We start from the raw sequence: 57,671 nt of genomic DNA on the forward strand, positions 1-57,671 counted from the left end.
TCGAACTGAGGATAAAACAATTACTGGTATTGCTGGTTATGACGGTAGTAACTATTCAATAGATACTTATAATACGTATATATTACGACAGTTTTCTAGAGGTATTATTATTGATACGGAACAAACAGGTCATGTAGGTAGGATTGATGCATATGACTGTCAAAAGGGGTAGTACTCCTTTTGAATTGCTGCAACCACGTTGTATGCAAGAATGAGCTTTGGTAGGCTGCCTGCTGTTTAGTCAATACTGACTGTAACCGTGTTTATAGGTCGTATGGACCACTATTGTAATGTAACATCGCATGTTGATCAGCAGATCGTATGCTGACGATTGCAAAGCTACAGTGTAATATGCACGCCAGTCGTTGATGGGGTAGTTATTGTGGAATGTCCACCGCTGTGTCCATCAAGAAAAATTTATCAGCATAGCGAGTTGAAAAATTCATATTTATGAAGAACATAAGAAATTTCTCCATCATTGCTCACATTGACCACGGTAAATCGACGCTGTCTGACCGTATTATCCAAATCTGCGGTGGCCTGTCTGACCGTGAAATGGAAGCTCAGGTACTTGATTCGATGGATCTTGAGCGTGAGCGCGGTATTACTATTAAAGCCCAGAGTGTGACGCTGGATTTTAAAGCGTCTGATGGTGAAACTTATCAACTGAACTTTATCGACACGCCGGGACACGTTGACTTTTCCTATGAAGTTTCCCGTTCGTTAGCCGCCTGCGAGGGCGCGCTGCTGGTGGTGGATGCCGGCCAGGGCGTAGAAGCGCAAACGTTGGCGAACTGCTACACCGCGATGGAAATGGATCTTGAAGTGGTGCCGGTGCTTAACAAGATTGACCTGCCGGCCGCCGATCCGGAGCGTGTGGCGGAAGAAATCGAAGACATTGTCGGTATCGATGCGACGGACGCGGTACGCTGCTCCGCCAAAACGGGTGTCGGCGTGACGGATGTTCTGGAACGCCTGGTGCGCGATATCCCGCCGCCGCAAGGCGATCCGGACGGCCCGCTGCAGGCGCTGATTATTGACTCCTGGTTCGATAACTACCTGGGCGTGGTATCGCTGGTGCGTATTAAAAACGGCACCATGCGTAAAGGCGACAAAATTAAAGTGATGAGTACCGGGCAGACCTACAACGCTGACCGCCTGGGGATCTTCACGCCGAAACAGGTTGATCGTACCGAGCTGAAGTGCGGCGAAGTAGGCTGGCTGGTCTGCGCCATTAAAGATATCCTCGGTGCGCCGGTTGGCGATACCTTAACCTCAGCGCGTAACCCAGCGGAAAAAGCGTTGCCGGGCTTTAAGAAGGTGAAACCGCAGGTCTATGCAGGTCTGTTCCCGGTCAGCTCCGACGATTATGAAAGTTTCCGCGACGCGCTCGGCAAGCTGAGCCTGAACGATGCCTCACTGTTTTATGAACCGGAAAGCTCCTCGGCGCTGGGCTTTGGTTTCCGCTGCGGCTTCCTCGGCCTGTTGCACATGGAGATCATTCAGGAGCGTCTGGAACGCGAATACGATCTGGATCTGATCACCACTGCGCCGACCGTGGTGTATGAAGTAGAAACAACGGCGAAAGAGACTATCTATGTTGATAGCCCCTCCAAGCTGCCGCCGTTGAATAACATTTATGAACTGCGCGAGCCTATCGCCGAATGTCATATGCTGTTACCACAAGCCTATTTAGGTAACGTTATTACGCTGTGTATTGAGAAACGCGGCGTACAAACTAACATGGTATATCACGGTAACCAGGTCGCGTTGACCTATGAAATCCCGATGGCGGAAGTGGTGCTCGACTTCTTTGACCGTCTGAAATCAACGTCGCGCGGCTATGCGTCTCTGGATTATAACTTCAAGCGCTTCCAGGCTTCCGACATGGTGCGTGTTGATGTGTTAATCAACAACGAACGTGTCGATGCGCTGGCGCTGATCACGCACCGTGATAACTCGCAAAGCCGTGGTCGCGAGCTGGTGGAGAAGATGAAAGATTTGATCCCACGCCAGCAGTTTGATATCGCGATTCAGGCGGCGATTGGTACGCATATTATTGCCCGTTCGACGGTAAAACAGTTACGTAAAAACGTGCTGGCGAAGTGCTACGGCGGTGATATCAGTCGTAAGAAAAAACTGCTGCAGAAACAGAAAGAAGGTAAGAAACGCATGAAGCAGATCGGTAACGTCGAGCTGCCTCAGGAGGCGTTCCTCGCCATTCTGCATGTCGGTAAAGACAATAAATAATCCCTAAGGAGTTGGCATGGCGAACATGTTTGCCCTGATTCTGGTGATAGCCACACTGGTGACGGGCATTTTATGGTGCGTTGATAAGTTTGTTTTCGCGCCAAAACGTCGGGCGCGCCAGGCTGCCGCGCAAACGGCGTCGGGAGATGCGCTGGATAACGCTACGCTCAATAAAGTGGCGCCTAAGCCGGGCTGGCTGGAGACCGGGGCGTCGGTTTTCCCGGTTCTGGCGATCGTTCTGATCGTTCGTTCATTTCTTTATGAACCCTTTCAGATCCCGTCAGGCTCAATGATGCCGACACTGCTTATCGGCGATTTTATTCTGGTGGAAAAATTTGCCTACGGCATTAAAGATCCGATCTACCAGAAAACCCTGATTGAAACCGGTCATCCAAAGCGCGGGGATATTGTGGTATTTAAATATCCGGAAGATCCTAAGTTAGATTACATCAAACGCGCCGTCGGTTTGCCGGGCGATAAAATCACTTATGATCCGGTTGCAAAAGAGGTGACGATTCAGCCTGGCTGTAGCTCCGGTCAGGCGTGCGAAAATGCGCTGCCGGTTACCTACTCTAACGTTGAGCCGAGCGATTTTGTACAGACCTTTGCCCGCCGTAACGGCGGAGAAGCGACCAGCGGTTTCTTTGAGGTTCCGCTAAACGAGACAAAAGAAAACGGCATTCGCCTGACCGAACGTAAAGAGACGTTAGGCGATGTGACCCACCGCATCCTGATGGTGCCGATAGCTCAGGATCAGTTGGGCATGTATTACCAACAGCCAGGACAACCGCTGGCGACCTGGGTTGTACCGCCGGGGCAATATTTCATGATGGGCGACAACCGCGATAACAGCGCGGATAGCCGTTACTGGGGATTTGTTCCGGAAGCGAATCTGGTCGGTAAAGCGGTCGCTATCTGGATGAGCTTTGACAAGCAGGAAGGGGAGTGGCCGACAGGCGTACGCCTGAGTCGTATCGGCGGTATTCACTAACTGTGACGAAATGATCGTTCACGCTGCCGTCTTTTTAGCGGCAGCGTGAATTATTTCCTGGATAAATTCCCTCAGACTAACGACATCCCCTGTCGTTGTGTATAGAATATTCCCCCGAAGTTTTAGGTTGGCGCCGTTTGGTCGCCACGGCACACGAAACAGCGTTGGTTATAGACAACCTTCTTTCCGCTGCAGCGATGCGGCAGGACAGATGACGTGTATCAGGTCTGTTTCGTGTGCTGGATTGTTGACGCATTCATTTATTGGTATCGCATGAACCCCATCGTAATTAATCGGCTTCAACGGAAGCTGGGCTACACTTTTAATCATCAGGAGCTGTTGCAGCAGGCATTAACTCACCGCAGCGCCAGCAGTAAACATAACGAACGCCTGGAATTTTTAGGCGATTCAATCCTGAGCTTCGTTATCGCTAACGCGCTTTATCACCGTTTCCCACGGGTGGATGAGGGTGATATGAGCCGTATGCGCGCCACGCTGGTACGTGGTAATACGCTGGCGGAATTAGCCCGTGAGTTTGATTTAGGCGAGTGCCTGCGTTTAGGGCCGGGCGAATTAAAAAGCGGCGGATTCCGTCGAGAGTCCATTCTGGCGGACACTGTTGAAGCGTTAATCGGCGGAGTATTTCTCGATAGCAATATCCAGACCGTCGAGCAGTTAATCCTTAACTGGTATAAAACCCGTCTGGATGAGATAAGTCCGGGCGATAAACAAAAAGATCCTAAAACGCGCTTGCAGGAGTATTTGCAGGGTCGCCATCTGCCGCTGCCATCTTACCTGGTTGTGCAGGTACGCGGCGAGGCGCACGATCAGGAATTTACTATCCACTGCCAGGTCAGCGGCCTGAGCGAACCGGTGGTTGGCACGGGTTCCAGCCGTCGTAAGGCGGAGCAGGCTGCCGCCGAACAGGCGCTGAAAAAACTGGAGTTGGAATGAGCACCGACAAAACTTACTGCGGATTTATTGCCATCGTCGGACGTCCGAACGTTGGCAAATCCACCTTGCTGAACAAACTGCTTGGGCAGAAGATTTCGATCACTTCCCGTAAAGCGCAGACCACGCGCCACCGCATTGTCGGTATTCATACCGAAGGCCCGTATCAGGCAATCTATGTCGATACCCCGGGTCTGCATATGGAAGAAAAGCGCGCCATTAACCGTTTGATGAATAAGGCGGCGAGCAGTTCGATTGGCGACGTTGAGCTGGTGATTTTCGTTGTGGAAGGCACCCGTTGGACGCCGGACGACGAAATGGTCCTGAACAAACTGCGCGATGGCAAAGCGCCGGTTATTCTCGCCGTTAACAAGGTGGATAACGTGCAGGAAAAAGCCGATTTGCTGCCGCACCTCCAGTTCCTGGCAAGCCAGATGAACTTTCTTGATATCGTACCGATCTCTGCTGAAACGGGTATGAACGTCGATACCATTGCCGGTATCGTGCGTAAACATTTACCGGAAGCTATTCACCACTTCCCGGAAGATTACATCACCGATCGCTCTCAGCGCTTTATGGCGTCTGAAATCATCCGTGAAAAGCTGATGCGTTTTCTCGGCGCCGAGCTGCCGTATTCCGTTACCGTTGAGATTGAACGTTTTGTTACCAACGAACGCGGCGGCTATGATATCAACGGGCTGATCCTCGTCGAGCGCGAAGGGCAGAAGAAGATGGTGATTGGCAACAAAGGCGCCAAGATCAAAACCATTGGTATTGAAGCGCGTAAAGATATGCAGGAGATGTTCGAAGCGCCGGTACACCTGGAATTGTGGGTGAAAGTGAAATCCGGCTGGGCCGATGACGAACGCGCTCTGCGCAGTCTCGGTTACGTAGACGATCTGTGAGTTAACACAGCGTGGAAGGGTGGCAGCGCGCATTTGTCCTGCACAGTCGCCCCTGGAGCGAAACCAGCCTGATGCTGGACGTCTTCACGGAAGAATCGGGGCGCGTGCGCCTTGTCGCCAAAGGCGCGCGATCTAAACGTTCCAATCTGAAAGGCGCGTTGCAGCCTTTTACGCCGTTATTGCTACGCTACAGCGGACGCGGCGAGGTGAAAACCCTGCGCAGCGCCGAGGCAGTTTCTCTGGCGCTGCCGTTAAGCGGTATTACGCTCTATAGCGGCCTGTACATCAACGAACTCCTCTCTCGCGTACTGGAATATGAAACGCGCTTCTCCGAACTCTTTTTTGATTATCTGAACTGTATTCAGGCGCTGGCGGGAACCACCGGCTCGCCTGAACCGGCGTTGCGACGTTTCGAACTGGCGTTGCTGGGTCATCTGGGGTATGGCGTCAATTTCACCCACTGTGCAGGCAGCGGCGAACGGGTAGATGACACCATGACCTACCGTTACCGCGAAGAAAAAGGCTTTTTCGCCAGCGTCGTCATCGATAACAACACCTTTACCGGACGGCACCTGAAAGCGCTGGAGGCGCGGGAATTTCCGGATGTAGATACCCTGCGTGCCGCTAAACGCTTTACCCGTATGGCATTAAAGCCGTATCTTGGGGGAAAACCGTTAAAAAGCCGGGACCTGTTCCGGCAATTTATGCCCAAACGCACAGTAAAAACGAAGAAAGATTAACGAGGATTGTCATGGCTGAATTACTGTTAGGCGTCAATATTGACCACATTGCCACGTTACGTAATGCGCGCGGCACCGACTATCCGGATCCGGTACAGGCGGCGTTTATTGCTGAACAGGCAGGCGCGGACGGCATTACCGTACACCTGCGCGAAGATCGTCGCCACATTACCGATCGCGATGTGCGCATTCTGCGTCAGACGCTGCATACGCGTATGAATCTGGAGATGGCGGTGACCGAAGAGATGCTGGCGATCGCCGTAGAAACCAGGCCGCATTTCTGTTGTCTGGTGCCGGAAAAACGCCAGGAAGTCACCACCGAAGGCGGTCTGGATGTGGCCGGACAGCGCGATAAAATGCGTGATGCCTGTGCGCGCCTGGCGGCGGCTGGCATCCAGGTTTCGCTCTTTATCGATGCCGATGAAACGCAAATCAACGCGGCGGCGGAAGTCGGCGCGCCGTTTATCGAAATCCATACCGGCTGCTATGCCAACGCAGAAACCGATGCGGAACAGGCAAAAGAGCTGGCGCGTATTGCCAGCGCCGCGGCCCTGGCGGCCCGTCTGGGGCTAAAAGTAAATGCGGGTCATGGCCTGACCTACCATAACGTCAAAGCTATTGCCGCGCTGCCGGAAATGCACGAACTTAATATCGGTCATGCCATTATTGGTCGGGCAGTGATGACGGGCCTGAAAGAGGCGGTGGCTGAAATGAAACGTTTGATGCTGGAAGCGCGCGGCTAATGGCGATTCTCGGCCTGGGAACGGACATTGTAGAGATTGCCCGCATTGAGGCAGTGATCTCCCGTTCCGGCGAACGTCTGGCAAGGCGTGTGCTCAGTGACAACGAGTGGGCTATCTGGGAGACGCATCAGCAGCCGGTGCGTTTTCTCGCCAAGCGTTTTGCGGTCAAAGAGGCGGCAGCGAAAGCTTTTGGCACCGGCATCCGCAACGGTCTGGCGTTTAATCAGTTCGAAGTGTTTAACGATGAGCTGGGAAAACCACGTTTGCGGCTGTGGGGCGAGGCGTTAATGCTGGCGGAAAAACTCGGTGTGGCGCACATGCATGTCACGTTGGCCGATGAACGCCATTACGCTTGCGCTACGGTCATTCTGGAAAGTTAGATTTGCCAGATGACGGCGTAAACACGTTATCTGACCTACAGGCCGATATATTGTCGGCCTGATAAGCATAGCGTCATTAGGTATTGTTGCGTTGGAAATGCGTTAACCCGCTTACAGTTTATCTGCGTGATGCATCAGAACAAACTTATCCCACAACTGTTCTTCGCTTTCGACATGGGCGGGATCCTGCAAAATCGTATTGGGGATCGGGCAGACTTTCTGACAGGTCGGCGTTTCGTAATGGCCTACACACTCGGTGCATTTGTCGCTGTTAATCTCATAAATGCTGTCGCCCATTGAAATCGCCTCATTCGGGCACTCCGGCTCGCACATATCGCAATTGATACATTTTTTGGTGATTAACAGCGCCATCAGGAAATTCTCAGAAACAACACAAATCGGGCGGGCATTATACGCCTATTTTCTGCTCGGGCCAGCTCTTTTCTGGCGCTGATTTGTTATCTACAGTGTAAAAATTTTTGATCTGCTTGAGCAGGCAGATGGTTGCGTTATCCAGTGAAAGATCATTACTGTGCACCAGCATGACAGGAATAAAGAATGCGGGGATGCCCAGTGAAACCAGGCGAACATTTTTGGGTGTCGATAAATGGGTTAGCGAGCGGGTAATAAATGCGATGCCAATCTGCGCTTCGGCATACTCAAGGCATGAGTAGTGGTTATCCAGTTCGCAGATGACGTTAGGAACGACTTTGCGGTTATTAAATTCTGTGGTGATGATCCCTCTTAATAGCAGAGAGTCATTAAGCACGATAATGGGCTGGTCGTTTAAATCTTTTAGCTGCAGACGTTCGCGTGTCGCCAGAGGATGAGAAAGTGGGATTGCAGCGATAATTTCATCTTCAAACAGCATGGTCGAGCTTAGCTGGGCAGGGAGCGCTGTTCGATAAACAATGCCAATATCAACGGCGCTATCCGTCAGCTTTTTAATGGTTTGCTCAGTTGAGAACTCTTTAACATTTAAAGATATTTCCGGATGGTGTGCCATAAAGTTGCGAAAAGCGGGCAGGACCAGGTAGCTGCCTGACACCCCGATTGAAATAGTATCGCGCTGTTGATCCTGGTAGGGAAGAAGTTCATTTTCGGCATTTTTTAAATCCAGCATTATTTTGTTAGCATGTCGTTGCAAAATAATGCCTGCTTTTGTTAATTTAATTCCTCTACCTTTTCGCTTAAATAATATTGTTTTAAGTGATGACTCAAGTTGTTTGATTTGCTGACTTAATGATGGCTGAGTGATAAACAGGCGACTGGCTGCCCGACCATAATGTAATTCATCACACAATATCAGGAAGGAATGTAGTTGTTTGATATTCATTAAAATTTAATGCCAATCGATTGGGTTTTGTTATAACGATTATAAAAAATACCAAATTGTTTGCCTATTTTGCTTTTTTTAAACTGTGATCAGTGCATTTTAAAAAGGGAAAATTATGTCGGCATCAATCAACCGCTGGGGAATGCTTGCCGCTCACGTGTGCATCAATTTTGTGCTCGGGGGCGTCTACGCATTTAGCTATTTCAAAACACCACTCATGGCGCAATATCACTGGGATCCGGCTACGCTGGCGTTAGCATTCTCTATCAATATGGGGATCATTCCTTTACCGATGATTTGGGGCGGGAGAATGATCGACAACGGTAAAGGAAAGCAGGCGATAGTTATCGGCGGTATCCTGTTTTCTTTAGGTTTTATCTTGTCCGGGTTTGTGGATAATTTGCCAATGCTGTTTTTAACCTACGGCGTCATTGCCGGGTTGGGATCGGGCCTGGCTTTTACGGGTAATCTGAATAATATTCTGAAATTTTTCCCTGACCGTCGCGGTCTTGCCAGCGGTATCGTACTGGCGGGTGTTGGCGTCGGGACGCTACTTTGCACCCGCCTGGCCGAATATTTTATGGCGCAAACTCACGATGTTAGTCGGGCGTTGTTATATCTGGGCATTGTTTATCTGGTGGTTATTTTTATCGTCCAGTTCTTTATTCGTAGCGCGCCAGCAAAAGATAGCGGAGGAATTAAAGCATCGCCAATGGATAAAGACTATCGGCACATGCTGAAAGATCTGCGCTTCTGGCTGCTGTTTATGATTCTGGCGCTGGGCGTGTTCTCTGGGATGGTAATTAGCTCAAGCTCTGCGCAAATTGGTATGACGCAGTACGGTTTACTGTCCGGTGCATTAGTCGTTAGCCTGGTATCGATATTTAACTCAATTGGTCGCCTGTTCTGGGGAGGGTTAACCGATAAATTAGGCGGCTACAATACTCTGGTTATCGTTTATCTTTTTACCTGCGTCTGTATGCTGCTATTGTTGTTCTTCAACGGCAATACTTCTGTATTCTATTTCAGCGCTCTGGGCGTGGGCTTTGCTTATGCCGGTATATTAGTTATCTTCCCTGGCTTGACCAGCCAGAATTTTGGTATGCGTAACCAGGGACTAAACTACGGCTTTATGTATTTTGGTTTTGCCGTCGGTGCGGTTATTGCTCCTTACGTCACGTCCGCTATTGCAAAATATACCGGAAGCTACAATACGGTATTTATTTTGACCACGGTGCTATTGCTTATTGGAGTCGTGTTGACCCTGATAACGAAAAAATATGTCGCAACGGTTTTAGCCAAAATTCATTAATCAGATAATAAGGAAATAAAAATGAAAATTGCAATCGCAGGTGCAGGCGCTATGGGATGTCGTTTTGGCTATATGCTGCTGGAGGCCGGGCACGACGTGACGCTTATCGATAGCTGGCAGGAGCATGTCGATGCTATTCGTAGCAAGGGGTTGTTTGTCGAAACGGAAACGACTCAGAAGTATTACCCCATCCCTGCTATGTTGGCTGATGAATTCCAGGGGGAGTTTGAGCTGGTTATTCTGTTTACCAAAGCAATGCAGCTGGATAGCATGTTACAGCGTATCAAGCCATTACTGCCAGCCGCGAAAGTAGTGATGATTTTATCTAACGGCCTGGGAAATATCGAAACGCTGGAGAAATATGTCGATCGGCAGAAAATCTATGCGGGTGTGACGTTATGGTCCAGCGAACTGGAGGGGGCTGGGCATATTATGGCCACCGGTACCGGAACGATTGAACTGCAGCCGATTGCCAGCCAGGATTCGGCTCAAGAGGCTAAGGTCATTGCCACCCTTAATAGCGCGGGATTGAATGCTGAAATAAGCCCTGACGTATTATTATCGATCTGGAAGAAAGCAGCCTTTAATAGCGTAATGAACACCTATTGCGCGCTACTGGATTGTAATGTCGGCGGATTTGGTCAGCGGCCTGGTGCTTTAGATTTAGCGCAAGCGGTAGTTGATGAGTTTGTATTGGTTGCTGCCAGCCAGAATATTCCGTTGACTGAGCAAATGGTGATGAATACGGTGAAGAAAGTGTTCGATCCGCGTGAGAGCGGCCACCACTATCCTTCTATGCATCAGGATTTACATAAAGGCCGACTGACTGAAATCGACTATTTAAATGGTGCGATTGCGCGAATCGGCGCTCAGAACAATATTGCCGTACCGGTTAACACACTCCTGACGCAATTGATTCACGCTAAAGAAGCGCAATAAACTTGATGGCTCTTCTGCATGAGGCGGAAGAGCCATTTTCAAACCAGTTTTTTTACCAGCGCCTCGCTATGGCGAATACGCTCCGGCGCCCGCTCTAAATCCTGTTGTACCAGCGCCATAAACAGTAAGTCGGTCAACATCATTTGCGCATGTGTCGAGGAGATAGCGGCGCTGCGCGTCGCCTGCTCTTCGGCAATCGTATACAGACAGCGGGTGGCGCGCTGCTGCAAGGCGTTGGGAGAAAAACCAGTAATGGCCAGGATTTTCGCGCCTGCGCGTAATGTTTCGTCCGCCGCCAGGTTCAGCTCGCGCCGCTCCCCGGAATAAGAGATCGCCAGCAGCAGATCCTCCGGCGCCAGCGCCTGCACCGTTGCCAGCAGGGCGTGCATATCGCGCTCAACCACCGCGTTAATGCCAATCTTCAGTAGCTTCCAGGCAAAATTTTGCGCCACCAGCCCAGAGGCGCCAATCCCGGTGATCACAATACGGCGGGCGTGGCGCAGCATCGTGACGCTTTCTAACAGTTTTTCTTCACTGTTAACGTCCAGCGTGGCGTGCATCGCCGCCACATTCTCTTTAATTAATTTTTCCCCGACCAGGCGCATCGGATCGTCGCCGCGAATCTGGTTATGAACGGGAACGGAATGCGGATTAGGATTGCTGGCCAACGCTTCGCTGATAGCCAGTTTCAATGCAGGAAACCCTTTAAATCCCAGTTTTTGCGCGAATTTGACTACGCTGGATTGGCTGACGCCCGCTTCGGCTGCCAGTTGCTGCGAGCTCAGATGTCGCGCCGTATCCGGTTGCGCGAGCAGATAATCCGCCAGTTTCCTGTCGCTTTGCGCGAGATCCGGATAACGCTGGCGAATACGAATCAAACAGTTCATGAGCAGCTCCTGCGAAACGTGATGGCGACGACAAAACGAAATTTCACTCGCCTGGGGGAATATTCTATTCCATCATGGACGCTTATTATGAATTAAAAATTCCAGAGGGACAAAAATGAATCTTGGTACCTTAGTGTCTGAAACCCGTAACCCGCAAACGATGGATCTGGATGCGTTGCCTACCCTTGAATTAGTTAAGCGTTTTAATGAACAGGATACGCTGGTAGCGGAAGCAGTAAAAGCCACTCTGCCTGACGTTGCGCGTGCGGTGGATGCCGCTGCGGCGGCGCTGAAGTCTGGCGGACGTATCATCTATATGGGCGCGGGCACCAGTGGTCGGCTTGGCGTACTGGATGCCTCAGAATGTCCTCCGACGTTTGGCGTTCCGCACGGTCTGGTCGTCGGGCTGATTGCCGGCGGGCCGGGCGCGTTGCTGAAAGCGGTCGAAGGCGCGGAAGACAGCCAACAGGCAGGCGAAGACGATCTTGTCGCGCTAAATCTGCAAGAACAGGATCTGGTCGTGGGGCTCGCGGCGTCGGGGCGTACACCCTATGTGATTGGCGGCCTGCGCTATGCGCGACAGTCCGGTTGTACCACTGTTGCCGTCTCCTGTAATCCAGATTCGCCTATTGCGCGGGAGGCTAATATCGCTATTTCGCCCGTTGTCGGGCCGGAAGCGCTTACCGGCTCCACGCGGCTGAAATCCGGCACCGCGCAGAAAATGGTGCTCAATATGATTTCTACCGGCGCGATGGTGAAGTTCGGTAAGGTCTATCAGAACCTGATGGTGGATATGAAAGCCACCAACGTCAAACTGGTCGATCGCGCGTGTCGGATGGTCGTTGAAGCGACCGGGATAGGTCGTGAAGAGGCGGAAACGTTGCTGAAACAGACCGATTTTGAGGTTAAGCCCGCCATTTTGATGGCGCTTACGGGGCTGGATGCTGCAGCCGCCAGGGAAAAACTCGCTGCTCATCAGGGCTTTTTAAGGGCGGCGTTAGAACACTAAAGAGGTGTGTATGGATAAGACGGCAGCGCTCGCCAGCGACATTTTACGTGGTATCGGCGGAGAGCAAAATATTCTGCGCCTGGAAAACTGTATGACGCGAGTCAGGGTGGAGGTACAGGACGACAGCCAACTAGATATTCCGCGCTTAAAAGCGTTGCCTGGCGTCAGTGGATACGTAAAGCAAGGGGAGCAACATCAGCTGATCGTTGGGCCGGGGAAGGCTGCGCAGGTGGTTGATGCGATGCGCGTGCAGATTGCCGCAGATGGTGTAAAGCCGGACGACGCTATGGCGCGTACCAAATCCGAGGCGAAAGCGAAGTATAAAGCGCCGATGAGCGATGCGTTGCGTAAGCTGGCGAATGTTTTTATTCCGCTTATCCCTGCCTTTATCGCATCCGGCTTGATTACCGGCATTATCAATATTCTTAAACGTCCGGATATCGTTGGCGATGTTGCCGTCCTCTATCCTAACCTGCTGGGCCTGATGGGGATATTTGGTAGCGCGGTGTTCGCTATCATGAACATTCTGGTTGGCGTCAATACCGCGAAAGTTTTTGGCGGATCGCAGGCGTTAGGCGGCGTGATGGCGGGGATCCTTTCCAGCCCGCAACTGGCGCAGATTACGCTCTTTGGCGAGGCGCTTCAGCCGGGACGGGGCGGCGTCATCGCCGTCCTGCTGGTGGTAGCGTTAATGTGCTGGATTGAGCGCCAGTTCCGTAAGCTGCTGCCGGGGTCGCTGGAGTTAATTCTTAACCCTTTATTGACGACTGTTATCACCGGCGCGGTAGCGATTGTCGCTCTGCAACCGCTTGGCGGCTGGATTTCAGACGCTATCGCTCACGGCGCGTCCTGGGCTATCGATCGCGGCGGTTTTCTGGTGGGCGCGGTGTTAGCCGGAACCTTCCTGCCGTTGGTACTGACCGGGCTGCATCAGGGGCTGGTGCCTATTCATGTGGAGCTGGTGCAAGCGCACGGCTATAACGCGCTGTTTCCCATCCTGGCGATGGCGGGCGTTGGTCAGATAGGCGCGGCCATTGCCGTACTGATGAAAACCCGCAATGCGCGACTCAAAAAGGTGATTAAAGGCGCGCTTCCTGTCGGACTGCTGGGGATTGGCGAGCCGCTGATTTTTGGCGTCACGCTGCCATTGGGTAAGCCATTTATTGGCGCTTGCCTCGGCGGCGCGGTAGGCGGGGCGTTGATCAGCTACTGGAAAGTGGCGACGGTAATTACCTTTGGTATTTCCGGTTTGCCGCTGGCATTAACAATTGTTGCCGGAAAAGTCCTGTTCTATCTGTTAGGCTATTTAATAGCGGTAATTGCCGGGTTTATTTTTACCTGGCTGCTGGGGTTCAATGATCCAGAGGAGTAAGGTTTGGTCAGCCACGAGCGTCGTGTCGTCTTTTTTGATTTGGATGGAACGTTACATCAACAGGATATGTTCGGCAGTTTTCTGCGTTATTTGCTGCGCCGTCAGCCGCTAAATGCGCTGCTCGTACTGCCGTTGTTGCCCATTATCGGTATCGGTTTACTGGTAAAAGGGCGTGCGGCCCGCTGGCCGATGAGTCTGTTGTTGTGGGGCTGTACTTTTGGCCATAGCGAAACGCGTTTGCAGGCGCATCAGGCGGATTTTGTCCGTTGGTTTCGCGCTAACGTCACGGCGTTTCCGGTTGTACAGGAGCGTCTGACCACCTATCTATTGAGCTCTGACGCGGATATCTGGCTTATTACCGGTTCTCCGCAATCATTGGTAGAGCAAGTCTATTTTGATACGCCGTGGCTGCCGCGCGTTAACCTCATCGCCAGCCAGATGGCGCGACGGTATGGCGGCTGGGTATTAACCGTGCGCTGTCTGGGCCATGAAAAAGTCGCGCAACTGGAACGTAAAATCGGTACGCCGCTGCGTCTTTATAGCGGCTACAGCGACAGCAAACAGGATAACCCTCTGCTTTATTTTTGCCAGCATCGCTGGCGGGTGACGCCGCACGGCGAGTTGCAGCAGCTCGAATAGTGAAACGCATAGCGTCTGTGTATAATGCCGCCCGCTTTCATTACCGGAGTTACCTCTTTGTCTGATGTCGAATTAGATCACGAATACTGGATGCGCCACGCGCTGACGCTGGCGAAACGCGCCTGGGACGAACGCGAGGTTCCGGTTGGCGCGGTATTGGTGCATAACCATCGCGTCATTGGCGAAGGCTGGAATCGACCCATTGGCCGCCACGATCCTACTGCGCATGCTGAAATAATGGCGCTGCGTCAGGGCGGTCTGGTATTACAGAATTACCGGTTACTGGATACCACGCTGTATGTCACGCTGGAACCCTGTGTGATGTGCGCAGGCGCTATGGTGCATAGCCGCATTGGACGCGTTGTCTTTGGCGCGCGCGATGCAAAAACCGGCGCGGCCGGATCGCTAATTGATGTGCTGCACCATCCAGGAATGAATCACCGGGTCGACATTATTGAAGGGGTGCTGCGCGATGAATGTGCGACGCTGCTCAGTGATTTTTTCCGTATGCGTCGTCAGGAAATTAAAGCCCTGAAGAAAGCCGACCGTGCGCAAGGCGCGGGGCCGGCAGTATAGCGCAATGCCGGATAAGACGTTGCGCGTCGCCATCCGATAAGACCATCGCGCTATTTTTCTTCTTTCTTCTGCGGCGTAAACAGTAAAGACGGCGAATGCGTCAGGTAGCCTGATGACTGCGATAAAAACGACAGGAGGGGGAAGGGCGCTTTATTCAGCTCCTCCGGCGACACCGCCGGGTAATCCTGCGCCAGTTTCATGGCTTCCGCTTCCTGCTTTTCTTTTTCCTGCAAATACCCCACTAAACTTATCTGGTATTTACGGATATTTTCCACATAAGCATAAGCCTCATGTCCACGCGCGTAACCGTAGGTTAGCTTACTGTAATACGGTTTTTGGCTTAACAGAGGCAAACGCTGCTTCACATCGGTCCAGCTATCCGGATTGCCTTTGGTTTTTACCGTCAGCGATCTGGCATCGAGCATGTGCGCATAACCCATATTGTAGGCGGCTAAGGCAAACCAGATACGCTCGTCTTCCGGAACGGTTTCGGGAACTTTAGCCATCATATCTTCAAGATAGCGAGCGCCGCCGCTGATGCTTTGCTCCGCATCGGTACGGTCGGTCAGCCCCAGACTTTGGGCGGTATTTTTAGTCAGCATCATCAGGCCGCGCACGCCGGTTGGCGAGGTCGCCAGCGGGTCCCAGTGTGATTCCTGATAAGAAATCGCCGCCAGCAGGCGCCAGTCTATCTCTTTGGCATATTTTTTAAATAACGGTTCCAGCTCCGGCAGGACGTTATCCACCGCTCGCAGGAAAGAGCGGGTATCAACGTAGTCGAAATCATCGCCATGTCCCAGATATTTTTCTTCGATCCGCGCCAGAGAACCGTCTTCATTGATCGAATTGAAAAAATCGAGCAGCGCGGCGGAGAGCGTATTATCGTCGTCCAGTCGGCTAAACCAAGTCACGGGCTGTTCATCCGTGACATCCAGCGCCACGGCCAGCTCGGGATGAACGCGCTGAAACAGACTGATCGCCACTGAATCGGCAATGGTGTAATCCAGTTTGCCGCTGATGACCTCTTCCAGCAGCGTCGTCGAGCCTTTTTTATCATCCACCTTCCAGCTCAGGTTGGGAAACTTTGTCTCTTTTAAACGCTGTAAATCATTGACCACGACGTGCCCTGGTGCAATGGTAAGCTGATTCTCGTTAACGGTCGCCAGCGAGCGTGGGCGATATTGTCCGACCCGGTAGACGAGCTGTTGCGAAACCGAGTAATACATGGGGCCGGGCTGATAGTTTTTAACGCGCGCGCTGTCGTAGACCAGCCCAGCCGCGAGCAGGTCGGCATTGCCGTTATCCAGATCGTCAAACAACTGGCTGATATTCTGGCGCACCGTCACTTTCAGCTTCACGCCGAGATAGTTGGCGAACTGCTGCGCCAGTTCATAGTCCAGACCATATTTTTTACCATTGATAACGGAATAGGTTAATGGCGAGTCGATCGTACTGACGCGCAGTACCCCCCGGGCTTGAATCGCGGCGATATGGTTTTCGGTTTTACCGAACCAGGGGATTGAGGGCCAAAGGGCTGCTGCCAGCAGCAGCGTCAATATGCCGATGAACAGATAATTAATCTTTAATTTTTTCAATTAGTTAATTCTCTGGATCGTGCGTTGCCTCGGGCTGAAAAAGATGTTTTGCTGCAATAGATAAGTCATTAATGAGCGGCATTTTGCGTAACAATGCGCCAGTTGGCAACTTATTCGCAACGATAGCCGCACCGTATGACAAGAAAAAGCGGTGATTTTATTTCTACGCAAACGGTTTCGTCGGCGCGTCAGATTCTTTATAATGACGGCCGTTTCCCCCCTTGCGCACACCGAAGCTTAGAAGACGAGAGACTTATGATGGAAATTCTGCGTGGTTCGCCTGCACTGTCTGCATTCCGTATCAATAAACTGCTGGCGCGCTTTCAGGCTGCCAACCTCCAGGTCCACAATATATACGCTGAGTATGTCCATTTTGCTGACCTGAACGCCCCGTTAAATGATAGCGAGCAGGCGCAGCTTACCCGTCTGCTGCAATACGGCCCGGCGCTTAGCAGCCATACGCCGGCGGGTAAACTCCTGTTGGTCACACCGCGTCCTGGTACCATCTCCCCCTGGTCTTCAAAAGCAACGGATATCGCCCACAACTGCGGCCTGCAACAGGTTGATCGGCTGGAGCGCGGCGTAGCGTACTATATCGAGGCTTCGACGTTGACGGCGGAACAGTGGCGACAAGTGGCCGCAGAGCTGCACGACCGTATGATGGAGACGGTGTTCTCTTCTTTAACCGATGCGGAAAAACTGTTTATCCACCATCAGCCTGCGCCGGTTTCCAGTGTCGATCTGCTGGGAGAAGGCCGTCAGGCGTTAATTGACGCCAACCTGCGTCTCGGTCTGGCGCTGGCGGAAGATGAAATCGACTATTTGCAGGAGGCGTTTACCAAACTGGGGCGCAACCCGAACGATATCGAATTGTACATGTTCGCCCAGGCGAACTCCGAGCACTGCCGCCACAAGATTTTTAACGCCGACTGGATTATCGACGGTAAACCGCAGCCGAAGTCGCTGTTTAAAATGATTAAAAACACCTTCGAAACCACGCCGGACTATGTGCTCTCTGCCTATAAAGACAATGCCGCGGTGATGGAAGGATCTGCGGTGGGGCGCTACTTCGCCGACCACAATACCGGCCGTTACGATTTTCATCAGGAGCCCGCGCACATTTTGATGAAGGTCGAAACGCATAACCACCCAACCGCCATCTCTCCGTGGCCGGGGGCGGCGACCGGTTCCGGCGGCGAAATTCGTGATGAAGGCGCCACCGGGCGTGGCGCGAAACCAAAAGCCGGGCTGGTGGGCTTCTCCGTTTCCAACCTGCGTATTCCGGGCCTTGAACAGCCGTGGGAAGAGGATTTTGGCAAGCCGGAACGTATTGTCACCGCGCTGGATATCATGACCGAAGGTCCGCTGGGCGGCGCGGCGTTTAACAACGAATTTGGTCGCCCGGCGCTGACCGGTTACTTCCGTACTTATGAAGAGAAAGTGAACAGCCACAACGGCGAAGAGCTGCGCGGCTACCATAAGCCGATCATGCTGGCGGGCGGGATCGGTAATATCCGCGCCGATCACGTGCAGAAAGGCGAGATCGTCGTCGGCGCGAAGCTGATCGTCCTTGGCGGCCCGGCGATGAATATCGGCCTCGGCGGCGGCGCGGCATCGTCAATGGCTTCCGGCCAATCTGACGCTGATCTCGACTTTGCTTCCGTACAGCGCGACAACCCGGAAATGGAACGCCGCTGCCAGGAGGTGATCGACCGCTGCTGGCAGTTGGGCGACGCCAACCCAATCCTGTTTATCCATGATGTGGGCGCGGGCGGTCTCTCCAATGCGATGCCGGAGCTGGTGAGCGACGGCGGGCGCGGCGGGAAGTTCGAACTGCGCGACATTCTTAGCGACGAGCCGGGCATGAGCCCGCTGGAAATCTGGTGTAACGAATCCCAGGAGCGCTATGTGCTGGCGGTCGCGGCTGACCAGTTGCCGCTGTTCGACGAACTGTGTAAGCGCGAACGCGCGCCGTATGCGGTCATTGGCGACGCTACCGAAGAACAGCATCTCTCGTTGCATGATAACCATTTCGACAATCAGCCGATCGACCTACCGCTGGATGTCCTGCTGGGCAAAACGCCGAAAATGACCCGCGATGTGCAAACATTGAAGGCGAAAGGCGATGCGCTGAACCGCGCGGATATCACGATTACCGACGCGGTAAAGCGTGTTCTGCATCTGCCGACCGTGGCGGAAAAAACCTTCCTTGTCACTATTGGCGACCGTACCGTCACCGGTATGGTGGCGCGTGACCAGATGGTTGGCCCGTGGCAGGTCCCGGTGGCTGACTGCGCGGTCACTACCGCCAGCCTCGACAGCTACTACGGCGAAGCGATGTCGATTGGCGAGCGCGCGCCGGTGGCGCTGCTGGACTTTGCCGCCTCCGCCCGTCTGGCCGTCGGTGAAGCGTTGACTAACATTGCCGCGACGCAGATTGGCGATATCAAGCGCATCAAACTTTCCGCTAACTGGATGGCGGCAGCCGGTCATCCTGGCGAAGATGCCGGTTTGTATGACGCGGTTAAAGCGGTGGGAGAGGAACTCTGTCCGCAGCTTGGCCTGACGATTCCGGTGGGCAAAGATTCGATGTCGATGAAAACCCGCTGGCAGGAAGGCAACGAACAGCGCGAAATGACCTCGCCGCTGTCGCTGGTGATTTCCGCGTTTGCCCGCGTGGAAGACGTGCGTCACACCCTTACGCCGCAGCTGTCAACGGAAGATAACGCCTTGTTGCTGATCGATCTTGGCAAGGGCCACAACGCGCTGGGTGCAACGGCGCTGGCGCAGGTCTATCGTCAGCTTGGCGACAAACCCGCGGACGTGCGTGACGTCGCGCAACTGAAAGGCTTCTATGACGCCATGCAGGCGCTGGTCGCTGCGCGTAAATTACTGGCCTGGCACGACCGTTCCGACGGCGGTCTGCTGGTGACGCTGGCCGAGATGGCCTTTGCCGGCCACTGCGGCGTGCAGGTCGATATCGCCGCGCTGGGCGATGACCATCTGGCCGCACTGTTCAACGAGGAGCTGGGCGGCGTGATTCAGGTACGCGCTGAAGACAGAGACGCGGTCGAAGCGCTGTTGGCGCAGTACGGCCTTGCTGACTGCGTCCACTACCTTGGTCAGGCTCTGGCTGGCGATCGCTTTGTAATTACCGCTAATGATCGGACGGTATTCAGCGAAAGCCGTACTACGCTGCGTGTCTGGTGGGCGGAAACCACCTGGCAGATGCAGCGTCTGCGCGACAATCCGCAATGTGCCGACCAGGAACACGAGGCGAAAGCGAATGATGCCGATCCGGGCCTCAACGTGAAGCTGTCGTTTGATATTAATGAAGATATCGCCGCGCCGTACATTGCGACAGGCGCACGACCGAAAGTCGCTGTCCTGCGCGAGCAGGGGGTGAACTCTCACGTGGAGATGGCGGCGGCGTTCCATCGTGCGGGCTTTGACGCGATTGACGTCCATATGAGCGACCTGCTGGGCGGTCGTATCGGTCTGGGTAACTTCCACGCTCTGGTGGCTTGCGGCGGCTTTTCCTACGGCGACGTGCTGGGGGCGGGCGAAGGCTGGGCGAAATCCATTCTGTTTAACCATCGGGTGCGCGACGAATTCGAAACCTTCTTCCATCGTCCGCAGACGCTGGCGCTTGGGGTGTGCAACGGTTGTCAGATGATGTCGAATCTGCGCGAGCTGATCCCGGGCAGCGAACTGTGGCCGCGTTTTGTACGTAACCATTCTGACCGCTTCGAAGCCCGCTTCAGCCTGGTGGAAGTGACGCAAAGCCCATCGCTGCTGCTGCAAGGAATGGTAGGCTCACAGATGCCGATTGCGGTTTCCCATGGGGAAGGGCGCGTTGAGCTGCGTGACGATGCGCATCTTGCCGCGCTTGAGAGCAAAGGCCTGGTCGCCCTGCGCTATGTAGACAATTTCGGCCACGTGACCGAAACCTATCCGGCTAACCCGAACGGTTCGCCGAACGGCATCACGGCGGTGACGACCGAAAACGGTCGGGTGACGATTATGATGCCGCATCCGGAACGCGTATTCCGCACCGTCGCCAACTCCTGGCACCCGGAAAACTGGGGCGAGGATAGCCCGTGGATGCGTATCTTCCGTAATGCGCGTAAGCAGCTTGGTTAATTAGCCCGATAGCCATTAAGCCCCTCTTCACGAGGGGCTTTTTTGTAGACGGCGCTTATCAGGCCCACGGGGAAGCGTGGTTGTAGCTACCGTCTTGAACGTCAAGCGGTAGGCCGGATAAGGCGTTTACGCCGCCATCCGGCAATAAACTAGTGCTTATGCCGCAAGATTAAAGTGTCGGGAAATCCCGACATGAGTGGAGGCAGGTTGTCGCCAAAAAGAGACATTTAACTATTTGATTTTAAATTGTTTTATTTTTAGGTGTTGCAGGTGTTGCTGATTGGCGACAGAAAGGGCAAAAAACAGACAGAGCCATTTTTAGCATGAATAACGATATTTTTCATATCTATCATTGTGTTAACAAAGTCTTTTGAATGTTGGCACAATTACTGCATAATGATAACCAGTGGCTCATTCACCTTCTTATGTCAGCCCCTTAGGGACGCGCTACATAAACTTCGAATGACGCACAACAAGGTGCCTGCCGTCCAACTTCTGATAATAGCGTAGCTTTATCAACCTCCGGGCGAAACGTCGAGTTAGGCACCGCCTTATTCCATAACAAAGCCGGGTTTAGCCCGGCTTTGTTGTATCTGGCGCTTCCCTCGGTTAGCATCTTTTTTATTCTTCTTTTATGTGAGCGACACGTTGAAGCGCTGGTCTGTTTTCCCCCGTTCTTTACGACAATTGGTCATGCTGGCCTTTTTGCTGATCCTGCTGCCGTTGCTGGTTCTGGCCTGGCAGGCGTGGCAAAGCCTTAACGCGTTAAGCGATCAGGCTGCGGTGACTAACCGTAGCACGCTTATTGACGCCCGGCGCAGCGAGGCGATGACCAACATCGCGCTGGAGATGGAGCGAAGCTACCGACAGTATTGCGTGCTTGACGATCCGACGCTGGCAAAAGTGTATCAAAGCCAGCGTAAGCGCTATAGCGATATGCTGGACGCCCATGCCGGCGTCTTGCCGGATGATAAGTTGTATCAGGCGTTACGCCAGGATTTAAACGCGCTGGCGCAATTGCAGTGTAAAGATAGCGGCCCGGAAGCGGCAGCGGCCGCGCGTCTGGAGGCCTTTGCCAACGCGAATACGGAAATGGTGCAGGCGACGCGTACTGTGGTTTACTCGCGCGGGCAGCAGTTACAACAAGAAATCGCCGAGCGCGGACAATTTTTCGGCTGGCAGGCGCTGGTGCTATTTCTGGTGAGCCTGGCGATGGTGCTACTTTTTACCCGCATGATTATCGGGCCGGTGAAAGGAATTGAACGGATGATTAATCGCCTGGGCGAAGGCCGTTCTTTGGGGAATACCGTCACCTTTACCGGTCCGCGTGAATTACGATCGGTGGGGCAGCGCATTATCTGGCTGAGTGAGCGTCTGGCGTGGCTGGAATCCCAGCGCCATCAGTTTCTACGTCACCTGTCCCATGAGCTGAAAACCCCGCTGGCCAGTATGCGCGAGGGGACAGAGCTGCTGGCCGATCAGGTGGTTGGGCCGCTGACGCTGGAGCAAAAAGAGGTGGTCGATATTCTGGATGACAGCAGTCGTAATTTACAAAAATTGATTGAGCAATTGCTTGATTACAACCGGAAACTGGTAGACAGTGCCACAGAGCTGGAAGCGGTCGATATCGCGCCGCTTGTGGATATGGTGGTTTCCGCCCACAGTTTGCCTGCCCGCGCTAAAATGATGCATACCGATGTCGACCTGAAGGCCGAACGCTGCATAGCAGAGCCCATGTTGCTGATGAGCGTGCTGGATAATCTCTATTCCAACGCGGTGCACTATGGCGCTGAATCCGGTAACATTTGTATCCGTAGTCGTTCTCAGGGCTCCACGGTTTATATCGATGTGGTTAATAGCGGCGAGCCGATTCCGCAAACCGAAAGAGAAATGATTTTTGAGCCTTTTTTCCAGGGAAGCCACCAGCGAAAAGGGGCGGTAAAAGGCAGTGGGTTAGGGCTGAGTATCGCCAGAGATTGTATTCGTCGAATGCAGGGAGAGATCCAACTGGTGGATGACAAAGCGCAGGAAGTCTGTTTTCGCATCTCGCTGCCATTGCCTGCATCTGACAAACACTAATATGAATTTAAGCCTGGTGCGTATGTCACACGTTTTAGTCCAAACTATTAAACGATGCCTTTTGCGGTGGGGAATACCGGTGGGCATATCGTGTCTGGCGCTGACCGCATGTGTTCCCCATGCTTCACAGCAACTGCCCGGTAGCGCAGCGCAGGACACGCTCCCCCATTATCAACTGGCGGATTATCTCCCGACGGCGTGCGCGGATATCTGGTCGCTACGCGGGCAGGCGGTGGAGACGAATCCGCTGTACTGGCTACGCACGATTGACTGCGCCGATCGTCTGATGCCGGTTCAGTCGCGCGCAGAGGCGCGCGCGTTGACGGATGATAACTGGCAGAATGCCTTCAGGCGCGGGATCTTACTGGCGGATGCAAAAATTACGCCGCCGGAGCGGCGCGCCATAGTGACCCGTCTGGAGGCGTTAAGCGCGCAAATACCGGCTCAGGTACGGCCCGTCTACCAAATCTGGCATGACGGTCAGGCGCTGCAATTAGCGCTTTCTGCCGAACGTCAGCGTTATAGCAAACTCCAGCAAACGTCAGATAGTGAGCTGGATGCGCTGCGCCAGCAGCAACAGGCCTTGCAAACGCAGCTCGATCTTACCACCCGTAAGCTGGAGAGTTTAACCGATATTGAGCGCCAGCTTTCGACACGAAAACCGGCAGGTAATTACAACGCCGATACGCCGCATACCAATGACAAACCCGCGACGTCTGAAGATGGCGCGGCGCCGTCGCCGTCACAAGATGAGGTAACGCCATGATAAGCCGTAAACCGGCGCACCTGTTGCTGGTCGATGACGATCCCGGATTACTGAAATTGCTCGGTATGCGCCTTACCAGTGAAGGATACAGTGTCGTGACCGCAGAGAGCGGTCAGGAAGGACTGCGGGTACTGCATCGGGAAAAAGTGGATCTGGTAATAAGCGACCTGCGCATGGATGAAATGGATGGTATGCAACTGTTCACAGAAATTCAGAAAGTACAGCCGGGAATGCCGGTTATCATTCTGACGGCGCATGGTTCCATTCCGGATGCGGTGGCCGCTACCCAGAAAGGCGTATTCAGCTTTTTGACGAAGCCGATCGACAGAGACGCGTTATATAAAGCGATAGATGAAGCGCTGGAGCAGTCCGCTCCCGCGACGGACGATAGCTGGCGCAACGCTATCGTTACCCGTAGCCCGCTGATGCTGCGACTGCTTGAACAGGCGCGCATGGTCGCGCAGTCGGATGTCAGCGTCTTGATTAACGGACAAAGCGGCACCGGGAAAGAGATTTTCGCACAGGCGATTCATAATGCCAGCCCGCGCAGTAACAAGCCGTTTGTCGCCATTAACTGCGGCGCGTTGCCGGAACAGTTGCTGGAGTCCGAATTATTCGGCCATGCGCGCGGAGCCTTTACCGGCGCAGTGAGCAATCGTGAAGGGTTGTTCCAGGCGGCGGAAGGCGGCACGCTATTTCTGGATGAAATTGGCGATATGCCCGCGCCGTTACAGGTGAAGCTGCTGCGGGTGTTACAGGAGCGCAAAGTCAGGCCGCTGGGCAGCAATCGCGATATTGATATAGACGTGCGAGTTATTTCCGCGACGCACCGCGATCTGCCGAAGGCGATGGCGCGGGGCGAATTTCGTGAAGATTTGTACTACCGGCTGAATGTCGTGAGCCTGAAAATTCCGGCGCTGGCGGAGCGTACCGAGGATATTCCGCTGCTGGCTAATCATCTGCTCAGACAGTCGGCACAGCGGCATAAACCGTTTGTTCGCGCCTTTTCTACTGATGCAATGAAACGGCTGATGACGGCAAGCTGGCCGGGCAACGTGCGCCAACTGGTCAACGTCATTGAACAATGTGTGGCGTTAACCTCTTCGCCGGTGATCAGCGATGCATTGGTCGAGCAGGCGCTGGAAGGCGAAAACACCGCGCTGCCAACTTTTGCCGAAGCGCGAAACCAATTTGAACTGAACTATCTGCGCAAGTTACTGCAAATTACCAAAGGTAACGTGACGCACGCGGCAAGGATGGCGGGGCGCAACCGTACGGAATTCTATAAGCTACTCTCCCGTCACGAACTGGATGCGAATGATTTCAAAGAGTAGTTTTCATGCCGTAAAGTAGCGCGAAATATGTTACGTTTAACCGATCAAAACACAGGCGACCTTTTCAAGGAATAGCATGAAAAAGATTGATGCGATTATTAAACCCTTCAAGCTGGACGATGTCCGTGAAGCGCTGGCCGAGGTAGGTATTACCGGCATGACGGTCACTGAAGTCAAAGGCTTTGGCCGTCAAAAAGGCCACACCGAGCTGTATCGCGGCGCGGAATATATGGTGGATTTTCTGCCGAAGGTAAAAATTGAAATCGTTGTGCCTGACGACATCGTGGATACCTGTGTTGACACCATCATTCGTACCGCGCAGACGGGGAAAATCGGCGACGGTAAGATCTTTGTCTTTGATGTCGCCCGCGTTATTCGTATCCGTACTGGCGAAGAAGACGACGCGGCTATCTGATGTGCCGATTCGCTGCCCGTCTCCTCCTTGTGGGCAGCGAACCACCGTTTAATCGCCCTGCGGTAGCGCCGATGTAGTCCGGGTGCAAACCCATCTCAGGCCGACAATGGCGACGATCAGCGCCACGCAACTTAGCGTCCACTCGCCCATTTGCGAGAAAAAGTGTCCGTAGGCGGCTACCGCCGTATCACTAATTTGCGATTCCGTGGTTTGTTGCGCGACGACGCCAGCCAGCCAGTTAGCGACCGCGCCGGTCGCCAGCATATAAATACCGGTCAGTACACCCGTGACGCCAGGCAGGTTGAGGCGGGTAATTTGCGCCATCGCGACCGGATCAATAAACAGCTCTGCAAAGCCCATCAGCGCCAGCCCTGCGATCATCATTCCCATTGATGCCTGCCCGTCTAACCGGGCCTGATGCGCGTTTAGCGCCAACAGCATAAAACCGCCGCCCATCAATACCAGCCCCACGGCAAATTTAAGCCAGACGCGCAGCACCGAGCGGGCGCTCTCTTTCGGGCTGCTCAGCCACGCCAGCACCACGCCCGCCGCCATCACCGCAATCGCATTGACCGACTGGAACAATGCGGTGGGGACGGTCATATTCAGCCAGTGGCGGTTGACAAAACGGTCGATGAATAAACTGATCGAACTTCCGCCCTGCTGCGCCAGAACCCAGAAAAGAGTGCCGGTGATCATTAACAGAACGATTTGCCACAAGGCGCGACGGTGTTCGGGAAATTTAACCATAATACGGGCGATAAGTTGCGCTGCGAAGACGCAGACAATGGCCAGCACATAGCCAGACCAGTTATTTTCCAGCAGGAGGGTGAAGAATACCGGCGCGATACACAGCATTAATACCAGCCAACCCCAGGTTGGAAGGGCAAATTTAACCGCCCGCAGCGCGGGGCGATTAACACCGCGCGTCTGCTGAAAGTGGCGATGACCGCTTAAAAAGATGAGCAGGCCGATGAACATTCCCACGCCCGCCAGCGCAAAGCCGACATGCCAGCCATACCACTGCGCCGCCAGACCACAGGCGATCGGCGCGGCTATCGATCCAATATTCCCGGCGGCGTAGAGCAGCGAGAATCCCCCGTCGCGGCGGTTGTCATCAGGGGCGTAAAGTTCGCCCAGCAGACAGCTAATATTGGATTTAAACAAGCCGTAGCCGCAGATAATAATGGCCAGCGCCGCATATAAACTCAGCGTTGAATCAGATTCTAAGCCCAATACCACATGACCCAGCGTCATCAATAAGGCGCCGGTGATAACCGCCACGCGGTTGCCAAGCAGGCGGTCGGCAAGCCAGCCGCCAAGAATAGGGGTAACGTAAACTAAAGAGGCGTAGGCGCTGAAGAGGTTGATCGCGTGGCTGTCATTAAAACCAAGCTGGTGGGTAAGATAAAGGATGAGTAAGGCACGCATGCCGTAAAAGCTGAAGTATTCCCAAATTTGAATCGCCACGATGTAAAAAATCGCGCGCGGTTGTGAGGGTGTTTTCATAAAGTCTCCTTGCTGCGTGAAAAAAGGGAAGTGGCAAGCCACTTCCCTTTGGTACTTATTTCGTATTTTCTTTCAGCACCTTAACGGTGTAACGTCCGTCTGCCTGACGATAGGCGCCGTGGATATCGGTTTCGAAGCCCGGATAGTGGGCGCCGATTTCGCACAGCATTTGCAGGAATTCCAGTACCGGACGGCTTTCCTCGGTGATCATTTCACCAGGCATCACCAGCGGCACTCCCGGAGGGTAAGGAAGGATCATGTTGGCGTTGACGCGTCCAACCATCTCTTCAAGATACACCTCTTCCGTTTCGCCATGCAGCTCTTTCTGGAACGCAGTATACGGCGTCATCACCATTTTCGGCAGCACTTCAAACGCACGGTACATTAAGTCCGGCAGATTATGGTGTTCGACCAGTTTATGAATATTCTGTGCCAGTTCCTGGATGCGCATATTTTCATAAAACTCAGGCGCTTCGCGGTACAGTGCCGGCAGAATGTTTTTGACGCGCAGGTTCAGGTCAAAGGCGCGTTTAAATTCAGTGAGCGCGCGCAGCAGGCTCAGAGCTTTGGTTTTGTCTATACCAATGCTGAACAGGAACAGCAGGTTGTATGGACCGGTTTTTTCTACGATGATGCCGCGTTCATCGAGATATTTGGCGACCAGACTTGCCGGAATACCGAACTCATCCATCGTACCGTCTTTCTTCATCCCCGGCGTCAGGATAGTGACTTTGATCGGGTCGAGGTACATGTGTTCGTTATCGATATTTTTGAAGCCATGCCATGCGCTATCTGAACGCAGCGGCCAGCACTCAGCTCCATCGATATGTTCCGGCTGCCATACGTCAAAGAACCAGCCGTCAGATTCGCTTTTCAGGCGTTTAATTTCTTTACGGAATTTAATCGCACGTTCAATAGAGCCGTTAATCAGGCGTTTACCCGCATTACCTTTCATCATCGCCGCTGCGGTTTCAGTAGACGCTACGATACCGTAGTGCGGAGAAGTGGTGGTATGCATCATGTAGGCTTCGTTAAAGGTTTCTTCGTTAATGTCGCCTTTAACATGAATCATGGATGCCTGTGAAAACGCCGCCAGCAGTTTATGCGTGGACTGGGTTTCATAAATGATTTTGCCTTCTACACGGTCGCCGCTCATACCGCATTTACCCTGATAAATAGGGGAGAAATTGGTATAAGGCACCCAGGCGGAGTCAAAATGAATGGACTTCACATCCAGAGTTTTCTTGATGTAGTCAGTGTTATACAACAAACCGTCATAGGTTGAGTTAGTAATAACAGCATGGACCGGCCAGGTTGCGTTAGGCGTCTCTTTTACCCGTTTAGCGATAGTGGCGTGCTGGAACTCGCTTTGCGGAATACCGCCAAGAATACCGTAGGCGTTACGGGTTGGGCGGAAATAAATCGGCGTAATGTCGCTCATCATCATCAGATGGGTCAGCGATTTATGGCAGTTACGGTCAATCAGTACCGTGCTGCCTGCCGGCGCGGAGTACATACCGACGATTTTGTTCGCCGTAGAGGTGCCGTTCGTCACCATGTAGCTACGTTCGGCGTTAAAGACGCGGGCGATATACTCTTCTGCTTCTTTATGCGGGCCGGAGTGGTCCAGCAGCGAACCCAGTTCGGAAACGGAAATCGAAATATCGGATTTCATCGTGTTCGGGCCGAAGAAATCATAAAAGATGCTGCCGACGGGGCTTTTCTGGAAAGCGGTCCCGCCCATGTGGCCAGGCGTACAGAAAGTATATTTCCCTTCACGCACATATTTGAACAACGCTTTTGTCAGCGGCGGCAGAATATTGTCGATGTATTCATCGGTATTCTGGCGAATTTTCGCCGCGATATCGGCTGCGGCGCCTAAAGCATATTCAAAGAAGCGAACCTGCATTCTCAGATCGTTGAGGCTGACGTCCAGCGTAGAGTAGCTGTTGGCGAAGGCGTACAGCGGCATATACTCGTTCAGCTTGCTAATCTCTTCGCAAAGCTCAAGGTTATATTTATCCCAGTCGAAAATGACGCCGCAAAGGCGGGAGTTATTTTCAATCAGCTTCAGCAGGTCTTCTCGGTCGTTTGGATAGACGATACGGAAATTTAAACCTTCCAGTGCACGATGCAGTTCACGAATAGGCTCTTCTTTAAAGTAGACGCCCATGTGGTTCATGATAGCAATAACGTTCATAGTCTTGTTCCTGGTAAAGTGGGCCCCTCCCGCTACGCTATAGCAGGTGACGAAAGGGGCTTTGAGAAAAAGGAGTTAGCGGTTAAAGCGCTTCAGCCGTATTGTTGTCGCTGTCGTTGTTCTGGCGCTGGTGCATTTTGCGGCCGTAGAACATCAGGATGATCAGACTGACGATAAAGGTGCCGGAGAGTTCGAAGGAGCTGGCGCCCATCAGTGCGATGAAGCAAAATGCGCAGCCCAGTACAGAACAAATCAGGCTTACCGAGTTACGGATGTTGAACCCTTCGAAGCGAATCAGGTCAACACAGGAGTAGAAGTACGGCAGCATGGTAAGCAGTACGGCAATCCCGGTCAGTTCGCCGAACAGGTCGGACGCTTTACCGCCGCTGGAGTTCATGATGGTGATCAGAATCATCAGCGCCGTCATTTTCACCGCAGCCAACAGCAGACCTTTTTTCGGAATACCGTTTTTATCCATTTCACCGTAAATTTTCGGGAAGTTGCCGTCGTTGGCGGCGCGAACCCCAGCCTGGCCGACCAGCATCATCCAGGAGCCCAGAGACGTCAGGCAGGCGAAAGCGGTAAAGGCGGAAACCAGCGGCGCAGCCCAGCCACCCAGAATCGTGGAGGTACTGATAGCGAACGGCGCGCCGGAAGAGGCCATAACGGAAGCTGGGAACATCCCGGCGATAACCTGAGTCGCGGCGATATAGATGATGCCTGCCAGCGCGGTACCCAGCATGGTTGCCAGCGGTACGGTGCGTTTCGGGTTTTTCACCATGCCGGTGCTGACGGCGGCAGACTCAACGCCAACGAACGCCCACAGGCAGAGCAGAATACTTTTAACAATGGCGTGAGAGTCGGTCGTCGTGGACGTGTTCCAGTTCGCGTGATAGGTCGCGATATCGAACCAATGCCAGCCGGCGACTGCGGTCAAGACTACCGGGATCAGCACCAGGAATAGGCCAATCGTTGTTAAGCGGCTGACCCAGGCCCCGCCCAGCATATTAATAAAGGTGAACAGCCAGACGATAGCAATACAGGCAATACCTGCCGGTATTGGATTATTTAATGCCGGGAAGAATGTAGAAAGATAAGAAACAGCGGTAATGCCGATGGCTAAGTTACCAATCCAGTTTGCGTGATAATAAAGAACGCCGGTCTGGAAACCAAACGCCGGAGATATTTCCCCAGCATAAGCGATAGGGCCACCCTGTTGAGGGTTTTTGGTTGCCAGCCTCGCATAAACATAAGCCAGCGACATTGCCCCAATAATAGAAATTACCCAGCCCCAGATGGCAATGCCACCAATACTGGCAAGGTTGGCGGGTAATAATGCAATCCCGCTCCCCATCATATTACCGGCAACGACGCCAGTACAGGCAAATAGCCCGATCTTTTTGACAGAACTCATGTTCATTTCTCCTGAGCTGTATTTTTAAGAACCGGGCTTATGCTTCATATATGCTGCGTGCCCGTTCAACTGTCGACAAGATTAACGAATGGGTTGAGATAAGTCCTAAAGAAAAAGTGAAATAAACACAAACATGAAAAAACTGATAGATTGATTTTTTTTGAATTAACATATAAATATCATGAAAAATATCATGAAAGGATAAACATCGTTTAATTACAAAGAGTTATATTTACATTTCTTTGCAGTGAATATGTTGCCAAAATTAACATAAGTTATTTTTGGCAACATGTTTTTCACAAAATAAAAGCGAAAAATTTAATATCTTTTCGCTTTTATTTGTCATGGTTCAGCGTTAAATTTAATCTTCTGCCAGAAAACTATTCAGATAAGGGACAATTTTCTGAACGGATGTCTGAAATACGCCATTTTCAATCCAGTACAGCGTGTTTTCACCTGGACGTAAATTAAAGGCGGTCAGATAGGCATCAGCGGCCAGACGATTCTCACCTTTCATTTCGTAAACTTTCCCCAACAGGACATAGTTAAACCACGACATTTCAAGCTCGATGCTTTTATTGATTTCCTCATACGCTGCATCGATATCACCTTTGCCTAACAGATCAACGGTCTTGATTTTATAATAAACAGACGTTTTCTCAACGCCCGGAATTTGATCTATTTTTTTAAACTCTTCGTTCAGTGCGGCCACTTGTTCTTTATCAAACGGCTGTTGTGATTGCCGTAATACATCTACCAGCACTTTATATTCATAGGCATAGTTGAAATCAGGCGTTTCCTTAATAATGCCATTCAGAATATCGCTGGCTTTACTTAGCGCCTGCGCATCGCCGCTCAGAATAAGCTGGCGCGCCTCATAAAAACGCATCAGCGCGGTATTTTGCGGCGTTCTGAACAGGGCCAGTTGTTCTCGCATACGATTAGGCCAGGGCTGTGTTAAAACGAAAGACAGGCTATTAAACAGATCATCCTGGATGGACAACTGGTTAGTATTGGTGACGAAATAACGCTTATCCAGCATGGTTGAACCATCGGCGTTATCAATGAGCACCACAGACATAAAGCACTGCTGCGCCCGATAGTGGCGCTGATTGACAAACTGAATGGTTAACGTCTTACCGGAGCTGCTTGGCTCATTGACCCGGTAATTGGTTTTATCGTGCACCATAAAGGTCGAGTAGGTGTTCAGCAAGTCGGTGATTAAGCCGCCCAGACCGATGGCGTAGGACTCCTGCGAGACCCAGTTATTACAGGAATTGCCGCCTTCAAAACGAACATCTATATCTCGTGGGTTAAGTAATAACCGCGTTTTTGTTACCGCGGCATTATGATCTACCACCGACATCACGATAAACACCACCAGCGTCGCCAGCGAGAGCAGGAACATCACCCACGTCCAGAAAGCAGCGATACGCGGCTTTTTCGCCTTTTTAGTCGGCGTTTGCAAAGAGGCGGGCGGCACAGGCGTAGCGGCAGTAACCCCCTCCGTCGGTTCTGCATTCGTTGCTGCGATCGGCGGCGGCGGCGACGTTGATGAATTATCGATCTCATCGCTATTTTCTTCGCACCAGATAACCGGCGCCGTCAGCTTATAGCCGCGTTTAGGTACGGTAACGATGTATTCAGCATTGCTGTCTCCGCCATCTCTTAATGATTTGCGTAGTTCAGAAATGCTTTGGGTGACAACATGGTTGGTCACGATGGTGCGCATCCAGACATGATCAATAATGTTATCCCGGCTTAACACTTCATCCGGATGATGCGCAAAATACATCAGAAGATCGATCAGCCGTGGTTCAAGAGTAATCTGGCGTCCCTGACGACTGATCTGATTAACAGAAGGTGTAACCAGCCACTCTCCAATGCGTACAACAGGTTGCTGCATAAAAAGATGCCCTAACGAGCTAAGTCAAACGTTAATAATAACACGATTTGCACAGACTTTTTTTATTCCCCTTTTTTGTAAAAGAAAGGCATAAAAAGTAGTGTAATAAGCAGGGGAACGGGGAGGAAAACGGGCGTTCGCCTTAACGATAACACCCGTTTTTTCAGAGGATTTCTTGCAATTACAGCACTTTATGCGGGCCGAAACATTCGTAATGAATGTTTTCGTTATTCACGCCAAGTGAAACCAGTTGTTTTGCGGCAAACTGCATAAAGCCTACCGGGCCGCAAAGATAGAACTGCATTGCCGGATCGCTGATCGCGGCTTCCAGTTTGCTTAAATCCATCAGCCCTTCGCTGTCAAAGACGCGTTGGGCGCGATCGGCCTCAGTCGGTTCGCGGTACCAGGTATGGGCAGTGAAACGTGGCAGTGTACGGCCCAGCTCGCTTACTTCGTCGGCAAACGCATGAACGTCGCCGTTCTCCGCCGCATGGAACCAGTTCACCTGCGCGGTATGCTGTTCTTTCGCCAGCGTATCGAGCATCGCCAACATCGGCGTCTGGCCGACGCCAGCGGAAATCAGCGAAACGGGGGTATCAGCGGCGACATTCATAAAGAAGTCACCTGCCGGCGCAGCCAGATGCACCACATCGCCCACGCTGGCGTGATGGTGTAACCAGTTTGATACCTGGCCGCCGTCCTCACGCTTCACGGCAATACGGTACCCTTTGCCATCGGGTTTACGGGTCAGTGAATATTGGCGGATCTCCTGATGCGCAAAACCTTCCGGCTTCAGCCAGACACCCAGATACTGCCCGGGACGGTATTCCGCCACCGTACCGCCGTCGACCGGTTCAAACTCAAAGCTGGTGATCAGTGCGCTACGCGGGGTTTTTGCAACGATGCGGAAGGGGCGCGTGCCTTCCCAGCCGCCGTCTTTGCTGGCGTTCTCGTGATAAATCTCGGCTTCCCGATGAATAAAGACGTTAGCCAGTACGCCATAGGCTTTTCCCCACGCGTCCAGCACCTCCTGGCCCGGGTTGAACATTTCGTCCAGCGTCGCCAGCAGATGCGTCCCGACGATGTTGTACTGCTCCGGCTTAATCTGGAAGCTGGTGTGCTTCTGCGCGATTTTTTCTACCGCCGGCAGCAACGCCGGTAAATTTTCGATATTGCTGGCGTAGGCCGCGATAGCATTAAACAGGGCTTCGCGCTGATCGCCGTTACGCTGGTTGCTCATATTGAAGATTTCTTTGAGCTCCGGATTATGCGTAAACATACGGTCGTAGAAGTGGGCGGTCAGTTTCGGTCCTGTTTCAACCAGCAGGGGAATGGTGGCCTTTACTGTAGCGATGGTTTGTGCGTCAAGCATACGTGCTTCCTTTATGTGAAAATCTAATGATGTATATCAAATGCATCTTATAAAAATACCCTTGCATTGTAAATGGATCTTCTCTGCTTTACGTTATGGAGGTAACAACGTGAAAAATCTGCATCACAAAGCTGAAAAGAAATCCGTTGAAATTCGTCAGGCTCTCGTTCAGGAAACCCTTATCTGACGCATAGGTAATCGTTTGCGTAAAAACCTTTGTCAAGACCTGTTATCGAAGAATGATTCGGTTATACTGTTGGCCGAAGTCCCACGGACTGCCTTTTCAGGCACAAATTTTATTGTTAGCTGAGTCAGGAGATGCGGATGTTAAAGCGTGAAATGAACATTGCCGATTATGATGCCGAATTGTGGCAGGCTATGGAGCAGGAAAAAGTACGTCAGGAAGAGCACATCGAACTGATCGCCTCCGAAAACTACACCAGCCCGCGCGTGATGCAGGCGCAGGGGTCTCAGCTGACCAACAAATACGCTGAAGGTTATCCGGGCAAGCGCTACTACGGCGGTTGCGAATACGTTGATGTCGTAGAGCAGCTGGCTATCGACCGCGCGAAAGAACTGTTCGGCGCCGACTACGCTAACGTGCAGCCGCACTCCGGTTCTCAGGCTAACTTTGCTGTTTACACCGCGCTGCTGCAGCCGGGCGATACCGTTCTGGGTATGAACCTGGCGCAGGGCGGCCACCTGACTCACGGCTCCCCGGTTAACTTCTCCGGTAAACTGTACAACATCGTACCTTACGGTATCGATGAGTCCGGTAAAATTGACTATGACGAGATGGCGAAGCTGGCCAAAGAGCACAAGCCGAAGATGATTATCGGTGGCTTCTCTGCTTATTCCGGTATCGTTGACTGGGCAAAAATGCGTGAAATCGCTGATAGCATCGGCGCATACCTGTTTGTCGACATGGCGCACGTGGCGGGCCTGATTGCCGCAGGAGTTTACCCGAACCCGGTTCCGCACGCTCACGTTGTCACCACCACCACCCACAAAACCCTGGCGGGTCCGCGCGGCGGCCTGATCCTGGCGAAGGGCGGCGATGAAGAGCTGTACAAAAAACTGAACTCCGCCGTGTTCCCAAGCGCGCAGGGCGGCCCGCTGATGCACGTGATCGCGGGTAAAGCGGTAGCGCTGAAAGAAGCGATGGAGCCGGAGTTCAAAGTTTACCAGCAGCAGGTGGCGAAAAACGCCAAAGCGATGGTGGAAGTGTTCCTGAACCGCGGCTACAAAGTGGTGTCTGGCGGCACTGAGAACCACCTGTTCCTGCTGGACCTGGTGGATAAAAACCTGACCGGTAAAGAAGCTGATGCCGCGCTGGGCCGTGCTAACATCACGGTGAACAAAAACAGCGTGCCGAACGATCCGAAGAGCCCGTTCGTGACTTCCGGTATCCGTATCGGTTCTCCGGCGGTTACTCGTCGCGGCTTCAAAGAAGCGGAAGTGAAAGAGCTGGCTGGCTGGATGTGTGACGTGCTGGACAACATCAATGATGAAGCCACCATTGAACGCGTGAAAGCGAAAGTACTGGATATCTGCGCCCGCTTCCCGGTTTACGCGTAAGCGCTTATGTTGTGAAAATGGCCCGATGGCGCTGCGTCTGTCGGGCATTACTTATGCGCCATAACGTGACGCCGCCGGAAGTCATTATCCGGCGGCGTTGTCGTTTGAACTTCTCCCTCCGCCTGTTAACCTTATGTTACCCTTGCCAGCGCAACCGTTTACCGCCAGACTATCGCCTCCAAACGGGAGGGAATCATGGCATTGCATTCCACGCGCTGGCTGGCGCTCAGTTATTTCACCTACTTCTTTAGTTACGGTATTTTTCTGCCCTTCTGGAGCGTCTGGCTCAAAGGTCTTGGGCTAACGCCGGAAACCATCGGTCTTCTGCTGGGCGTGGGTCTGGTCGCGCGTTTTCTCGGCAGTCTGCTCATTGCGCCTCGCGTAAGCGATCCTTCGCGGTTGATCTCCGCGCTGCGCGTACTGGCATTGCTGACGCTGGTATTTGCGCTGGCATTTTGGGCAGGAACGCATGTCGCGTGGCTAATGGTGGTGATGGTTGGGTTTAACCTCTTCTTTTCACCACTGGTGCCGCTGACCGATGCGCTGGCTAATACCTGGCAAAAGCAAATTACCCTGGACTATGGTCGGGTGCGGCTGTGGGGGTCCATCGCCTTCGTGATTGGGTCGGCGCTGACCGGTAAGCTGGTGAGTTTATACGATTACCAGGCGATTCTGGCGCTACTGACGCTCGGCGTCGCCTCGATGTTGCTGGGTATGTTGTTACGTCCCAGCGTGCCGCCGCAAGGAGAAAGTCGTCAGCAGGAGAGCGCAGGCTGGCCCGCCTGGCGTACGCTGGTGGCACAAAGTTGGCGTTTTCTCGCCTGCGTCTGCTTGCTGCAAGGGGCGCACGCCGCCTACTACGGTTTTAGCGCCATCTACTGGCAGGGGGCTGGCTATTCAGCATCGGCGGTCGGCTATTTATGGTCGTTGGGCGTGGTGGCGGAAGTGATCATTTTTGCCCTGAGTAAAAAGCTATTCCGCCGGTTTAGCGCCCGCGACTTGCTGTTGCTTTCCGCTGTGTGTGGGGTGGTACGCTGGGGACTGATGGGCTGGAGTACGGCGTTGCCGTGGCTGATTGTGATACAAATCCTGCACTGTGGCACGTTTACCGTTTGCCATCTGGCCGCCATGCGCTATATCGCTGCGCGTCAGGGAAGCGAGGTGATTCGTTTGCAGGCCGTCTATTCCGCTGTGGCGATGGGCGGCAGCATCGCGATTATGACGGTATTTGCCGGTTTTCTGTATCAACATCTGGGCGGCGGCGTATTCTGGATTATGGCGCTGGTGGCATTGCCCGCTATCTTTCTTCGGCCCAAAGTGGTTGCCGCGTCATGATTCCAGGATCTTGCGGATCTGCTGCTGTTGGTGCTCTGTGAGGGCGCGATCCGCATGAATTAACGGCGGTGAGAAGAGCGGTAGCGGCGTGGCGTAAGGGGTAACAATCAGCGCTACGCCGCGCGGGCATCCCTCTTTTTGAAACGCCTGGAGCGATATCCGCCTGATATTCAGCGGCAACAGGGTCAGTTCACGCAGTTGCTGCTCAATATGCGTCTCCAGCGCATCATTTTTATCCGCTAACAATACGATCTGTCTCTCATGCAAATCGTTATCCTGCATCAGCCAGGCGCCGAAAATCACTGCCACCAGCCCCGTCTCTTCCTCGGAAAAGTGGACACCATATTCGGCTTCAAACCCGGCGAGCGCCTCACGTGTGGTGCGAACCAGACGCGGATAAAGACGGTTAAACTCTTCCGGAAGCGTATTATCGATGCCAATCGTGAATAAACTTCGGTTCAGCGCCTGGGCGAGATGGACATACAGCTGATCGTTAAGCCCTTGTTCGTCGCTGAAGCGTACGTTCCCTTTTTCTCGAAAGCGCAGCACCAGCCGCGCCACCTCCAGTCGCAGTTGCTGCGCCCGTTGATGCGTGTCGCGAATCGGGTCGGGGAGGCGAATCATTGAAAACAGTAACGCCATAAACAGCGCTTCATTGAGCGGTGCGGCCTGCATCACGTGGCGCTGCCAGTGACGACCAATTTCCTGGGCGAGTGGATATTCCGCGCACGACTGCGCCCAAATCTGCTGCACAGGGTTGAATTCCGGGGTGATGCCGGCATGGTGTTGTAGCAGACAATACTGTAAAAAGAGACGCAGGAACTGTACGTCGCGATGTTCAAATGGTTTTTGCAACCGGCGGGCGCACAGATTGATGAGCGCGTGCAGATTAATATCGTCATACAGCGGACGCGCGATACCGCGCTGCTTTAGCGCGTTTTTTAAGGCCGGGGTAAACTGTTGCGTGACGAAGGTCGGGCATAAACGCAGGCCACGCCTGAGCCAGTGTAAAAGGCAAAGGCGCTGATCGAGTGCTGTACCTTCGATCCGATAGCAACCGTTCTGGCATGTTGTGATGGCAAGGCGATGATAGCGCTGGATCTCCAGGCTTGTCTCAGTGATATCCTCACGGGCAGTATCATCATCAACGCCATTAAGCGCGCTGAAGATTTCCACCGTGGCAATTGGCTCCGGCTGGAAAAGCGTCAGCAATACCTGACAGCGGCGCTGGGGAGCGGAAAGTACAGATGGTGGGGCAATTGTCGGCATCATCTGTCAGGTCTCCCGTTAGTTTGTCTGGTAAGGATAGCTAAAGTTTGCGTGTGAAAAATGTGATAAGCGTGCTTTTAGGCCAGGAATGCTGAGGAACGTCACAGAATTTTTATCGCGAGGAACAGATGAAGCCAGTGAAACGCAGCGCCTTAACACTATTTCTTGCCGTTTTATCTTTCGTGGCGGCGGCGCATCCGCACAGCTTCATCCGTCTGCAAACGCAGGTGGTCAGTGAAAATGAGCAATTTGTGGCGTTAAAAATGCGCTGGACAATGGACGCGCTGACATCCGCAGATCTGCTGTATGACGCCGGAAACGCGGCACCGGGGTCAGAAATATGGAAAAAGTTGGCGGCGGAAGTGATGGCTAACGTACTTGGGCAGCACTACTTTACAGAAGTGTGGCGCAATGGCGCGAAAGTGAAGTTTAAAAACAGGCCGACAGAATACGGTATGACGCGTGACGTGCATCAGGCGGTATTGACCTTTACGCTACCGCTGGCTGAACCGCAGCCGTTAAGCGGACAAACTTATACCTTTTCAACGTTTGATCCCTCTTATTATGTCGATATGCATTATGACCAGGACAGCGATATCACGATGCCGGAACCGCTGCGCGAAAAGTGTCGGATTCAGGTTTATACTCCTGCGCCCGGCGAAGAGACGCTACGTTTCGCCCAGTCGCTGGATAAAGAGGACGCGCCGCCGGAGGATATGGATTTAGGTAAACAGTTTGCCCAAACGGTGACCTTGCAATGTCAGTAATTTTTTCTCAACGCGCTCCGGGGCGACGCTGGCTCTCGCTGTGGCCACTGGTGTTATTCCTGCTGTTGATGCTGGTTGGCGGTCTGTGGATATGGCAGGCCTGGCCGCAGGTGATGTTGAAAAGCGCTCTTTGGCAGCGGGACGTAAATCAGCAGTTGAGCGCGCTGCTTAACGCGGTGGCGACGCATCCTGAGCGGGCGGGCGGATCGTTGCTTCTGCTGAGTTTTATGTATGGCGTGCTTCATGCGCTGGGGCCGGGACACGGCAAAGTGGTGATCGCGACATGGCTGGCGACGCATCCTTCGAAGCTGAAATCGAGTATCGTGTTAACCCTCGCCGCCGCGTTATTGCAGGGGCTCGTGGCTATCGGGTTGGTGGTGGGCGTGCTGACCGTATTGCAACTTCCGGCCAGGCAGCTCCATCTGAGTGGTTTCTGGCTGGAAAAGGGGAGCTATGCGTTAGTTGGCGGGCTGGGCATCTTTCTATGCTGGCGGGCCATAAAAAAGTTACTCGCGTTACTACGTAAACCTGTCTTTATCGCTTTTACGCCGCGCCATGTTCACCATGAAAAATGCGGCTGCGGACATCAGCATCTACCGACGCAGGAACAATTGCATAGCGGCGATGACTGGCGCGCGCGACTCATGATCGTACTGTCTATGGGGATGCGGCCCTGTTCCGGCGCGATAATGGTGCTGTTATTCAGTAAAGTGATTGGCGTTTTTAGCTGGGGAATGGCGTCGGTACTGGCAATGGCGGCGGGAACCTCGCTAACGATTACCTCGCTGGCGCTGCTGGTACACACTTTTCGTGCTCTGGCGGTGAAACTCAGTGGAAACAAAGCGCCGGCGTTATGGCGGCAGGTAGGCTGGTCAACGCTGGCGCTGGCCGGAGGGGTGATACTGCTTGTCGCGGCGCTGGTCATGTGGTTTAGCGTGCCGCAGCCTGTGGGCGGGCTGCGGCCATGGCGTGGTTGATTAGTGCCCGGCGGGTTTGAGATGCATCCGCGCGACGGATTCGTCTTCGGCCCAGTAAATGCGTTCGGCGACCATCGCTTCCGGATTGAGCTGAACGCCGCGCAGTACCCGTTCTTTAAAACGCAGGTAGCCGCCTTTGTCGATCAGATGGCCCATATGTAGATAGATCGGTTTTCCGCCGAGCATCTCTTTTTCAAATTCATACAGGTTAACGATCACCTGCTTTATCACATCTTCAGTCACCCAGTTGAGGAAGAGCTTGCCGACGCGCGGCGTCTTTTTACTGGTGCGTCCGCCCAGACGGACTTGCCAGAGCTGATCCGGCTTACGTTGCCAGGCCAGCGTCGGACAGGCCAGCACGCACTCGCCGCAGCCGATACAGGCGGACTCTTCTTTGACCGCTTTGCCATTCTTCAGCGCCAGGCAGCCTACCGCGTGGTGACTACAGGCCTTCACGCAGGCGCCGCAACCGATACAGCGATCGGCAGTGAAGCGCATTTTCGCCACGCCAATAATTCCCAGATCTGCCATTGACGCCTTCGCGCAGTCATTCGGGCAGCCAACGATGACCGTTTTGAGATGATAAGGGCTGGGATAGACCAGTTTTTCAAGACGACGGGACAGGCCGGTCGTGTCAGTGTTGGCTTTCTGGCAAATGCGGTTCCCCTGACAGGCGACAATATTTCGCCCGCCAATAGCGAGGTAGCCCGCTTTGGTATCCTCAACCTGGACGTCGCATAGTTCTATTTCAATCTCGCGAAGAAACGGCTCCAGCGCGGCGTTCACGTTGTCGATATCTTCGTAACGGATACCCGGCATCGCCAGCTTCTGGCGGGTAGTGAGGTGAATTTGTCCGTTGCCCCAGGTTTCGGCGATGTCACGCGCTACCGTCAGCAAATGCGCGGGCAAAATACCGCCGGGAATGCGGACGCTGATCATGGCTTCGCCGCGCACTTTTGACAGGCGATATTCGTTTTTCGCACGGGCTTTAATGATATCAATATCAATGCTCATGATGTTCTCCTTAATCGGCAAAACGTTGCGCGACGGCGTAGTTAAATATCGGGCCGTCGGTGCAGACATACACTTCGCCCATACGGCAGTGGCCGCACTTCCCGACGGAGCAGGCCATCCGGCGTTCGTAGTCCACCCAGATTTGCTCCGGCTTGAGCCCTTTTTGCAGCAGCATTTTTACGGTAAAGGTAATCATTATTGGCGGCCCAACGACGATGGCCTGCATGGTGTCGATATCGCTAAGCGTCATGTCGGCAAGCCGATCGGTCACCCGGCCAATCTGGTAACGGTCATCAGCCTCGCCTTCATCCAGCGTGAGCACCAGATTATGTTTGCCGCGCCACGTCGCCATTTCTTCTTTGTACAGCACGCAATCGCGATTTTTATAGCCGAGAATCATATCCAGTTGACCAATTTCCTGGGGATTCTCAACGAAATAGCGCATTAAGCCTTTCACCGGCGCGACGCCCGTGCCGCCTGCGACAACCAGTAAGGGTTTATGGCGCAGCGTATCGACCGGATAGCCATTGCCATAGCAGCCGCGTAGCCACACGTTGTCGCCTTCTTTCAGCGTAAAGAGGGCGCTGGTCACTTTTCCGACATTACGAATCAGCAGATCTATCCAGCCGTCGCCATAGTCGGAAACGGAGATGGGCGCTTCGCCGACGCGCGGCAGCGACACCTCAACAAATTGCCCCCAGTGCGCGGGAAAATCGACGGCCACGCGGAAATTCCACTCCAGCAGCGTGTGGCGAGTAATACTGAGGATGCGGTACGCCGCAGGCAGCAAACTGTGCTGCGGTTTATCATGACAGGAACAATGTGACATGCGTTATGCCTCCTCTGCCAGCGCCTGCCGAACGGCAGCGGTCATTTTGTTGATAATCAAAGAAAATTTGATGTATTGCGGGCAGCGATCGTCGCAGCGGCCGCAGCCGACGCACATATGTTCAATGCCGTTGCGCGCTTTGTAGTCATTGACCTTATGCAGGGCGCGGTAGCGCAGACGCTCGCCGGGTTTTTCGCGAAAACCATGACCGCCGGCCATGTCGCTAAAGCCCGGCACCATGCAGCTTGCCCACTGGCGACGGCGTTCGCCGCGCTGCGGATTTTCATCATAGGCGACGTCAAAGACGCTATAGCAGGTACAGGTTGGGCACCCGGTAGTGCAGCGGCCACAACTGATGCAGCGGCTGTCGTAGGCATCCCATAGCGGATGGCGGGTGAGAATGTCGCGAATTTTTTGCGGATCGCGGCAAACGCTGTCCGGCGTGACGACGGTTTCCCGGTTTTCGCTGACGAAAGAGGGGGTATAGTCAGCCTCCTGCCCCAGCCCTTGTATCGCCGCCTCGATAAAGGGATCGCGGATGCTGACAAGCGCGCCTTCATCGCTAAAACGCATAGCGGCGCTATAACAGTCAGTTTTATTAGTACCCATTGAGACGCAGAAACAATTTTCGAAGCTTTCTTCACACTCAATAAGGACGAAACGAATATGCTCTCGTAGCAGTTGATAACTGTAATCGGAATTATTCCCATTTGATAAATACATATAATCCAGCCGCGACATGGCGTTAATGTCGCAGGCGCGGGCAAAGACGATTATCGGGGAGGTGTCTGTCTCGGCAATTTGAATGGTGTCTTTATCGAAATAAAAGAGCGTTTCGGTGATAGGGGCAATAATGGTATTCGGCGACATGTGCGATTTCTCGTGCCAGATGAGATCGCGCCAGCCGCTAATTCGTTGATAAATAATGTTGTCAGTGTCGGAAAAACGTCCGCCGCGAAACTCTGCGGACGGGGCAAACACGCGCCATTTTTTGTTTAATCGCTGGATAAGCAAACTAAACTCGTCAGGCGTAATTTTGATAGCCATCACATACTCCACAGTAATATTCAGGAAAAACAAATGAAAATAAATTGTTATAAAAATCAGTTGAATATTACTGTTACGCTAGCGCTAATCCACCGCCTTCGCTAACGGGAAAAAATGGTTTTTACTATCGGTATAATAAATATATTCTTAGTCATAAAATATGCATATATACAGCGTCGCGCTATTTAGCGGATAGCGCGGTCTGAATAAAATTAATCATTGCATCGCGGTAAAGGTTTTCATAACGCCCGGAAAGAGCATCAATGTGATCGCCGCCAGGAATGAAGATTTTTTGTTTGGGCTCTTGGGCGAGGGCATACAATTTCTCACTGTCCTGCCAGGGAATAACATGGTCTGCCGTGCCATGAAGAATCAATACCGGAATGGGGCTGACGCTGGCGATATTGCGATCCGCGCTATAGCGGTCATCAAGCAAATAGCCGCTGCCCGGGATCATCTGGTTGGCGATGGAGGAATAGGATAAAAACGTTGAGTCGAGGATAATCGCACGTATGCCCGCCTGGTCGGCGTAGCGCATATTTGCGCAGCCTACGCAGTGGCCTACGGCGGCCAGTACATTATTACCGCCCAGGCTCTGCCCCAGCAGTACCAGGCGCTCGGGGTTAACGTCGGCGCGATGCCGCACATAATCTATCGCGCTTTTCGTATCGTCCAGTAGCCCTTCTTGTGATGGGGTACCCTCAGATTCGCCAAAACCACGGTAATCAAACATAAACAGGTTTACGTTGCGTTCTGGCAGCCAACTGACTAACGGCCAGTGCGCCGACATATTTCCGGCGTTGCCATGGACATGAATCACCGTCGCGACGGCGTTTTCCGGCCTGCCGAAAGCAGTGGGAATAAACCAGCCGTGCAGATGCGTGCCATCTTTGGCGGTAAAGGTAATGGATTCAGCTTCGGCAGGGGTTGGCCCATAGACTTTATTGTCCGGGTAATAAAAGGCATTGATCGCTACGCGGGGTAGCAGATAAATACAGACCACAATGATAAACAGAATAAAAAGGGATTTGACGATGCGTCGGGTATGTTGAAGGGTCATGTTCGCTTCCTTGCCGCTTTATGCCAATAGCGGAGCAGGGAGCGATCGTACAAAAACATGCTGGCAAGTAAAGCAATCAGGTTGTGTTTAGGAAAAACGCCTGAAAAGGCACGGCGGATGAGTGGCCCCATCCGCCGAAGAGACTTAGCGCTTCAGCGCATCGCTCAGTTCGTCGCGCATATTCGCCAGCATGGCTTTAACGACGCGCGGATTCCCCGCCACGATATTACCGGTCATCATGTAGTTATGACCGCCGGTGAAATCGCTGACGATACCGCCCGCTTCACGAACCAGCAGTTCGCCCGCGGCGAAATCCCACGGACGAAGGCCAATTTCAAAGAAACCATCGACACGACCTGCAGCCACATAGGCCAGATCCAGCGCGGCGGAACCGGTGCGGCGGAAATCGGCGCATTCGGTGAACAGCTTGCCGATAATATTAATGTAGGTGGTCGCGTATTGTTTGGCTTTGAACGGGAAGCCGGTAGCGAGAATAGTGCCGTCCAGATCGCGCGCGGTACTGCCGCGCAGACGATAGCCGTTCAGTTGCGCGCCCTGACCGCGGGTGGCGGTGAACAGTTCGTTACGCATCGGATCGTAAACGACAGCCACTTCAGTACGGCCTTTAATGCGTACAGCAATGGAAACAGAGAAGTGTGGCAGACGTTTGATGAAGTTGGTGGTGCCATCCAGCGGATCGATAACCCATTGAACATCCTGATCTGTGCCAACGAGCTCACCGCTTTCTTCGGTGATAATAGTGTGTTGCGGGTAAGATTTGCGAATGGTGTCGATAATCACCGCTTCAGCGGCCTTATCTACGTTGGTCACAAAATCGTTACTGCCTTTTTGGCTCGCTTCTACAGCGTCCGGAGTTTCATAGTTTTTGGCAATTACATTACCCGCCTTGCGCGCTGCGCGCACGGCGATGGTCAGCATCGGATGCATCGGTCTCTCTCACTGGATGTTAAAGAACGGGAAAACGGCGCAGAGTATAGCAGCGAGATCGGAATCTGTCTTGGTTTTATGGTAAGATGTCAGAATAATCTTTAGCTGAAGAAAGACAATGCTGCAAAACATTCGAATTGTGCTGGTGGAAACCTCCCACACCGGCAATATGGGCTCTGTGGCTCGCGCTATGAAAACCATGGGCTTAACTAACCTGTGGCTGGTAAACCCGTTGGTGAAACCGGACTCCCAGGCCATCGCTCTGGCGGCAGGCGCCAGCGATGTGATCGGTAATGCGCAGATCGTCGATACGCTGGACGAAGCGTTGGCTGGCTGTAGCCTGGTGGTCGGCACCAGCGCCCGTTCCCGCACTCTGCCGTGGCCGATGCTTGATCCGCGCGAGTGCGGCTTAAAAAGCGTGGCGGAAGCGGCAAATACGCCGGTTGCGCTGGTTTTTGGTCGTGAGCGTGTTGGGCTGACTAACGATGAGTTGCAAAAATGCCATTATCACGTCGCGATTGCCGCTAACCCGGAGTACAGCTCGTTGAATCTGGCGATGGCGGTACAGGTCATCGCGTATGAAGTCCGTATGGCCTGGCTGGCGACGCAGGAAAACGGCGACGCGGCAGATCATGAAGAGACGCCGTATCCGCTGGTGGACGATCTTGAACGTTTCTACGGCCATCTGGAGCAGACGTTGCTCTCCACTGGCTTTATTCGCGAAAACCATCCGGGGCAGGTGATGAATAAATTGCGCCGTCTGTTTACCCGCGCCCGCCCGGAAAGCCAGGAGTTGAATATTCTGCGTGGGATTCTGGCGTCTATTGAGCAGCAGAATAAAGGCAAGTAACCGCGTCAATACCGCACGGAACGCTAAATACCTGACTAATTTACTCAAGTAAATAGTTGACCAAATTACTCGGGAATGTCAGACTTGTCCCTGCTATGCAATACCCCCATTTTACAATAAAAAACCCCGGGCAGGGGCGAGTTTGAGGTTAAGTAAGACATGAGACTGACATCTAAAGGGCGTTATGCCGTGACCGCAATGTTAGACGTTGCGCTCAACTCCGAAGCGGGCCCGGTACCGTTGGCTGATATTTCTGAACGTCAGGGGATTTCCCTTTCTTATCTGGAACAGCTATTTTCCCGTTTACGTAAAAACGGTCTGGTTTCCAGCGTACGCGGGCCGGGCGGCGGTTATCTGCTGGGTAAAGATGCTGGCAGTATCGCGGTCGGCGAAGTGATCAGCGCGGTTGATGAATCCGTTGACGCGACCCGTTGCCAGGGCAAAGGCGGCTGCCAGGGCGGCGATAAATGCCTGACCCATGCGCTGTGGCGTGATTTAAGCGATCGTCTGACCGGTTTTCTCAACAATATTACTTTAGGCGAGCTGGTGAATAACCAGGAAGTTCTGGATGTGTCTGGTCGCCAGCACACGCATGACGCGCCGCGCGCCAGCGGTCGTGCGAAGGACGCTATCGACGTTAAATTACGCGCTTAATTAAAATATTACGCCATCTCTTCTGGCGGCCTCATGCGGTGAATGCCGCGGTCGTCTGAAGGATGAAGCGTAAAAAAGAATTCAGAATCAGGCCGGGACGCGGACGTCCCGTCAACACGGTCGTACATCCAGCCGGTTGCCTGATTCCTTGCATTGAGTGATGTACGGAGTTTAAGAGCAATGAAATTACCGATTTATCTCGACTACTCCGCAACCACGCCGGTGGACCCGCGTGTTGCCGAGAAAATGATGCAGTTTCTGACCCTGGACGGAACCTTTGGGAACCCGGCGTCTCGTTCACACCGTTTCGGCTGGCAGGCTGAAGAAGCCGTCGATATCGCCCGCAACCAGATTGCTGAACTGGTCGGCGCTGACCCGCGTGAAATCGTCTTTACCTCAGGGGCGACGGAGTCCGATAACCTGGCGATTAAAGGCGCTGCCAACTTTTATCAGAAAAAAGGCAAGCACATCATCACCAGCAAGACCGAGCACAAAGCGGTGCTGGACACCTGCCGTCAGCTTGAGCGCGAAGGGTTTGAAGTGACCTACCTGGCGCCGCAGCGCAACGGCATCATCGATCTCAACGAGCTCGAAGCAGCGATGCGTGACGACACCATTCTGGTTTCCATCATGCACGTGAACAACGAAATCGGCGTGGTGCAGGATATCGCAACCATCGGCGAAATGTGCCGCGCGCGCGGTATCATCTACCACGTTGATGCCACCCAGAGCGTGGGCAAACTGCCTATCGATCTGAGCCAACTGAAAGTGGATCTGATGTCCTTCTCCGGTCATAAAATTTATGGTCCGAAAGGCATTGGCGCGCTGTATGTGCGTCGTAAGCCGCGTATTCGCATTGAAGCGCAGATGCATGGCGGCGGGCACGAACGCGGTATGCGCTCTGGTACTCTGCCTGTCCACCAGATCGTCGGCATGGGCGAAGCTTACCGTATCGCGAAAGAAGAGATGGAGACCGAAATGGCCCGTCTGCGCGGTCTGCGTAACCGTCTGTGGAACGGCATCAAAGATATTGAAGAAGTTTACCTGAACGGCGACCTTGAGCAGGGCGCGCCAAACATTCTCAACGTGAGCTTTAACTACGTTGAAGGCGAGTCGCTGATCATGGCGCTGAAAGACCTGGCGGTCTCTTCCGGTTCCGCCTGCACCTCCGCCAGTCTGGAACCGTCCTACGTGCTGCGCGCGTTGGGCATGAATGACGAACTGGCGCATAGCTCTATCCGTTTCTCTTTAGGTCGTTTTACCACTGAAGAAGAGATCGACTACACCATTGATCTGGTTCGTAAATCCATTGGCCGTCTGCGTGACCTTTCTCCACTGTGGGAAATGTACAAGCAGGGTGTGGATCTGAACAGCATCGAATGGGCACATCATTAATCGGTATCGGAATCAGGAGAATTTATAATGGCTTACAGCGAAAAAGTAATCGATCACTATGAGAACCCGCGTAACGTAGGGTCGTTTGACAACAACGACGATAACGTGGGAAGCGGCATGGTTGGCGCGCCGGCCTGCGGTGACGTCATGAAGTTGCAGATTAAAGTTAACGATGAAGGTATCATTGAAGACGCGCGCTTCAAGACTTATGGCTGCGGTTCCGCTATCGCCTCCAGTTCTCTGGTAACGGAGTGGGTGAAAGGGAAATCCCTGGACGAAGCGCAGGCGATTAAAAACACCGACATTGCAGACGAACTGGAACTGCCGCCGGTGAAAATTCACTGCTCTATTCTGGCGGAAGACGCGATTAAAGCCGCTATTGCGGATTACAAAAGCAAACGCGAAGCGAAATAAAATAGAACGTTAACATTGAGGTTTTGTTATGTCGATTACACTTAGCGACAGTGCAGCAGCGCGAGTTAATACCTTCCTGGCCAACCGTGGTAAAGGGTTTGGTCTGCGTCTGGGCGTGAGAACCTCCGGCTGCTCAGGTATGGCTTATGTACTGGAATTTGTTGACGAGCCAACGGCGGAAGACACCGTGTTTGAAGACAAAGGCGTTAAGGTAGTGGTTGACGGCAAGAGCCTGCAATTTCTGGACGGTACACAGCTGGACTTCGTAAAAGAAGGTCTGAACGAAGGGTTTAAATTCTCCAACCCGAATGTGAAAGATGAGTGTGGTTGCGGCGAAAGCTTCCACGTGTAACCGTGTTCCGCTGTTATACCGAGCATTCGTGCTGCAGAAAAGCGGCAAGCGAGTGAATCCCCAGGCGCTTACTTGAGTAAATGACTGGGGGAACCCGCGCAGACAACGCATCTGCGGCGCGAAGTAAGAAGGTATAACCCCACCGTGGTCGCCTGCGTGTGGGGTTTGTTCTGACAGGCTATCCCTGAGAATGTTATGGATTACTTCACCCTCTTTGGCTTACCAGCCCGTTATCAGATTGACACCCAGGCGCTGAGCCTTCGTTTTCAGGATCTGCAACGCCAGTATCACCCTGACAAATTTGCCAACGGCACCCAGGCGCAGCAGCTTGCCGCCGTCCAGCAATCCGCCACGATCAACCAGGCCTGGCAAACGCTGCGTCACCCTTTGACGCGCGCGGAGTATCTGCTTTCCTTACACGGGTTCGATCTGGCCAGCGAGCAGCATACGGTACGCGACACCGCGTTTCTGATGGAACAACTCACGCTTCGCGAAGAGCTGGACGATATCGAACAATCAAAAGACGACGTGCGGCTGGAAAGCTTCATCAAACGCGTACAAAAGATGTTTGATGCTCGCCTTCAGCAAATGGTGGAACAGTTGGACAACGCCGCGTGGGACGCGGCGGCGGATACGGTGCGCAAACTGCGGTTTCTCGATAAACTGCGAAGCAGCGCAGAACAACTCGAAGAAAAGCTGCTCGATTTTTAACTGGAATCTAACATGGCCTTATTACAAATTAGTGAGCCTGGTCTGAGCGCCGCGCCGCATCAGCGTCGTCTGGCGGCGGGCATCGACTTAGGCACTACCAACTCTCTGGTTGCGACGGTTCGCAGCGGCCAGGCGGAAACTCTGCCTGACCACGAAGGGCGCCACCTGTTGCCTTCAGTGGTTCACTATCAGCAGCAGGGCCATACGGTCGGTTACGCTGCGCGTGACAATGCCGCGCAGGATACGGCCAACACTATCAGCTCTGTGAAACGCATGATGGGACGCTCGCTGGCGGATATCCAGGCGCGCTATCCGCATCTGCCTTACCGGTTTAAGGCAAGCGTTAATGGGCTGCCGATGATTGACACGGCGGCTGGATTGCTCAATCCGGTACGCGTATCGGCTGATATTCTCAAAGCGCTGGCCGCACGGGCTAGCGAATCGCTCTCCGGCGAGCTGGATGGCGTGGTGATTACCGTTCCCGCCTATTTCGATGATGCCCAACGTCAGGGGACGAAAGACGCCGCGCGGCTGGCAGGCCTGCATGTACTGCGCCTGCTCAACGAACCGACGGCGGCGGCGATTGCCTACGGTCTGGACTCAGGCAAGGAAGGCGTTATCGCTGTTTACGATCTCGGCGGCGGTACCTTCGATATCTCTATCTTACGCCTGAGCCGCGGGGTGTTTGAAGTGCTGGCGACGGGCGGTGATTCTGCGCTCGGCGGCGACGACTTTGACCATCTGCTGGCGGACTATATTCGCGAGCAGGCGGGAATTGCCGATCGTAGCGACAATCGCGTTCAGCGTGAACTGCTGGATGCCGCGATTGCGGCGAAAATCGCCTTAAGCGATGCCGATACCGTTCGCGTTAACGTTGCGGGCTGGCAGGGGGAGATCACTCGCGAGCAGTTTAACGATCTCATTTCCGCGCTGGTTAAGCGCACGCTATTGGCCTGCCGTCGCGCATTGAAAGATGCCGGCGTTGATCCCCAGGACGTTCTGGAAGTGGTCATGGTCGGCGGTTCGACCCGTGTACCGCTGGTGCGTGAGCGAGTAGGCGAATTTTTTGGCCGCACGCCGTTAACCGCTATCGACCCGGATAAAGTGGTCGCTATCGGCGCAGCGATTCAGGCCGATATTCTGGTCGGCAACAAGCCGGACAGCGAAATGCTGCTGTTGGACGTGATTCCACTCTCTCTTGGGCTGGAAACGATGGGCGGCCTGGTGGAAAAAGTCATTCCGCGCAACACCACTATCCCGGTGGCGCGCGCGCAGGATTTCACCACCTTCAAAGACGGTCAGACCGCGATGTCTATCCATGTGATGCAGGGCGAACGCGAACTGGTGCAGGACTGCCGTTCGCTGGCGCGCTTTGCGCTGCGCGGGATTCCGCCGCTGCCGGCGGGCGGGGCGCATATTCGCGTGACCTTCCAGGTAGACGCTGATGGCCTGTTGAGCGTCACCGCAATGGAAAAATCCACCGGCGTCGAGGCCTCCATTCAGGTCAAACCTTCCTATGGCCTGACCGATAGCGAAATCGCCTCGATGATCAAGGATTCCATGAGTTTTGCCGAGCAGGACGTGAAAGCGCGTATGCTGGCGGAGCAAAAAGTCGAAGCCGCGCGCGTGCTGGAAAGTTTGACCGGCGCGCTAACTGCCGACGCCGCGCTGTTAAGCGCCGCAGAACGTCAATGCATTGATGATGCCGCCGCACATTTAAGCGCGGTCGCACAAGGCGATGATGTTGACGCCATAGAACAAGCCATTAAAAACGTAGATAAACAAACCCAGGAATTTGCCGCTCGCCGCATGGACCAGTCGGTTCGTCGCGCGTTGAAAGGCCATTCCGTAGACGAGGTTTAACATGCCGAAGATTGTTATTCTGCCTCATCAGGATCTTTGTCCGGATGGCGCAGTTCTGGAAGCTGAGACCGGTGAAACCATTCTTGACGTTGCGCTGCGCAACGGCATCGAGATTGAACACGCCTGTGAGAAATCGTGCGCCTGCACCACCTGTCACTGTATTGTACGTGAAGGCTTCGACTCCTTGCCGGAAAGTTCGGAAGAAGAAGACGATATGCTGGATAAAGCGTGGGGGCTGGAGCCGGAAAGTCGACTGAGCTGCCAGGCCCGCGTTACCGACGACGATCTGGTTATCGAAATTCCACGTTACACAATCAACCATGCGCGTGAGCATTAACAGAGGGTAGTATGGGACTCAAGTGGACCGATAGCCGCGAGATCGGCGAAGCGTTATACGACGCATATCCTGATGTCGATCCTAAAACCGTTCGTTTCACCGATCTGCATCAGTGGATCTGCGAACTGGACGATTTTGACGACGACCCTAACGCATCCAATGAAAAAATTCTGGAGGCGATTCTGCTAGTCTGGTTGGATGAAGCAGAGTAAGTCAAATAACGGGCTGCCCTACGGCGGCCCGTTTGCTAATAAGGAAAATAACAATGACAGAAGCCATGAAAATTACGCTTTCCACGCAGCCTGCCGATGCGCGCTGGGGCGATAAAGCCACTTACAGTATTAATAACGACGGTATTACCTTGCATCTTAACGGTAAAGACGATCTGGGGTTGATCCAGCGTGCGGCGCGTAAAATCGACGGCCTGGGAATAAAACAGGTCGCGCTGACAGGCGAAGGATGGGATACCGAGCGTTGTTGGGCATTCTGGGCGGGTTACAAAGGACCAAAAGGCGTCCGTACCGTAGTGTGGCCGGATTTAGACGATGCCCAACGTCAGGAGCTGGATAACCGCCTGACCATTATTGACTGGGTGCGCGACACCATTAATGCTCCGGCGGAAGAGCTTGGGCCGGAGCAACTGGCGCAGCGCGCGGTGGATCTGCTGTGCAGCGTCGCGTGCGATAGCGTCACTTACCGTATCACCAAAGGCGAAGATCTGCGCGAGCAGAACTATATGGGGCTGCATACCGTAGGCCGTGGTTCTGAGCGTCCGCCGGTGCTGCTGGCGCTGGATTACAACCCGACGGGAGACAAAGATGCGCCGGTTTATGCCTGCCTGGTCGGTAAAGGTATTACCTTTGACTCCGGCGGCTACAGTATCAAGCAAAGCGCTTTTATGGACTCAATGAAATCCGATATGGGCGGCGCGGCGACAGTAACGGGCGCACTGGCGTTCGCCATTACCCGTGGGCTGAATAAACGCGTAAAACTGTTCCTGTGCTGCGCCGATAATCTGATCAGCGGCAATGCGTTTAAACTGGGCGATATTATTCGCTACCGTAATGGCAAGAATGTCGAAGTCATGAATACCGATGCGGAAGGGCGACTGGTACTGGCGGATGGCCTGATTGACGCCAGCGCGCAACACCCGCAGCTAATCATTGATATGGCGACGTTAACCGGCGCGGCGAAAACGGCGCTGGGTAACGACTACCATGCGCTATTCAGTTTTGACGATACGCTGGCGGGGCGCTTGCTAACCAGCGCGGCGCAAGAGAATGAACCGTTCTGGCGTCTGCCGCTGGCGGAGTTCCACCGTAACCAGCTGCCGTCTAACTTTGCGGAACTGAACAACACCGGCAGCGCGGCGTATCCCGCTGGGGCAAGCACCGCCGCGGGTTTTCTGTCGCACTTTGTTGAAAATTACCGCGAAGGCTGGCTGCACATTGACTGTTCCGCCACTTATCGCAAAGCGCCGGTTGAGCAGTGGGCTGCCGGGGCAACCGGTCTGGGTGTGCGCACCATCGCGAATCTGCTGACCGCCTGAACGGTGTTTTTGTAGGCCGGGTAAGCGAAGCGCCACCCGGCATTTTGCCTGATGGCGACGCCGTGCGTCTTATCTGGCCTACAACCCATATACATAATTTGTGATTCCTATGTCCGAAACTAAAAATGAATTAGAAATCTTGCTGGAGAAAGCGGCGACTGAGCCCGCGCATCGTCCGGCATTTTTCCGTACCTTACTGGAGTCCACCGTCTGGGTGCCGGGCAGCGCTGCCGAAGGCGAGGCGATTGTGGAAGACAGCGCTCTGGATTTGCAGCACTGGGAAAAAGAAGACGGCACGACCGTCATTCCCTTCTTTACTTCTCTGGAGGCGCTGCAGCAGGCCGTGGAAGACGAACAGGCATTTGTGGTGATGCCGGCGCGCGCGCTGTTTGAAATGACGCTTGGCGAAACGTTATTCCTCAACGCTAAATTGCCGACCGGCAAAGAGTTTATGCCGCGTGAAATCAGCCTGCTTCTCGCTGAGGAAGGCAGTCCGTTAAGTACGCAGGAAGTGCTGGAAGGCGGCGAGTCGCTTATTTTATCCGAAGTGGCCGAGCCGCCGTCGCAGATGATTGATTCCCTCACTACGCTGTTTAAAACCATCAAACCGGTGAAACGCGCATTTCTCTGCGCGATTAAAGAACATGCGGACGCCCAACCCAATCTGCTGATTGGCATTGAGGCTGACGGCGACATTGAAGAGATCATTCATGCGGCGGGCAATGTGGCGACCGACACGTTACCGGGTGACGAACCGATCGATATTTGTCAGGTGAGGAAGGGCGAGCAGGGTATCAGCCACTTTATCACCGAGCATATCGCGCCGTTCTACGAGCGCCGCTGGGGCGGGTTCCTGCGCGATTTTAAACAGAACCGCATCATCTGAAGAAAAGAAAGCCGCCCAACAGGGCGGCCTCCTGGCTTACCTGCTCTGGACGTTGAGCGTTACGGGAACAGAGCTACCTGGGTGGCTTCTGTCTGCGTGAAGACACAACGTGCCAGAAACAAGAAGCACGACACAAAAGCATCGTACCTTCATGTTGCGGTCCTTGCGAAGACCGCATCACGGCAGCACCGCTGACGATAATGCCGTGATAGCAGGCACTGTGGTGTGCCTGTGCTTACGGCCATGGAACATCCTCTCCTGAAGCCAGCGCCCGTTTGCGAGACGGCGGAGGGGGCCGGGAAAGATAATACCTCAAATGCTGAATAGTTTCGTCGTGAATTAACTTGACTTTGCTCTCCTTAAAAGGGAGTATTTACCTACTGTGGTGTGCCTGCGTTGCTATGGCAACAAAGCCTGCTGGAAAGGCCGCGAACCGGACCAGCACAAAAAAACCGCTCAATTGAGCGGTTTTTTTGTGGCCTGCTTAAACAGAATTTATGTAGATTCGTTTTAAATCAGCCTGAACGGTAGGCCGGATAAGCGTGAGCGCCACCCGACATCATGGCGATTAATCGCCGAGCGCGTCCAGTTTTGCCCAAAGTTCCTCATGATAATTCTCCAGGTCAAGTAAAGCGGCATCGCGTTGTTCATTCATTTTTTGCTGTGCCTTCCATTGCGGAAGATGTAAATCCTCTTTGGTAAAGCCAATGTCTTTAGCGCGCGAAAGAATATTATAGAGATATTCCACCAGGGAAGACTCCGCCAGCCAGAATTCATTTCGTTCCATGCGGGCAATAGGGTATTCGCCGTTGGCATCCCGTTCTGTGATATAGATAAAAATGGCCTGATCGCCGACATGATCGATACGAATTAATGCCGGAAGACGGGGATCGTTACTCCAGACAGGCATCAGATCTTCAATATCAATACCTGAGCCATCCATGCCAACGCCGTAATACGCCTCTTCATCAGGGGAGTAAGAATGAATTACTCCCTCTTTATCAATAGATCTTTGTAATGTTTCAATCACAGGCATATTATAATTGCTAAGTAGATCGCGGTCGTAGGCCAGTAGCGCCTTCAGGCTTTCAGGTAACTCAGTGGTTTCCGTATTTTGCGGATCGCGATACTTACGCACCCGCAGACGACTTATTTCCTCGGCAGGCATAGGATTAGGTACCTTATTGCGGTTAACCTTTTTAACCAACTCAATTAAATTAGCGAGTGAAATATTCATTTTCCATCCTTAAAAAATTATATTTACAGGAGTTATTCCCGGTGAAAACCAAAACAGCGGTGATGATACTCCTTATACCCGGCGTAAAGTATTTACCGATAAAAAATAGGATTTTATTAAGAGAAAATAATGCCCGTTTGCAGGACAGCGGAAAAGAGCTGAATAAAAGCAATGTCTGTAGATCGTTTTACATCAGCCTGAACGGTAGGCCGGATAAGCGTGAGCGCCATCCGGCATGGCAGATATTAAGCGGGTTCAACCGGTAAATCGGTACGCGCGCCCCATTCGCTCCACGCGCCGTCGTAAAGCGTGACGTCAGGCACATCCAGCGTGGCGAGCGCCAGCACCACGACCGCGGCCGTCACGCCGGAACCGCAACTGGCGATAATCGGTCTGTCGAAACTCACGCCGTGGCTGAAAAAAACCTCATTCAGTTCGTCAGTGGTCTTTAATTCGCCCTCATACACCAGTTCCGTCCACGGGACGTTTAGCGCGCCAGGAATGTGTCCGCGCCTCAGTCCCGGACGCGGTTCATCAGCCTGAGCGTTAAAACGCGTCGCCGGACGCGCGTCAACAATTTGCGCGGTTTTTTCATGGCTTGCCAGCAATACGTCGGTGAGACGCACCATGGCTTGCGGCGCGAATTTGGCCTCAAACTCGCCTCCTTCATGCGCTTCCTCGCCTTCGCGCAATAGCCATTCGTCACGCTGCCAGCCCGCCAGTCCGCCCGCCAGAATGGACACTTTCTCGGCACCGAACGTGCGCAGCATCCACCATGCCCGCGGAGCGGAGAACAGATTGCCTTCATCGTATATGACCAGGTGTTTATCCTGGCGAACACCCAGTTCACGCATGGCCACCGCAAACGCTTCCGGGCGCGGCATCATATGCGGCAGCGGCGATGCGCGATCGGAAAGCGCTTCAATATCAAAAAACAGCGCGCCGGGAATATGTCCGGCGCGATATTCGCCCGCCATATCACGATGTTCCTGTCCCGGCGGCGCCATACGGGCGTCAAGAATCTGTATTTCCGGATCATCAATATGTTCGGCAAGCCAGTCGGCGGCGACAAAAAAGGCGGTGGTCATGGGCATCTCCATTGTTACCTGATTATGGTCAAATTGTCGGACGTTTCCCGAAAAGGGACAAGTAGAAGAGGCTGTTTTGGCTGGCGAAACCACATTTCTGCGTAAAATTTTCGCATCATCACAGTAATACGGACTTACACAATAAAATTTCTCGCGCATAATATCTCATCAACCGTTGCTGACAGGCCGTTAAGGCCAGGGATGAAAGATGAAACATTTACGCGTGGTGGCCTGCATGATCATGCTGGCGCTGGCGGGGTGCGATAACAACGATAAAACCGCCCCGACGACTAAAAGCGAAGCGCCAGCCGTAGCGCAGCCATCGCCTGCGAAAGATCCGGCACAGCTACAAAAGCTGGCGCAGCAAAGCCAGGGCAAAGCGCTCACGCTATTAGACGCCTCCGAAGCGCAGCTTGACGGCGCGGCGACGCTGGTGCTGACGTTTTCAATTCCTTTAGATCCTGAACAGGATTTCTCCCGTGTGGTTCACGTGGTTGATAAGAAAAGCGGCAGCGTTGACGGCGCATGGGAGCTGGCGCCAAATTTAAAAGAGCTAAGGTTACGTCATCTGGAACCTGAGCGCGTGCTGGTGGTCACGGTTGATCCCGCCGTTAAGGCGCTGAATAACGCCACCTTCGGCAAGTCTTATGAAAAAACGATTACCACGCGTGATGTCCAGCCCAGCGTCGGCTTTGCCAGCCGGGGATCGCTGCTACCGGGGAAAATCGCGGAAGGACTGCCGGTCATGGCGCTTAACGTCAACCATGTTGATGTGAACTTTTTCCGCGTTAAGCCCGGATCGCTGGCGTCATTTGTCAGCCAGTGGGAGTACCGTAGTTCTCTCTCTAACTGGGAGTCCGACCATCTGCTGAAAATGGCGGATCTGGTTTATACCGGTCGTTTTGATCTTAATCCGGCGCGCAATACGCGTGAGAAACTGCTGCTGCCATTAAGCGATATTAAGCCGCTGCAACAGGCGGGCGTATATGTGGCGGTAATGAATCAGGCTGGACACTACAACTATAGTAATGCCGCTACGTTGTTTACCCTTAGCGATATCGGCGTGTCCGCGCACCGTTACCATAATCGTCTGGATATCTTTACGCAAAGCCTGGAAAACGGCGCGGCGCAGTCGGGAATTGAGATCGTTCTTCTGAATGATAAAGGTCAGACGCTGGCGCAGGCGACGAGCGACGCGCAGGGACATGTGCAACTGGAGGCTGATAAAGCGGCGGCGCTATTACTGGCGCGTAAAGAGGAGCAGACCACGCTGCTCGATCTCACGCTTCCGGCTCTGGATCTGTCGGAATTTAATGTCGCTGGCGCGCCCGGCTACAGCAAGCAGTTCTTTATGTTCGGCCCGCGCGATCTCTACCGACCGGGCGAAACGGTTATCCTCAACGGATTACTGCGCGATAGCGACGGTAAAACGTTGCCCGATCAACCCGTTAAGCTGGAAGTGGTAAAACCAGACGGACAGGTGATGCGTACCGTCGTCAGCCAGCCGGAAAACGGGCTATACCGTTTGAATTATCCGCTGGATATCAACGCGCCGACCGGCTTGTGGCATGTCCGCGCTAACACCGGCGATAATTTGCTGCGGAGTTGGGATTTCCACGTGGAAGACTTTATGCCGGAGCGGATGGCGCTCAACCTGACGGCGCAAAAAACACCGCTGGCGCCTGCGGATGAGGTGAAATTCTCCGTTGTCGGCTATTACTTGTATGGCGCGCCTGCTAACGGCAATA

Annotated in this window: 54 protein-coding genes (1 of these 54 running past the window's edge); 35 read left to right on the top strand and 19 right to left on the bottom strand. The window is 53.4% G+C overall.

The genetic code is table 11. The features are described from left to right. The first annotated feature begins 450 nt into the window (after positions 1-450). From lepA to acpS, 7 genes are all read left to right on the top strand, one after another. Positions 451-2,250 (top strand): translation elongation factor 4, encoded by a 1,800-nt coding sequence (gene lepA, locus ACLD3P_RS13340; RefSeq protein WP_000790154.1) that lies wholly within the window; start codon positions 451-453, stop codon positions 2,248-2,250. A 16-nt stretch (positions 2,251-2,266) separates the two neighbouring features. Continuing rightward, entirely contained in the window at positions 2,267-3,241 is a 975-nt protein-coding gene (gene lepB / locus ACLD3P_RS13345) for a signal peptidase I (protein ID WP_000002559.1), read from the top strand. A gap of 273 nt (positions 3,242-3,514) precedes the next feature. Then, positions 3,515-4,195 carry a ribonuclease III gene (gene rnc / locus ACLD3P_RS13350; RefSeq protein WP_001068341.1) on the top strand — a complete coding sequence of 227 codons (681 nt, stop codon included), beginning with the start codon at positions 3,515-3,517 and terminating at the stop codon, positions 4,193-4,195. After that, positions 4,192-5,097, top strand: coding sequence for a GTPase Era (era, locus tag ACLD3P_RS13355; protein ID WP_000102230.1), 906 nt, complete (start codon positions 4,192-4,194; stop codon positions 5,095-5,097). The genes rnc and era overlap by 4 nt, the downstream gene beginning before the upstream one ends. Positions 5,098-5,108: 11 nt before the next feature. Continuing rightward, positions 5,109-5,837, top strand: a complete 729-nt coding sequence (gene recO / locus ACLD3P_RS13360) for a DNA repair protein RecO (RefSeq protein ID WP_411006402.1) — start codon at positions 5,109-5,111, stop codon at positions 5,835-5,837. A gap of 11 nt (positions 5,838-5,848) precedes the next feature. Then, positions 5,849-6,580: a pyridoxine 5'-phosphate synthase gene (gene pdxJ / locus ACLD3P_RS13365; protein WP_053445210.1), complete on the top strand. Its 732-nt coding sequence runs from the start codon at positions 5,849-5,851 to the stop codon at positions 6,578-6,580. Continuing rightward, positions 6,580-6,960, top strand: coding sequence for a holo-ACP synthase (acpS, locus tag ACLD3P_RS13370; protein ID WP_076934885.1), 381 nt, complete (start codon positions 6,580-6,582; stop codon positions 6,958-6,960). The genes pdxJ and acpS overlap by 1 nt, the downstream gene beginning before the upstream one ends. A gap of 111 nt (positions 6,961-7,071) precedes the next feature. On the opposite strand, the gene ACLD3P_RS13375 is transcribed toward acpS, so the two are convergent. Next, positions 7,072-7,332, bottom strand: coding sequence for a YfhL family 4Fe-4S dicluster ferredoxin (locus tag ACLD3P_RS13375; RefSeq protein ID WP_001196290.1), 261 nt, complete (start codon positions 7,330-7,332; stop codon positions 7,072-7,074). A gap of 37 nt (positions 7,333-7,369) precedes the next feature. Next, a complete protein-coding gene (locus tag ACLD3P_RS13380) occupies positions 7,370-8,296 on the bottom strand; it encodes a LysR family transcriptional regulator (protein ID WP_048591752.1) in 927 nt (308 codons plus the stop codon). A 115-nt stretch (positions 8,297-8,411) separates the two neighbouring features. Here ACLD3P_RS13380 and ACLD3P_RS13385 point away from each other — a divergent pair, with 115 nt between their 5' ends. After that, on the top strand, positions 8,412-9,608 hold the full coding sequence (locus ACLD3P_RS13385; RefSeq protein WP_001607053.1) for an OFA family MFS transporter: 1,197 nt from the start codon (positions 8,412-8,414) through the stop codon (positions 9,606-9,608). A 21-nt stretch (positions 9,609-9,629) separates the two neighbouring features. Further along, a complete protein-coding gene (locus ACLD3P_RS13390) occupies positions 9,630-10,547 on the top strand; it encodes a ketopantoate reductase family protein (protein WP_411006401.1) in 918 nt (305 codons plus the stop codon). Positions 10,548-10,585: 38 nt separating this feature from the next. On the opposite strand, the gene ACLD3P_RS13395 is transcribed toward ACLD3P_RS13390, so the two are convergent. After that, positions 10,586-11,434, bottom strand: a complete 849-nt coding sequence (locus ACLD3P_RS13395; protein ID WP_000995694.1) for a MurR/RpiR family transcriptional regulator — start codon at positions 11,432-11,434, stop codon at positions 10,586-10,588. Between the two features lie 115 nt (positions 11,435-11,549). Between ACLD3P_RS13395 and murQ the strand changes: the two genes are divergently transcribed. Genes murQ through tadA form a run of 4 tightly spaced genes read left to right on the top strand, consistent with a single transcriptional unit; the run spans position 11,550 to position 15,030 of the window. Beyond that, on the top strand, positions 11,550-12,443 hold the full coding sequence (murQ, locus tag ACLD3P_RS13400; protein ID WP_411006400.1) for an N-acetylmuramic acid 6-phosphate etherase: 894 nt from the start codon (positions 11,550-11,552) through the stop codon (positions 12,441-12,443). 10 nt (positions 12,444-12,453) lie between these two features. Then, positions 12,454-13,815, top strand: coding sequence for a PTS transporter subunit EIIC (locus ACLD3P_RS13405; RefSeq protein WP_131046806.1), 1,362 nt, complete (start codon positions 12,454-12,456; stop codon positions 13,813-13,815). A gap of 3 nt (positions 13,816-13,818) precedes the next feature. Further along, positions 13,819-14,454, top strand: coding sequence for a phosphatidylglycerophosphatase C (gene yfhb, locus ACLD3P_RS13410; protein ID WP_000253558.1), 636 nt, complete (start codon positions 13,819-13,821; stop codon positions 14,452-14,454). A gap of 24 nt (positions 14,455-14,478) precedes the next feature. Beyond that, positions 14,479-15,030 (top strand): tRNA adenosine(34) deaminase TadA, encoded by a 552-nt coding sequence (gene tadA / locus ACLD3P_RS13415; RefSeq protein WP_076934889.1) that lies wholly within the window; start codon positions 14,479-14,481, stop codon positions 15,028-15,030. 50 nt (positions 15,031-15,080) lie between these two features. Here the strand turns inward: tadA and mltF are convergent, their stop codons facing one another. Beyond that, entirely contained in the window at positions 15,081-16,625 is a 1,545-nt protein-coding gene (gene mltF / locus ACLD3P_RS13420) for a membrane-bound lytic murein transglycosylase MltF (RefSeq protein ID WP_411006399.1), read from the bottom strand. Next, positions 16,626-16,856 carry a hypothetical protein gene (locus ACLD3P_RS13425; protein WP_001667158.1) on the bottom strand — a complete coding sequence of 77 codons (231 nt, stop codon included), beginning with the start codon at positions 16,854-16,856 and terminating at the stop codon, positions 16,626-16,628. Between the two features lie 24 nt (positions 16,857-16,880). Between ACLD3P_RS13425 and purL the strand changes: the two genes are divergently transcribed. The 5 genes from purL (at position 16,881) to glnB (ending at position 25,362) form a co-directional block, all read left to right on the top strand. Then, on the top strand, positions 16,881-20,768 hold the full coding sequence (gene purL / locus ACLD3P_RS13430) for a phosphoribosylformylglycinamidine synthase (RefSeq protein ID WP_411006398.1): 3,888 nt from the start codon (positions 16,881-16,883) through the stop codon (positions 20,766-20,768). 648 nt (positions 20,769-21,416) lie between these two features. Next, complete coding sequence (gene qseE, locus ACLD3P_RS13435) at positions 21,417-22,847, top strand: two component system sensor histidine kinase QseE/GlrK (RefSeq protein WP_411006397.1); 1,431 nt, start codon at positions 21,417-21,419, stop codon at positions 22,845-22,847. Between the two features lies 1 nt (position 22,848). Further along, positions 22,849-23,613, top strand: a complete 765-nt coding sequence (gene qseG / locus ACLD3P_RS13440) for a two-component system QseEF-associated lipoprotein QseG (RefSeq protein ID WP_076727016.1) — start codon at positions 22,849-22,851, stop codon at positions 23,611-23,613. Further along, positions 23,613-24,947, top strand: a complete 1,335-nt coding sequence (glrR, locus tag ACLD3P_RS13445; protein WP_310495317.1) for a two-component system response regulator GlrR — start codon at positions 23,613-23,615, stop codon at positions 24,945-24,947. Before qseG ends, glrR begins: the two co-directional genes overlap by 1 nt. Before the next feature lie 76 nt (positions 24,948-25,023). Then, positions 25,024-25,362 (top strand): nitrogen regulatory protein P-II, encoded by a 339-nt coding sequence (glnB, locus tag ACLD3P_RS13450; RefSeq protein WP_000717694.1) that lies wholly within the window; start codon positions 25,024-25,026, stop codon positions 25,360-25,362. A gap of 48 nt (positions 25,363-25,410) precedes the next feature. On the opposite strand, the gene dtpD is transcribed toward glnB, so the two are convergent. From dtpD to hmpA, 5 genes are all read right to left on the bottom strand, one after another. Next, on the bottom strand, positions 25,411-26,871 hold the full coding sequence (gene dtpD / locus ACLD3P_RS13455; protein ID WP_000856793.1) for a dipeptide permease DtpD: 1,461 nt from the start codon (positions 26,869-26,871) through the stop codon (positions 25,411-25,413). Positions 26,872-26,926: 55 nt separating this feature from the next. Further along, a complete protein-coding gene (gene cadA / locus ACLD3P_RS13460) occupies positions 26,927-29,071 on the bottom strand; it encodes a lysine decarboxylase CadA (protein WP_001100652.1) in 2,145 nt (714 codons plus the stop codon). Positions 29,072-29,153: 82 nt separating this feature from the next. Then, positions 29,154-30,485, bottom strand: coding sequence for a cadaverine/lysine antiporter (gene cadB, locus ACLD3P_RS13465; RefSeq protein ID WP_000100008.1), 1,332 nt, complete (start codon positions 30,483-30,485; stop codon positions 29,154-29,156). 361 nt (positions 30,486-30,846) lie between these two features. Continuing rightward, entirely contained in the window at positions 30,847-32,391 is a 1,545-nt protein-coding gene (cadC, locus tag ACLD3P_RS13470; RefSeq protein ID WP_001187151.1) for a lysine decarboxylation/transport transcriptional activator CadC, read from the bottom strand. A 181-nt stretch (positions 32,392-32,572) separates the two neighbouring features. Continuing rightward, entirely contained in the window at positions 32,573-33,763 is a 1,191-nt protein-coding gene (gene hmpA / locus ACLD3P_RS13475) for an NO-inducible flavohemoprotein (protein WP_000883147.1), read from the bottom strand. A gap of 324 nt (positions 33,764-34,087) precedes the next feature. Here hmpA and glyA point away from each other — a divergent pair, with 324 nt between their 5' ends. After that, positions 34,088-35,341, top strand: coding sequence for a serine hydroxymethyltransferase (glyA, locus tag ACLD3P_RS13480; protein WP_076934893.1), 1,254 nt, complete (start codon positions 34,088-34,090; stop codon positions 35,339-35,341). Positions 35,342-35,536: 195 nt separating this feature from the next. Beyond that, positions 35,537-36,676 carry a 3-phenylpropionate MFS transporter gene (locus ACLD3P_RS13485; RefSeq protein WP_001173729.1) on the top strand — a complete coding sequence of 380 codons (1,140 nt, stop codon included), beginning with the start codon at positions 35,537-35,539 and terminating at the stop codon, positions 36,674-36,676. Here ACLD3P_RS13485 and csiE read toward each other — a convergent pair. After that, positions 36,671-37,948: a stationary phase inducible protein CsiE gene (gene csiE, locus ACLD3P_RS13490; RefSeq protein WP_000982966.1), complete on the bottom strand. Its 1,278-nt coding sequence runs from the start codon at positions 37,946-37,948 to the stop codon at positions 36,671-36,673. The genes ACLD3P_RS13485 and csiE overlap by 6 nt on opposite strands. A gap of 125 nt (positions 37,949-38,073) precedes the next feature. Here csiE and ACLD3P_RS13495 point away from each other — a divergent pair, with 125 nt between their 5' ends. Beyond that, entirely contained in the window at positions 38,074-38,712 is a 639-nt protein-coding gene (locus ACLD3P_RS13495; protein ID WP_001653455.1) for a DUF1007 family protein, read from the top strand. Beyond that, positions 38,703-39,689 carry a nickel/cobalt transporter gene (locus ACLD3P_RS13500; RefSeq protein WP_411006396.1) on the top strand — a complete coding sequence of 329 codons (987 nt, stop codon included), beginning with the start codon at positions 38,703-38,705 and terminating at the stop codon, positions 39,687-39,689. Before ACLD3P_RS13495 ends, ACLD3P_RS13500 begins: the two co-directional genes overlap by 10 nt. Here ACLD3P_RS13500 and asrC read toward each other — a convergent pair whose 3' ends face one another. The 5 genes from asrC to suhB form a co-directional block, all read right to left on the bottom strand. Continuing rightward, the gene (gene asrC, locus ACLD3P_RS13505) at positions 39,690-40,703 is read right to left on the bottom strand and encodes a sulfite reductase subunit C (RefSeq protein WP_000020685.1); all 1,014 of its coding nucleotides are present in this window, start codon (positions 40,701-40,703) and stop codon (positions 39,690-39,692) included. It abuts the gene before it with no gap. Positions 40,704-40,713: 10 nt separating this feature from the next. After that, on the bottom strand, positions 40,714-41,532 hold the full coding sequence (gene asrB / locus ACLD3P_RS13510; protein ID WP_024797666.1) for an anaerobic sulfite reductase subunit AsrB: 819 nt from the start codon (positions 41,530-41,532) through the stop codon (positions 40,714-40,716). 3 nt (positions 41,533-41,535) lie between these two features. After that, positions 41,536-42,579: an anaerobic sulfite reductase subunit AsrA gene (gene asrA / locus ACLD3P_RS13515; protein ID WP_000985214.1), complete on the bottom strand. Its 1,044-nt coding sequence runs from the start codon at positions 42,577-42,579 to the stop codon at positions 41,536-41,538. A gap of 181 nt (positions 42,580-42,760) precedes the next feature. Beyond that, a complete protein-coding gene (locus ACLD3P_RS13520) occupies positions 42,761-43,639 on the bottom strand; it encodes an alpha/beta hydrolase (RefSeq protein ID WP_000174943.1) in 879 nt (292 codons plus the stop codon). A gap of 144 nt (positions 43,640-43,783) precedes the next feature. After that, positions 43,784-44,587 (bottom strand): inositol-1-monophosphatase, encoded by an 804-nt coding sequence (gene suhB, locus ACLD3P_RS13525; RefSeq protein WP_023214306.1) that lies wholly within the window; start codon positions 44,585-44,587, stop codon positions 43,784-43,786. A 118-nt stretch (positions 44,588-44,705) separates the two neighbouring features. On the opposite strand from suhB, the gene trmJ reads away from it, so the two are divergent. From trmJ to sseB, 11 genes are all read left to right on the top strand, one after another. Continuing rightward, complete coding sequence (gene trmJ / locus ACLD3P_RS13530) at positions 44,706-45,437, top strand: tRNA (cytosine(32)/uridine(32)-2'-O)-methyltransferase TrmJ (RefSeq protein WP_000940032.1); 732 nt, start codon at positions 44,706-44,708, stop codon at positions 45,435-45,437. Positions 45,438-45,596: 159 nt separating this feature from the next. Next, positions 45,597-46,091 carry a Fe-S cluster assembly transcriptional regulator IscR gene (gene iscR, locus ACLD3P_RS13535; RefSeq protein WP_115285772.1) on the top strand — a complete coding sequence of 165 codons (495 nt, stop codon included), beginning with the start codon at positions 45,597-45,599 and terminating at the stop codon, positions 46,089-46,091. A 180-nt stretch (positions 46,092-46,271) separates the two neighbouring features. After that, on the top strand, positions 46,272-47,486 hold the full coding sequence (gene iscS, locus ACLD3P_RS13540; protein WP_000775263.1) for a cysteine desulfurase: 1,215 nt from the start codon (positions 46,272-46,274) through the stop codon (positions 47,484-47,486). Positions 47,487-47,513: 27 nt separating this feature from the next. Beyond that, a complete protein-coding gene (gene iscU / locus ACLD3P_RS13545; RefSeq protein ID WP_000331704.1) occupies positions 47,514-47,900 on the top strand; it encodes a Fe-S cluster assembly scaffold IscU in 387 nt (128 codons plus the stop codon). A gap of 28 nt (positions 47,901-47,928) precedes the next feature. Beyond that, entirely contained in the window at positions 47,929-48,252 is a 324-nt protein-coding gene (gene iscA / locus ACLD3P_RS13550) for an iron-sulfur cluster assembly protein IscA (RefSeq protein WP_000028952.1), read from the top strand. 195 nt (positions 48,253-48,447) lie between these two features. Continuing rightward, positions 48,448-48,963: a co-chaperone HscB gene (gene hscB, locus ACLD3P_RS13555; protein WP_000384398.1), complete on the top strand. Its 516-nt coding sequence runs from the start codon at positions 48,448-48,450 to the stop codon at positions 48,961-48,963. Positions 48,964-48,975: 12 nt separating this feature from the next. Continuing rightward, positions 48,976-50,826, top strand: coding sequence for a Fe-S protein assembly chaperone HscA (gene hscA, locus ACLD3P_RS13560; RefSeq protein WP_001196652.1), 1,851 nt, complete (start codon positions 48,976-48,978; stop codon positions 50,824-50,826). A 1-nt stretch (position 50,827) separates the two neighbouring features. Continuing rightward, positions 50,828-51,163, top strand: coding sequence for an ISC system 2Fe-2S type ferredoxin (gene fdx, locus ACLD3P_RS13565; RefSeq protein WP_001124466.1), 336 nt, complete (start codon positions 50,828-50,830; stop codon positions 51,161-51,163). An 11-nt stretch (positions 51,164-51,174) separates the two neighbouring features. Further along, positions 51,175-51,375: a Fe-S cluster assembly protein IscX gene (gene iscX, locus ACLD3P_RS13570; RefSeq protein ID WP_000523621.1), complete on the top strand. Its 201-nt coding sequence runs from the start codon at positions 51,175-51,177 to the stop codon at positions 51,373-51,375. A gap of 53 nt (positions 51,376-51,428) precedes the next feature. Continuing rightward, positions 51,429-52,712, top strand: a complete 1,284-nt coding sequence (gene pepB / locus ACLD3P_RS13575) for an aminopeptidase PepB (protein ID WP_220569709.1) — start codon at positions 51,429-51,431, stop codon at positions 52,710-52,712. Positions 52,713-52,821: 109 nt separating this feature from the next. Beyond that, positions 52,822-53,598 carry an enhanced serine sensitivity protein SseB gene (gene sseB, locus ACLD3P_RS13580; RefSeq protein ID WP_162803238.1) on the top strand — a complete coding sequence of 259 codons (777 nt, stop codon included), beginning with the start codon at positions 52,822-52,824 and terminating at the stop codon, positions 53,596-53,598. Positions 53,599-53,634: 36 nt separating this feature from the next. Here the strand turns inward: sseB and timP are convergent, their stop codons facing one another. Both timP and ACLD3P_RS13590 read right to left on the bottom strand, forming a co-directional pair. Beyond that, positions 53,635-53,751, bottom strand: a complete 117-nt coding sequence (gene timP / locus ACLD3P_RS13585; protein ID WP_242618368.1) for a small toxic inner membrane protein TimP — start codon at positions 53,749-53,751, stop codon at positions 53,635-53,637. A gap of 415 nt (positions 53,752-54,166) precedes the next feature. Then, positions 54,167-54,835 carry a DUF5066 family protein gene (locus ACLD3P_RS13590; protein WP_115395885.1) on the bottom strand — a complete coding sequence of 223 codons (669 nt, stop codon included), beginning with the start codon at positions 54,833-54,835 and terminating at the stop codon, positions 54,167-54,169. A 41-nt stretch (positions 54,836-54,876) separates the two neighbouring features. Here ACLD3P_RS13590 and ACLD3P_RS13595 point away from each other — a divergent pair, with 41 nt between their 5' ends. Beyond that, the gene (locus tag ACLD3P_RS13595) at positions 54,877-55,101 is read left to right on the top strand and encodes a hypothetical protein (RefSeq protein ID WP_164975122.1); all 225 of its coding nucleotides are present in this window, start codon (positions 54,877-54,879) and stop codon (positions 55,099-55,101) included. Here the strand turns inward: ACLD3P_RS13595 and sseA are convergent. After that, positions 55,081-55,923 carry a sulfurtransferase gene (sseA, locus tag ACLD3P_RS13600; protein ID WP_411006395.1) on the bottom strand — a complete coding sequence of 281 codons (843 nt, stop codon included), beginning with the start codon at positions 55,921-55,923 and terminating at the stop codon, positions 55,081-55,083. The genes ACLD3P_RS13595 and sseA overlap by 21 nt on opposite strands. A 208-nt stretch (positions 55,924-56,131) precedes the next feature. Between sseA and ACLD3P_RS13605 the strand changes: the two genes are divergently transcribed. Then, a protein-coding gene (locus ACLD3P_RS13605; protein WP_411006394.1) for an alpha-2-macroglobulin family protein crosses the window boundary here: on the top strand, positions 56,132-57,671 show its start. 3,401 nt of this gene lie beyond the right edge of the window; 1,540 of the gene's 4,941 nt are visible here — the first part of the coding sequence; its start codon is at positions 56,132-56,134; the stop codon falls past the right edge of the window.

The sequence above is a fragment of the Salmonella sp. 741265073_HBA genome, assembly GCF_046569105.1.
Classification (GTDB): domain Bacteria; phylum Pseudomonadota; class Gammaproteobacteria; order Enterobacterales; family Enterobacteriaceae; genus Salmonella; species Salmonella enterica.

Excerpts from the sequence above, each read along its gene's own strand:
- ACLD3P_RS13375 (WP_001196290.1), bottom strand. The coding sequence starts at position 7,332 with ATGGCGCTGTTAATCACCAAAAAATGTATCAATTGCGATATGTGCGAG.
- era (WP_000102230.1), top strand. The coding sequence starts at position 4,192 with ATGAGCACCGACAAAACTTACTGCGGATTTATTGCCATCGTCGGACGT.
- ACLD3P_RS13520 (WP_000174943.1), bottom strand. The coding sequence starts at position 43,639 with ATGACCCTTCAACATACCCGACGCATCGTCAAATCCCTTTTTATTCTG.
- tadA (WP_076934889.1), top strand. The coding sequence starts at position 14,479 with ATGCCGCCCGCTTTCATTACCGGAGTTACCTCTTTGTCTGATGTCGAA.
- iscX (WP_000523621.1), top strand. The coding sequence starts at position 51,175 with ATGGGACTCAAGTGGACCGATAGCCGCGAGATCGGCGAAGCGTTATAC.
- pdxJ (WP_053445210.1), top strand. The coding sequence starts at position 5,849 with ATGGCTGAATTACTGTTAGGCGTCAATATTGACCACATTGCCACGTTA.
- hscB (WP_000384398.1), top strand. The coding sequence starts at position 48,448 with ATGGATTACTTCACCCTCTTTGGCTTACCAGCCCGTTATCAGATTGAC.
- lepA (WP_000790154.1), top strand. The coding sequence starts at position 451 with ATGAAGAACATAAGAAATTTCTCCATCATTGCTCACATTGACCACGGT.
- murQ (WP_411006400.1), top strand. The coding sequence starts at position 11,550 with ATGAATCTTGGTACCTTAGTGTCTGAAACCCGTAACCCGCAAACGATG.
- glyA (WP_076934893.1), top strand. The coding sequence starts at position 34,088 with ATGTTAAAGCGTGAAATGAACATTGCCGATTATGATGCCGAATTGTGG.
- cadB (WP_000100008.1), bottom strand. The coding sequence starts at position 30,485 with ATGAGTTCTGTCAAAAAGATCGGGCTATTTGCCTGTACTGGCGTCGTT.
- ACLD3P_RS13405 (WP_131046806.1), top strand. The coding sequence starts at position 12,454 with ATGGATAAGACGGCAGCGCTCGCCAGCGACATTTTACGTGGTATCGGC.
- ACLD3P_RS13380 (WP_048591752.1), bottom strand. The coding sequence starts at position 8,296 with ATGAATATCAAACAACTACATTCCTTCCTGATATTGTGTGATGAATTA.
- cadC (WP_001187151.1), bottom strand. The coding sequence starts at position 32,391 with ATGCAGCAACCTGTTGTACGCATTGGAGAGTGGCTGGTTACACCTTCT.
- ACLD3P_RS13395 (WP_000995694.1), bottom strand. The coding sequence starts at position 11,434 with ATGAACTGTTTGATTCGTATTCGCCAGCGTTATCCGGATCTCGCGCAA.
- cadA (WP_001100652.1), bottom strand. The coding sequence starts at position 29,071 with ATGAACGTTATTGCTATCATGAACCACATGGGCGTCTACTTTAAAGAA.
- trmJ (WP_000940032.1), top strand. The coding sequence starts at position 44,706 with ATGCTGCAAAACATTCGAATTGTGCTGGTGGAAACCTCCCACACCGGC.
- sseB (WP_162803238.1), top strand. The coding sequence starts at position 52,822 with ATGTCCGAAACTAAAAATGAATTAGAAATCTTGCTGGAGAAAGCGGCG.
- sseA (WP_411006395.1), bottom strand. The coding sequence starts at position 55,923 with ATGACCACCGCCTTTTTTGTCGCCGCCGACTGGCTTGCCGAACATATT.
- asrC (WP_000020685.1), bottom strand. The coding sequence starts at position 40,703 with ATGAGCATTGATATTGATATCATTAAAGCCCGTGCGAAAAACGAATAT.
- fdx (WP_001124466.1), top strand. The coding sequence starts at position 50,828 with ATGCCGAAGATTGTTATTCTGCCTCATCAGGATCTTTGTCCGGATGGC.
- iscS (WP_000775263.1), top strand. The coding sequence starts at position 46,272 with ATGAAATTACCGATTTATCTCGACTACTCCGCAACCACGCCGGTGGAC.
- glnB (WP_000717694.1), top strand. The coding sequence starts at position 25,024 with ATGAAAAAGATTGATGCGATTATTAAACCCTTCAAGCTGGACGATGTC.
- lepB (WP_000002559.1), top strand. The coding sequence starts at position 2,267 with ATGGCGAACATGTTTGCCCTGATTCTGGTGATAGCCACACTGGTGACG.
- iscR (WP_115285772.1), top strand. The coding sequence starts at position 45,597 with ATGAGACTGACATCTAAAGGGCGTTATGCCGTGACCGCAATGTTAGAC.
- timP (WP_242618368.1), bottom strand. The coding sequence starts at position 53,751 with ATGAAGGTACGATGCTTTTGTGTCGTGCTTCTTGTTTCTGGCACGTTG.
- asrB (WP_024797666.1), bottom strand. The coding sequence starts at position 41,532 with ATGTCACATTGTTCCTGTCATGATAAACCGCAGCACAGTTTGCTGCCT.
- ACLD3P_RS13495 (WP_001653455.1), top strand. The coding sequence starts at position 38,074 with ATGAAGCCAGTGAAACGCAGCGCCTTAACACTATTTCTTGCCGTTTTA.
- iscA (WP_000028952.1), top strand. The coding sequence starts at position 47,929 with ATGTCGATTACACTTAGCGACAGTGCAGCAGCGCGAGTTAATACCTTC.
- acpS (WP_076934885.1), top strand. The coding sequence starts at position 6,580 with ATGGCGATTCTCGGCCTGGGAACGGACATTGTAGAGATTGCCCGCATT.
- csiE (WP_000982966.1), bottom strand. The coding sequence starts at position 37,948 with ATGATGCCGACAATTGCCCCACCATCTGTACTTTCCGCTCCCCAGCGC.
- asrA (WP_000985214.1), bottom strand. The coding sequence starts at position 42,579 with ATGGCTATCAAAATTACGCCTGACGAGTTTAGTTTGCTTATCCAGCGA.
- ACLD3P_RS13390 (WP_411006401.1), top strand. The coding sequence starts at position 9,630 with ATGAAAATTGCAATCGCAGGTGCAGGCGCTATGGGATGTCGTTTTGGC.
- iscU (WP_000331704.1), top strand. The coding sequence starts at position 47,514 with ATGGCTTACAGCGAAAAAGTAATCGATCACTATGAGAACCCGCGTAAC.
- dtpD (WP_000856793.1), bottom strand. The coding sequence starts at position 26,871 with ATGAAAACACCCTCACAACCGCGCGCGATTTTTTACATCGTGGCGATT.
- ACLD3P_RS13485 (WP_001173729.1), top strand. The coding sequence starts at position 35,537 with ATGGCATTGCATTCCACGCGCTGGCTGGCGCTCAGTTATTTCACCTAC.
- ACLD3P_RS13590 (WP_115395885.1), bottom strand. The coding sequence starts at position 54,835 with ATGAATATTTCACTCGCTAATTTAATTGAGTTGGTTAAAAAGGTTAAC.
- ACLD3P_RS13385 (WP_001607053.1), top strand. The coding sequence starts at position 8,412 with ATGTCGGCATCAATCAACCGCTGGGGAATGCTTGCCGCTCACGTGTGC.
- suhB (WP_023214306.1), bottom strand. The coding sequence starts at position 44,587 with ATGCATCCGATGCTGACCATCGCCGTGCGCGCAGCGCGCAAGGCGGGT.
- ACLD3P_RS13500 (WP_411006396.1), top strand. The coding sequence starts at position 38,703 with ATGTCAGTAATTTTTTCTCAACGCGCTCCGGGGCGACGCTGGCTCTCG.
- pepB (WP_220569709.1), top strand. The coding sequence starts at position 51,429 with ATGACAGAAGCCATGAAAATTACGCTTTCCACGCAGCCTGCCGATGCG.
- hmpA (WP_000883147.1), bottom strand. The coding sequence starts at position 33,763 with ATGCTTGACGCACAAACCATCGCTACAGTAAAGGCCACCATTCCCCTG.
- hscA (WP_001196652.1), top strand. The coding sequence starts at position 48,976 with ATGGCCTTATTACAAATTAGTGAGCCTGGTCTGAGCGCCGCGCCGCAT.
- purL (WP_411006398.1), top strand. The coding sequence starts at position 16,881 with ATGATGGAAATTCTGCGTGGTTCGCCTGCACTGTCTGCATTCCGTATC.
- qseG (WP_076727016.1), top strand. The coding sequence starts at position 22,849 with ATGAATTTAAGCCTGGTGCGTATGTCACACGTTTTAGTCCAAACTATT.
- rnc (WP_001068341.1), top strand. The coding sequence starts at position 3,515 with ATGAACCCCATCGTAATTAATCGGCTTCAACGGAAGCTGGGCTACACT.